Raw genomic sequence first — 57,671 nt, forward strand, 5'->3', positions numbered from 1 at the left:
GACCAACTCGTCGGCGCTGGAAAACCAGCAAAAGTCGCCATCACCGCCATCATGCGAAAGCTCATCGTCATGGCAAACGCCCTGCTCAAGGCAGGCCGTCCATGGATCCGAAAAAACGCTTGATCAACACGGATACTCTAGCAGGCCGGTTTCAACCCCTTGCCAAGAAACCGACCGGGCGGTATGTTTTGCCCTCCCCGCCGCCCGGAGCAATCCGCCATGCCGCCCTCAACCCTGACCCCGGCCCTGTCGTCCCTGCCCGCCACCGTGCCCTATGGCTGGATGCTGGCGGCGCTGGCCCTCGGCGTCGGCAGCGTTACCCTGCTGACCGCCCCGCTCCCCCTGCATCCGGCCCTGCGGGGTGGGGCCGGACTGTCGGCCCTTGTCCTCGGCCTGACCTGCCTGTCACAGGCCCTGTCCCGCCTGCCCGCCGGTGGGGCGCAAATTCTCGGCTTCGGGCTGGGCGGCGGCCTGCTGACGGTGCTGATCGGGCTGTTGCTGGCCGCCCTGCCCACACCGCCCCTGCCTCTGCCCCTACCCCTGCCCCTGAAAGACCCCGCCCGATGAGCCTTGCCCACACCCGCCGCAAGCAGCCGGAACTGGTCCGCCGCGCCATTCTGGACTGTGCCAACCGCCTGATCGCCGAACGCGGGGCTACAGACCTGAGCATTCAGGCGGTTGCCGATGCCGCCGGGGTCAGCAAGGGCGGGGTCTTTCACCACTTTCCCAACCGGCAGGCGCTGATTCTGGCAATGCTTCAGGATCTGCTGGATCAGAGCGATGAGCGGGTTGAGGCCCTGATGGCCGCCGACCCGGTGGCCCATGGCCGCTTCACCCGGGCCTATGTCAAACTGCTGAGGATGGATGATGACCCGGAGCAGATCCGCACCTGTACCGCCCTGATGCAGGTAACGCTGTTTGACCCGGACACCGGCACCCTGTGGACCAACTGGCTGACGGACCGCCTCGCCCGCCATGCCGCGACCGACAGCGATCCGGCGCTGGAGGTCATCCGCCTTGCCGCTGACGGGGCGTGGCTGGCGGCCCGCACGCAGGACACCCTGCCCGACTGCGACGACCCCGACCTGCTGCGCAACCGCCTGCCTGCCCTGATTGAGCGGCTGACGGCAATGACCTACCCCACCCCGGGCTAAGCGCAAAGAAAAGGCCCGGTCCCCAAGGACCGGGCCAGATGCATCCTGCCTTCATCAGCTGAAGGTCAGAGGACCCCTTCCATCCGCACCGCATGGGCTTCCAGCCAGCGGGTGAAATCCGGGGCCGACATCGGTTTGGCGAACAGGTAGCCCTGCCCCAGCGCACAGTCCTGCTCCAGCAGGAAGGCGGCATGGGTATCACTTTCAATCCCTTCCGCCACCGCTTCCAGCCCCAGCGTCTGCGCCATGGCGACAATGGTGCGGGTCAGGGCGCGGTCATCGGGGTTGGTGTCCAGATGCCGGACGAAGGACTGGTCAACCTTCAGGGTGTTCAGCGGCAGCTGACGCAGATACGACAGCGAGGAATAGCCGGTGCCGAAATCGTCGATGGCGATGGCAACGCCCAGCTCGCGGATTGCCGTCAGCACCTGCTTGGCGCGGCCAAGGTCGCGCAGCTGGGCGGTTTCGGTGATTTCCACCTCCAGCGCCCGCGACGGCAGGCCGGTCTGGCCAAGCACATGCGCCACGGTTCCCGGCAGGTTGGGTTCATCAAACTGGCGGCCGGAGACGTTGACCGCCACTGTCAGGTCATAGCCCAACTTCCGCCAGATCAGGCAGTCGGCGCAGGATTGCCGCAGCACTCATTCGCCGATCGGCACGATCGCGCCGGTTTCCTCGGCCACCGGAATAAACTGCACCGGGGAGACGAACCCCAGCTCCGGGTGGGTCCAGCGCAACAGCGCCTCCATCCCCACCACGCTGCGGTCGGCCAGCCGCAGCTTCGGCTGATACACCACCTGCAACTGGTTGCGCTCAATCGCCTTGCGCAGTTCCCGCTCCAGCACGTGCTTGCGGTTGGCGGTCTCTTCCAGCGCCGTGGTGTAGGCGGCAAAATCGTTCCCGCCCCGGCGGGCGGTGATCATCGCCAGACCGGCGCGCTGCACCAGACGGTCAGCGTCACTGCCATCCTGCGGATACTGGCAGGTGCCGATCCGGGCATCGAGGATCAGCTCCACCGCGTTGCAGCGCATCGGCACCCGGAAGAAATCCATGATGCGGCGGGCCCACTGATCCGCCACCCCATGCGGGATGACGATCATGAATTCGGTGCCGCCCCAGCAGCCGATCCGGGCATCTTCCGGCAACAGGTCCTTCAGGGTTTCGGCGCACTGGCGCAGGGCGGCCTCGCCCAGCACGGTGCCCAGCGCATCGACCACGCCTTCCAGCCGCTCCACCGATACCAGCAGCACGCAGCCTTCCCCGGCGGCGGCCATTTCCACCATCCGCTCGCGCAGGGCGGCGCGGTTGGGCAGGCCGGTCAGCAGATCGTGGGTGGCCATGAACGCCAGTTCCCGGGTGCGCTCGATCACCACCTTTTCCAGCTGGGCCGCCTGCTCCCGCCGGTCATTGAACAGCAGCTTGGTTTCCAGCGTGTTGCGGATGCGGTGCAGCACCTCCGCCTGATCAAACGGCTTGGACAGGAAATCCCGGGCCCCGCCGGCCAGCGCCCGCATCCGGGTCTCGCTGTCGGTCTGGGCGGTCAGCACGATGACGGGAAGATAATCGTCCACCCCGCTCATCAGCCGGGCGAGGACCTGATGGCCGTCCAGCACCGGCATCCGGATATCCAGCAGGACCAGATCCGGCGGTGCCTCCAGCATCGCCTCCAGCGCCGTGACCGGGTTGGTATAACCGGTGACATTGGTGAAACCGTCTTCCTCCAACATCGCTTCCAGCAGAAGAACGTTGGTCGGGTTGTCGTCCAGAACGACAATCCTTGCGTCTTTCACCACCAAACCGGTTGCAGCCATCCCGGCTCTCTCCCTGCCGTATTACGCAGGCTCAGCGGAGCAGCCTTCCGCACCGCCGGACCCCCGACCGCTACGGAAACCCTGGGCCAACCCCCGGCCCCCCTGACCTGCCGCACACCACCGTTTCATTCGGGCACATGGTAATCCGGCTCTCATTCCGGACCCTTGCCACCCACCCTGAGCACGGCCGTTTACTGTTATACCGATATTTTTGTCACAGCCGACGCCCTTCTGTCTATGGACCAATCCCACAGACACAAAAAACATCCCGCCCGGGGAGACGGGCGGGATGTGATTATTCAAAGATCTGTATCCGCAGGGGATATTCTACCAAAGGGCGTTTCAGCGCCGTTCCGCCAGCAACTGGGCTTCCACCACCGCCAGCGCCGTCATGTTCAGCAGCCCCCGCACCGTGACCGACGGGGTAACAATATGGGCCGGATAAGCCATGCCCAGCAGCATCGGCCCGACGTTCAGGCCATCGCCCAGCACCTTGACCATGTTGAAGGCGATGTTGGCGGCATCCGCCGACGGCATCACCAGCAGGTTGGCTTCACCCTTCAGGCGGCTGCCGGGGAAGATCCGGTCACGCAGGTCGGCCGACAGCGCGGAATCCGAATGCATTTCGCCTTCGATTTCCAGATCCGGCGCCCGTTCCCACACCAGATTGAGGGCATCGCGCATCCGTTGTGCCGACTCGCTGTTGTCTGACCCGAAGTTGGAATGCGACAGCATGGCAATCTTCGGCTCGATCCCGAAGCGGCGGACTTCTTCCGCCGCCATGGTGGTGATGGCCGCCAGCTCCTCGGCGGTCGGCTCGTGGTTGACGTAGGTATCGGTGATGAAGAAGGTGCCCTTCTCAAGGATCACCGCATTCATCGCCGCACAGACCGAAACACCCGGACGCAGGCCCAGCACATCCTTCACCTGCTTCAGGTGACCGCTGTACTTGCCGGCGGTGCCACAGATCATCGCCTCGGCCTCGCCCCGGCGGACCATCAGCGCCGCGAAAATGGTGGCGCTGGCCCGCACCGCAACGCGGGCATGGTCCGGCGACACCCCACGGCGGCGCATCAGGCGCCAGTAGGCATCGGAGAAGTGGTGATAGCGCGGATCGCGGATGATCTCGACCACCTCGACATCCTCATCCGGGCGCATGCGCAGGCCGAGATCGGCAATCCGCTCGACGATCACCGCCCGGCGGCCGATCAGGATCGGACGGGCCACGCCTTCATCCAGCGCCGCCTGCGCCGCCCGCAGCACGCGTTCGTCCTCGCCCTCGGCGAACACCACCCGCTTGGCGGCCTGACGCGCCTTGTCCATCACCGGGCGCATGGTCTGGCCGGAGCGGAACACGTACTGGCCCAGCTGCTCGCGGTACAGCTTCAGGTCGGCGATCGGCCGGGTGGCGATCCCGCTGTTCATCGCCGCTTCGGCCACCGCCGGAGCGATCACCTGAATCAGGCGCGGGTCAAACGGCTTCGGCAGCAGGTACTGCGGCCCGAACACCAGATGTTCGCCGACATAGGCGCTGGCCACCACGTCAGAGGTTTCCGACCGCGCCAGTTCCGCAATCGCCTCGACACAGGCCAGCTGCATCGCCTTGTTGATGTCCTTGGCCCCGACATCCAGCGCGGCGCGGAAGATGAAGGGGAAGCACAGCACATTGTTGACCTGATTGGGGTAATCAGACCGTCCGGTGGCGATGATGGCATCGTCGCGCACCTTCAGCACTTCATCCGGCATGATTTCCGGGGTCGGGTTGGCCAGCGCCAGCACCAGCGGCTGCGGCCCCATCGACGCCACCATCGGGCCGGTCAGCACCCCCGGACCGGACAGGCCGAGGAACACATCGGCCCCCTCCATCGCCTGCGCCAGCGTGGTTTCGTGCGACAGATCGGTGCGGCCATAAACCGCCTTATGCGGGTTCATGTCCTCATTCCGGCCGTCGTAGACCAGACCGAACTTATCGAACAGGGTGACGTTCTCGCGCTTCAGCCCCATCTCAACCAGCAGGTTGAGGCAGGCCAGACCCGCCGCGCCGCCGCCGGTGGACACCAGCTTGATCTGCGAGATGTCTTTGTTGACCAGATGCAGGCCATTGCGGACCGCCGCGCCCACCACAATCGCGGTGCCGTGCTGGTCATCGTGGAACACCGGAATCCCCATCTTCTCGCGCAGGCGGGTTTCCACCTCGAAACATTCCGGGGCCTTGATGTCCTCAAGGTTAATGGCCCCGAAGGTCGGCTCCATCGCCGCGATGATCTGCACCATCTCGTCGGCGGTTTCGGCCTTGATTTCGATGTCGAAGGCATCAATCCCGGCGAACTTCTTGAACAGAACCGCCTTGCCTTCCATCACCGGCTTGGCTGCCAGCGGGCCGATCGCCCCCAGACCCAGCACCGCCGAGCCGTTGGTGACCACCGCCACCATGTTGCCCCGGCCGGTCACCTCATAGGCGGCGGCCTCGTCATCGACAATCGCCCGGCAGGCGGCGGCAACACCCGGAGAATATGCCAGCGCCAGATCGCGCTGGGTCGCCAGCGGCTTGGTGGCGGCAATGGCGATCTTACCCGGACGCGGCTGGCGGTGGTACTGAAGGGCCAGATCGTCAAGGTTCTCGCTGTGGATCTTCATGGTCGGGTCGCCCGTTACGGAAGGGAGTCAGAAGGATGTGCGCAGGCCCCCGGTCGCCCCGCATGACACGGGATGCAGGCCGGAGCGCCCTGCAATGCCGCAGGAACCCTGCGGAAGCAAAAGGATGGGCAGAGTAATGAGATATCGCGCCCCTGAAAAGCGGGCAGTTCAAAAAACGATGGCAGCCATTGCGCCACACCCCCTGCCCGGCGGCGCGGACCCCATCTGGCGTACCTGTTTTCAACGGTTTGGGAAATATGGGAAAAGCCGCATTTTGCGCCTGCAACATTCTGCGGCAGCGCACTGGATCACCCCCCTTAAACCGCAAGAGATGCTGCGACTCGATCTCCGCGCCGAATCTTCTGCAACGAAAAAGGGCCGGATCAACTGACCCGGCCCTTCGTCCACCCCGTTGACCGGGGCACTTTCTGGATTCCGTTTCCTCACACCCCGGCGGCAGAATAACGCCGGAGATCTGTATACTCTGTTAGCCCCTCAGGCGGCGGGCGGGGGCGTCCGCCCCCTTGCCTCACGCGCGAATGGTCGCGCGGGCCCTCAATGGGCCAGTCAGCCCGCATGGCGGGCTTCCGGTACCTGCCCCTCAGGCGGCGGGCGGGGGCGTCCGCCCCCTTGCCTCACGTCCGCATGAGCGGACGGCCCCCCCTTGATAGATTTTTGGGGGCCAGTCAGCCCGGCAGGCCGGGCTTCCGGTACCTGCCCCTCAGGCGGCGGGCGGGGGCATCCGTCCGCTTGGCTTACGTCCGCATGAGCGGGCGGGCCTTCAGGCCGAGCGGCGACGCAGGGCCGACCACGCGGCAACCATCACCGCCATCCCCAGCGCGCTCTTCAGCACGGTGGCGGCGATGAACGGGGTCACGCCGACGGCAACCGCCTTTTCCAGCCCCATCAGGGTCGACAGCCACGCCACCCCGAACACGAAGATCAGGGCATGACCGGCAGACATCGCCGCAAAGGCCTTCAGCGGCGAACGGTCCCAGCCCCGTTCAGCCAGCAGACCGATCATCCCGGCCGCCACCGCGAAGCCGACCAGATACCCGGCAGTCGGCCCCATCATATACGCCGGACCCGCCATCGCCCCGGCAAACACCGGCAGACCGGCCAGGCCCTGCGCCAGATAGGTCAGCACCGAGGCAACGGCGAGGCGGGAGCCATAGGCCATCCCCAGCACCAGCACCACGAAGGTCTGCATGGTCATCGGCACCGGCCAGAACGGCACCTGCACCTTGGCAGAAGCCGCCAGCAGCAGCGAACCGAGCACCACGGCGCCCACCTTGGCGGCAACGCCGGAGGACGGCAGCACCGCCGACAGCAGCGACGGAGACTTGGCAACGGCAAGGGTCATTTCACACCTCTCGGGGGAGTCTTGAACAGAAAACAGGAACACTCTTGAAACCATGGGCCCGGTCGATGACCGGACAGCACTTTTTAAAACCACGGGCCCGGTCGATGACCGGACAGCACTTTTTAAAACCATGGGCCCGGTCGATGACCGGACCCCGGAAGCCGCAGAGTGCCGCTTCCGGGGCCGGAAAAGCCTGACGCATCCGGCGTGTCAGGCTGACCGCAACCCTCAGGCCAGATCAGGCAAACTCGATGATGATCTGGTCCACCGCCAGCGACCCGCCCGCCGAGGCGTGGATCTTCTTGACGGTGCCGTCCTGCTCGGCGCGCAGCACGTTTTCCATCTTCATCGCTTCGATGACGGCCAGCTTCTCGCCCGCCTTCACCTCCTGCCCGTCCGCCACGTCGATGCTGACCAACAGGCCCGGCATCGGCGACAACAGATACTTCGACATATCCGGCGGCAGCTTGACCGGCATCAACTGGTCATAGGCGGCAGCCTGCGGGCTGAACACCTTCAGGTCGGCCAGCGCGCCCTGCGTGGACAGCACATAGCCGCTGCTGCCCTTGCGGTCCACCTGCACCACCACATCGCGGTCATCGACGGTGCCCAGCCACAGGAACTCGCCGAAGGTCCAGTCGCCCGCCACCTTGTGTTCGGTGCCACCGACGGTGACGATGGACCCCCAGCCGTCGCCGTCCAGATCATCGGCGATGCTGACCGGCTCGTAACGCTCCTTGGAGAAGCGGACCACATACTCGGTGCCGACCTCGCGCTCGTAACCGCGCATCTGGCCGGAGATCATCGCCTCGCGTTCCTGCACCTGCTTGTGGATCACCGCAGCGACGCAGGCCAGCACGGTCGGATCTTCCGGCGGCAGGTCAGCGGCGTTGAAGCCGTGCGGATATTCCTCAGCGATGAAGTTGGTGGTCAGACGGCCATCAACAAAGCGCTGCTTGCCCAGCAGGGAGGCGAGGAACGGAATGTTGTGCGACACCCCGCGGATATAGAACTCATCCAGCGCCCGGCGCATGGCGGCGATGGCGGAATTCCGGTCCGGCCCGTAGGTCACCAGCTTGGCGATCATCGGGTCGTAGTACATGGAAATCTCGCCGCCGTCATAGACGCCGGTGTCAACACGCACGGTGTCAGATTCATCCGGCGGCTGATAGTGGACCAGACGCCCGGTGGACGGCAGGAAGTTGCGGTACGGATCTTCCGCATAAATGCGGCTTTCCATCGCCCAGCCGTTCAGCTGCACATCTTTCTGCTGGAGGGTCAGCTTTTCGCCGTAGGCGATGCGGATCATCCATTCCACCAGATCGAGGCCGGTGATCAGCTCGGTCACCGGATGCTCCACCTGAAGGCGGGTGTTCATTTCGAGGAAGTAGAAGTTGCGCTGGCCGTCGACGATGAATTCCACGGTCCCGGCAGACTTGTACTGCACCGCCTTCGACAGGGCGACGGCCTGTTCACCCATCGCCTTACGGGTGGCGTCATCCAGAAACGGCGACGGCGCTTCTTCGATCACCTTCTGGTGACGGCGCTGAATCGAGCATTCACGCTCGTTCAAAAAGATGCAGTTCTCGCCGTCCGACAGCACCTGAATTTCGATGTGGCGCGGCTGATCGACGAACTTTTCGATGAACACGCGGTCATCGCCGAAGGAAGAGCGGGCTTCCGAGGTGGCACGCTCGAAGCCGTCGCGGGCCTCGTCGGCGTTCCACGCCACGCGCATCCCCTTGCCGCCACCGCCGGCGGAGGCCTTGATCATCACCGGATAGCCGATGTCATCGGCGATCTTCACCGCTTCCTCGGCATCCTTGATGATGCCCATGTAACCCGGCACCGTCGAAACCCCGGCGGCAGCCGCCAGCTTCTTCGAGGTGATCTTGTCGCCCATCGCCTCGATGGCGTGGGCATCCGGGCCAATGAAAGCGATGCCGTTGTCGGCCAGCGCCTGCTGGAACAGCTTGTTTTCCGACAGGAAGCCATAGCCGGGATGGACGGCTTCGGCCCCGGTGTCCTTACAGGCCTGCACGATCCGGTCGATGACCAGATAGCTCTGGGCGCTGGGGGCCGGGCCGATGAACACCGCTTCATCGGCCATCTGCACATGCAGGGCCTCGCGGTCGGCTTCCGAGAACACGGCCACGGTCTTGATGCCCATCTTGTGGGCGGTCTTGATGACGCGGCAGGCAATTTCGCCACGGTTGGCGATCAGGATTTTCTTGAACATGGTTTGCTTCACCCTTTGCGCATCAGGCCGTTACAGCGGAATGTTGCCGTGCTTTTTCCACGGATTTTCCAGCTTCTTATCGCGCAGCATCGCCAGCGAGCGGCAGATGCGGCGGCGGGTGCCATGCGGCATGATGACGTCGTCGATGAAGCCACGGGCCCCGGCGACGAACGGGTTGGCGAACTTCTGGCGGTATTCCTCGGTGCGCTCGGCGATCTTCTCGGCATCGCCGATATCCTGACGGAAGATGATCTCCACCGCGCCCTTCGGCCCCATCACGGCGATTTCCGCCTGCGGCCAGGCGAAGTTGACGTCGCCGCGCAGGTGCTTGGACGCCATCACGTCATAGGCCCCGCCGTAGGCCTTGCGGGTGATCACGGTCACCTTCGGCACGGTGGCTTCGGCATAGGCATACAGCAGCTTGGCACCGTGCTTGATGATGCCGCCGTATTCCTGCGTGGTGCCCGGCAGGAAGCCCGGCACGTCCACGAAGGTGATCAGCGGAATGTTGAAGGCATCGCAGAAGCGCACGAAACGGGCGGCCTTACGGCTGCTGTCGATGTCCAGACACCCGGCCAGCACCATCGGCTGGTTGGCAACGATGCCGACGGTCGAACCGTCCATGCGGCCGAAACCGGTGATGATGTTCCTGGCATAATCCGGGGCGATTTCATAGAAATCGGCCTCGTCCACGACCTTCAGGATCAGTTCCTTCATGTCGTAGGGCATGTTCGGGTTGGCCGGAATCAGCGTATCCAGCGACGGATCATCGCGGTCAGCCGGGTCCGAGGTCGGCCGCACCGGCGGCTTGTCCTTGTTGTTGGCGGGCAGGAAATCGACCAGACGGCGGATTTCCAGCAGGGCATCAACATCGTTCTCGAACGACAGTTCCGACACGCCGGACTTGCTGGAGTGGGTGACGGCACCGCCCAGTTCCTCGGCGGTGACCACTTCGTGGGTCACGGTCTTCACCACGTCCGGCCCGGTGACGAACATGTAGGAGCTGTCCTTGACCATGGCGATGAAGTCGGTCATCGCCGGGGAGTACACCGCCCCGCCCGCGCACGGGCCCATGATCACGGAAATCTGCGGGATGACGCCCGACGCCATCACGTTGCGCTGGAACACATCGGCATAGCCGGCCAGCGAGTCCACGCCTTCCTGAATGCGGGCCCCGCCCGAGTCATTCAGGCCGATCACCGGCGCGCCGACCTTCATGGCCTGATCCATGATCTTGCAGATCTTCTGCGCGTGGGTTTCCGACAGCGAGCCGCCGAACACGGTGAAGTCCTGACTGAACACAAACACCAGACGGCCGTTGATGGTGCCATAGCCGGTGATCACGCCGTCGCCCGGCACCTTCTGGTCGGCCATGCCGAAGTCGGTGCAGCGGTGCTCCTTGAACATGTCCCATTCTTCGAAGGAGCCTTCGTCGAGGAGCAGATCAATGCGTTCCCGCGCCGTCAGCTTGCCCTTGGCATGCTGCGCGTCGATCCGGCGCTGGCCGCCGCCCATCCGGGCCGCGGCCCGCTTGTTCTCAAGCTGCTGAATGATGTCGTACATGCAGGCTCCGTCCCCTACCGTGATCCCGCCCGCTTTTCTGCCGCCGGGGGCTGCCGTCAGGCAGCGGGGCGGGATGCGGGCGGATGTTGTGTCAGCCGCCTGCGGGCGGGGGTCTTCCCGTCATACGCAGGCCGTTGCGTAACCGTTGTATTCGCAAACGCAGGCAAGGAACAGTGCGCCCTTGACCGAAAAAGGGTAACATTGCAAAACTCTTTGCAATTGCCGTTGCGTATTTTGCAAAGTGTGTGAATTCCCGGGGGCCGTTTCCCCCGGTATCCCGCCGGAGCCCTGCCATGAAAAAGAAGCTGTTCCTTGGCTATAAACTGCGCCGCCTGCGGGAACAGCGGAACATGAGTCAGGCCGCCATGGCCCGCCTGCTCGACCTGTCGCCGAGCTACCTCAACCAGCTGGAAAACAACCAGCGCCCCCTGACGGTGGCGGTGCTGCTGCGCATCGCGCAGGAACTGGAAGTCGATGTCGCCACGCTGGCCGAGGACGAAGAGGCCCGTCTGGTCTCCGACCTGCGGGAGACCCTGTCTGATCCGCTGTTCAACGGTGATCCGCCCAGCACCACGGAACTGCGCACGCTGGCCAGCATGTCGCCGGAGGTGGCCCGCCGGGTGCTGTCGCTGTATCAGGCCTATCAGCAGCTGAACGAACGGCTTCAGGCGATGGCCGATGACCTGCACAACCACGGGCAGGACGAAACCACCGGCAACCCCCACTTTCCGTATGAGGAAGTGCGGGACTATTTCTATTACTGCAACAACTACTTCTCCCCCCTCGACGAGGCGGCGGAAGCGCTGGTGGAGCGCGAGGGCTTCACCATCGGTGACATGACGCAGGACCTGTCGCTGTACCTGAAGATGAAGCATGACGTGCGGGTGCGGCTGGTGTCGGAGGATGATCTGGCAATGCGGCGGTTTGATCCCGCCACCGGCACCCTGCACATGTCGGCCCTGCTCGACGGCCCCAGCCGCACCTTCCATCTGGCGCACCAGATTGCCCTGATCGGCTTCGGCGGGGTGATCGAGGATCTGGTCAACGCCGCCAACCTGTCATCGGATGATGCCCGCTCGATCTGCCGGGTCGGGCTGGCCAACTACTTCGCCGGGGCACTGGTGATGCCCTATACCCGCTTCCTGCGGGCGGCGCGGGAGGTGCGGCACGATATCGAGGTGCTGCAAAGCCGCTTCGGCACCAGTTTTGAACAGGCCTGTCACCGCCTGTCCACCCTGCAACGCCCGGGGCATAAAGGGGTGCCGTTCTATTTCGTGCGCGTTGATATGGCCGGCAACATCACCAAGCGCCATTCCGCCACCCGGCTGCACTTCGCCCGCTTCGGCGGCACCTGCCCGAAGTGGAATGTCCACGAGGCCTTTGCCCAGCCCGGGAAAATTCTGGTGCAGATGGCCAAGATGCCCGACGACACCCCCTATGTCTGCGTTGCCCGCACCGTCACCAAGGGCGGCGGCGCCTTCCTGAAGCCCAGCCGCCAGTTCGCGGTCGGGCTGGGGTGCGAGGTCTCCTACGCCGCCGAAGTGGTCTATGCCGACGCGGTGGATGTCAACGCCGTGGCGACGGCGGTGCCGATCGGCGTTAACTGCCGGATCTGCGAACGCACCGACTGCCAGCAGCGGGCCTTCCCGCCGATCGGCAGCCGGGTCAGCGTGGACTCCAACAACCGCAGCTTTGTGCCCTACCTGTTTTCCTGACCGGATGGTTGTCGGCCCGGATTGCCGGACAATCCGGGACCTTCACGGAAATACCGCAGTCCTGCGGGTGCGTAACAGCATTATCGTACGACAGATTAAACCAAGGATTGCCTAAGGTTTACGCTATTACCGCGCTGCGACAAATATGTAAAATCCGATGCTTTCATGCGCATTATCTGTAAGACGACGAAGCAATGAATCACCGGTTTCCAATATAAAAACTCTATCACTTAGGCCCTTTGACAGAGCCTGCGCGTCGGCTATATCGAGTATAGTAAGAAGCCACTGACGAGTCGTACATCCCAACGATGGCGGCCCGGACAGAACGAACTGCCGAAACAGGCAGACAAAACAAAATAAACGTCCTCAGAGATTCAAAACGTTTAAGGGTCGGCAGGCAGGCAGGCGGATAAAGAGGTCTCCCCCTACCGGTCGGTCCGAACAGGAGAGGCCGCCGAATGGTCCAGTGGATGTCACGCTTTAAGGTCACGACACGCATCGTGGCCGCTTTTGCCGCTTTGCTGCTGTTCATCGCCGCTCTCGCCGCCCTGTTCTATGGGGTCGGGACCCGCACCAGCCAGCAGATGGCCATCTATCAGGCCACCTCCCGCGATACGCTGGCGGTGGCTGAAGTGGCCGGGGATGTCGGGCAGATGCGCCGCGACGTGCTGTCCTTCGTCTTCGCCAACGTCAACGCCGATGCTGAAAAGGTGCTTCAGGGCCGCGTCCGCATCGAGGAACGGCTGAACGGCCTGATCGCCGACAGCACCGATGATGCCCGCAAGGCCCGCTATCAGCAGATGCTGGATCTGCTGAACACCTACACCAACACCTTCATCGAGGCCCGCGACCTGAAACAGAAGCGGGAAAAGATGTTCGAGGACGGCATCGGTGCCCTTGGCCCCCGCACCACCAAGCTGCTGGGCTATCTGGTGGACGGCAGCATTCAGGCCTCCGACATGACCAACGCCGTCACCGCCGCCCGGGCCCGCGAGGCGTTCGAGCAGTCGCGGGTGGCGTCCCTGCGCTTCATGAACAATCCGGGCCGCGGCCTCAGCGAGGTTGCCCTGCGTCAGATCGGCGATTTCAACGAGCGGACCACCCGCCTGACCAAGGATCTCGCCGAAAACTCTAAAATGCTGAAACTGGCCGCCGACGTGAACGAGCTGGCCGAGCGGTATAAAACCCAGTTCGCCGAAATCTCGGTGATTGCCATCAAGGGGCAGGATCTGGTCACCGGCCCGATGATCCAGCTTGCCGACCAGTTCAACGCCATCGCGCAGGAAGCCCTGCAGGACGGCACGGCGCGGATGGAACAGGTGGAGCAGGAAACCACCCGGGTTCTGGCCTCGACGCTGGTGCTGGTGCTGGTGCTGGCGGCCTGCGCGCTGGCGGCAGGCACGGTGTTCGCCGCCGTGATCGCCACCGGTATTGCCCGGCCGCTGAAGGCGATGACCGCCGCCATGAAGCAGCTGGCCGCCAACGACCTGTCCACCCCGATCCCGGCCACCAAGCTGCGGGACGAAATCGGCGAAATGGCCGCCGCCCTGCTGGTGTTCAAGGAAAACATGACCGAAACCGCCCGCCTGCAACGCGAACAGAAGCGGGAGAACGAGGCCCGGCTGGCCCGCGCCAACCGGATGGCGGAGCTGACGCAGGGGTTCGATTCCGCCGTCGGTGGACTGCTGGAAGGGATTGCCACCGCGACCGCGGCGCTGGACACGACTGCCCGCGGCATGTCCACCATCGCCGATGAAACCAGCCAGCAGGCGACCTCCGCCACCGGCACCGCCACCGAAGTGTCGGTCAACGTGCAGACGGTGGCCAGTGCGGCGGAGGAACTGGGGGCCTCGATCCGCGAGATCAGCCGTCAGGTGCAGGACTCTTCCGACAAATCAGCCGCCGCCGCCGAGCGGGCGATTGAGGCCAGCACCGTCATCGAGGGGCTGGAATCCGCCGCCGCCTCCATCGGGCAGGTGGTGGACCTGATCACCGCCATCGCCGACCAGACCAACCTGCTGGCCCTGAATGCCACCATCGAGGCCGCCCGCGCCGGGGACGCCGGCAAGGGCTTCGCCGTGGTGGCCAACGAGGTCAAGTCCCTTGCCAACCAGACCAGCAAGGCGACCGACCAGATCCGCAGCCAGATCGGCCTGATTCAGGAAGAAGTCACCCGCGCCGCCCACGCCATCGACGACATTGTCGAAGTGGCGCGGGAGGCCAGCGCCATCGCCTCCTCCATCGCCGGGGCGGTGGAACAGCAGAGTGCGGCAACGCAGGAGATTTCCTCCAACGTCCAGCAGGCGGCGTCCGGGACCGGGGTTGTGTCGGACACCATCCAGACCGTCAGCCGGGCGGCACGGGAAACCGGCGATGCCTCCGGCGAGGTTCTCGGCGCGTCACGTAACCTCAACACCGAAGCAGACCGCCTGCGCACACTGGTGATGGATTTCCTCCGCGACGTCCGCGCCGTCTGATTCTCAATCCGGTTCTGTTACGACTGCCCCGCGACGGTGTTGCGGGGCAGTCATTATTTTGACGCATCCATTGAGTGTATTCATCAGAACGCAGATACTGGCAGGGCTTCCCCCTTTCGGACAGGAACCGATGCCATGCTGCACTGGATGTCCCGCTTCCGGGTGACCACCCGGGTCATCACCGCCTTCGCGTCATTGCTGATTTTCATCGCCCTGTTGACCGGCCTGTTCAGCTGGACCGGGCGTGAGATGCGCTTTCAGGTCTCTGAATATCAGCGCGTTGCCCATAATACCCTGACCGTGACCCGGACGGTTTCCGACACCGGACTGATCCGCCGCAATGTCCTGTCTTATCTGTATTCGGGCAACGAGGCGGACGCCAAAGCCGTTGACGACCTGCGCCGCAAGGTCGATGAAACCCTGACCGAACTGATCTCCACCACCCGCAGCGAAACCCGTAAAGACCGATACCGGCGGATGCAGGCCGACATGGCCGCCTATACCGCCGCGTTCTCGCAGGTCCGCAGCCTGAAGCAGAAGCGCACTGCCCTCTATACCGACAGTCTCCGGCCGATGCTGGCCCAGGGGAATGACCTGCTGGTGCGGCTGGCCGGATCTGCCCTGACCTCGGGGGATGCCGGGGCAGCTCTGGCGGCACTGACCCTGCGGGAGCATTTTGAACATGCCCGGGTGGCAACGCTGGAGTTCTGGGCTGGCCCCACTGCGGCCCTGAACACCACAGCCACGGAGGAAATCGCCGGTTTCCGCGAAGAAGTGTCAAAAGCCATGGAGCAGATCAGTGATCCCCAGCTCAAGGACACCGCCAGCGCCCTTCTGGCCCTGACCCGCCGCTATCAGGGGGCCTTCAGCGAATTCGCAGGAATTGCCCTGCGGGAACAGGTTCTGGCCACCGGAACCATGGTCGAAATCGCCACTGAATTCTATGCCATCGGGGAAGAGGCCTTGGCGGATGGAATCAGCCGCATGAGCGAGGTAGAACAGCAGACGACGGACATGCTGGGTAAAGCAGCCGCACAGGTGCTGGTTCTGGCGGCGGTCTCGTTGATCCTCGGCACCGTTTTCGCCACCACCATGGCCATCGGCATCACCCGGCCCCTGCGGGCGATGACGGCCGCCATGCAGCGGCTGGCCGCCCATGACCTGTCAACCCCGATCCCCGCCACCGATTACCGCGATGAGATCGGCGACATGGCCGCTGCCATGGCGGTATTCCGTGACAGGATGATCGACGCCGACCGCCTTCAGGCCGAACAGCAGGCCGAGCATGAAAAGCGCCTGAGCCGTGCAGCCCACCTGTCGGATCTGGCACATACCTTTGATACATCGGTGGGCGATCTGCTGAACACCATCGCCGCCGCCGCCGGAACACTGGACGTGACCGCGCAGGGCATGTCCAGCATCGCCGAGGAAACCAGCAGTCAGGCCCATGCCGTCTCCGATTCCGCCGGGGAGGTGTCGGAAAACGTGCAGACCGTCGCCAGTGCGGCGGAAGAGCTGGGGGCGTCAATCCGCGAAATCAGCCGTCAGGTGCAGGAATCCTCGAACCGCTCGGCGGATGCCTCCGCCCGCGCCGCCGAGGCCAATACGGTGATTCAGGGCCTTGAGTCGGCAGCCAAGGAAATCGGGCAGGTGGTGGACCTGATCACCGCCATCGCCGATCAGACCAATCTGCTGGCCCTGAACGCCACCATCGAGGCCGCCCGCGCCGGGGACGCCGGAAAAGGCTTTGCCGTCGTCGCCAATGAGGTCAAGTCGCTGGCCACCCAGACCGGCAGGGCCACCGACCAGATCCGTGGCCAGATCGGCCGGATTCAGGAGGAAGTCACCCGCGCCGCCCACGCCATTGACGATATTGTCGATGCCGCCCGCGATGCCAGCACCATCGCCTCGGCCATTGCCAGCGCCGTGGAGGAACAGAGCGCGGCAACACAGGAAATCTCGCTGAATGTCCAGCGGGCCGCCAACAGCACCGGCACGGTGTCGGAAACCATCCGCTCGGTCAGTCAGGCGGCGCAGGAAACCGGCAAGGCGTCCTCCGACGTGCTGGGGGCCTCCCGCAATCTGCATGCCGAGGCGGAAGCCCTGCAAAAGCTGGTGATGCAATTCCTACAGGATGTCCGCGCGGCGTAACCCCTGCTGCTCCGGGTCAGGCGGGATCACCGCCTGACCTCCTCCCCTCCACCGAACAGGCGTTCGTCCGCCACTTTTTCCCCATCCACCCACAGGCCGCGCAGGGCCGGGGTGCCGTCCGCCGCCACAGCCGCCTCGACCGACAGGCGACCGGCGCGGACCTCCCCTTCCATGGCCTTGGCCGGATCCGGGGCCAGATAATAGCGTTCCAGCGACGGCAGGGTCACGGTCAGCCGTTCCCCTTCGTCCCGGTCCACCCAGACCGCCAGAGCCACGGTGCCCGCCGCCGGGGCGGCAGGGGGCTGCGGCAGCAGATCCAACGGGTGGTCCGGCGCATCGGCCGATACCACCAGCCACGCCGGGCCATCATTCATCGGGCCGATCGCCGCCAGCACCGCCGGGGTGCCGGGCAAAGCGGTCAGATCGGCCTGAAGCACCGCGTAATTCAGGGTCACATAGGCCCCCCGGAACAGATCCCACGGATCCACCGGCACCGCCTGAAGCCGCACCACCGTACCATGGTGCAGCAGCCATTCCCGCCACAGCGCCTGTGCCGGAATTGCCGCCGTCAGGATCGCCACCACAGCCGCCAGAGCTTGCCAGCGCCGACGGTCCAGCCAGCCGGAAAAAGCCTGAAGCACACCGGTCATGCCCGCTCTCCCGCATCGGTCGCCGTGGTCCGGCTGCGGCTGCGCCGGGCCAGAATGACCGCCAGCACCGCCAGCCCGCCGCCGACGATCAGGAAGAACAGCGCCCCCAGACCGGTCATGCCGATCCCGGTGAAGGTCAGGGCGAGAAACGCCAGAACCGCCAGCCCGGTCAGACCCCGCCGCCCCCGCGCCACCCCCAGCCCGAGGAATCCGGCGGTCAGCGCCAGCCCCAGCCCGAGAATACCCCACACCGCCAGATCCCCGGCGTCAGCGGCATGGCGCTGCATTTCCCCCGACAGCAGCACCGGCAGCACCGCCACCGCCGTTGCCAGAAGACCGTCCCCGGACAGCGCCCGGCGGCGCAGGGTCTGAACCACCAGCAACGCCCCGGCGGCCACCGCCAGCACAATCAGCACCGACACCAGCCCGACCGGCGGCGTCAGCCGCACCCAGTCATTCAGCCATGCCTGTATCAATCCGGCGGGAATACACAGGGCCGCCACCTGCTGGGCTTCCGCCAGCCGGGCCGCCGCCCACCGCCAGCCCCGGGTCTGCCCGGCCTCCGGCGGCGGAACCGTCAGCAACGCCGCCCACAGCACCCCATGCAGCACCGGCAACAGCATAAAGGCCTCATCCCCGCCCAGAAACCGCAGGGCCGGGGCATCGCCGATCACCGACACATAAAGCCACAGCCACAGGCCCAGATGCCCCAGCCACAGCTCCAGCGCCCAGCCCCGCTTCAGGGCCGTCACCAGTGCCACCGCCAGCGCCGGAGCGAACAGGGCATTCCAGCCCATCGCCATGCCGGAGAAACCATCCCCCGCCAGCGGGGCCAGCCCCCAGCCGGACAGCAGCACCACCGCCAGCGTCAGGGTCAGCCGGGCCGTGCCCGCCACCAGTGCCAGCAGCAGGGTCGCCAGCCCCCACACCGCCATGAAGCCGGTCAGGTCGCCGCCAAAATGAAACATCTGGCTGACCAGCAGCAGCCCGACACCAAACAGCCCGGCACACAGCACCAGCGCCATCTGGGCGGGCAGGTCCCGCCCGATCTCCGCCGCCGGAACCGTCCGCCACCGCAGCACCGCCACAGTCCCGCTGCCGCCGACAGTGGCGCAGATCAGCCCCAGCCGCAGCAGGCGGGGCATCTCTTCCCAGTTGGAGGCCAGAAACGACAGCGCCGCCGCCAGCAGCAGCAGCACCGCCACCACCGCCAGAACAGTCACCGGGCGGGCCAGCCGCCCGGCGCTGTCAAGATCGGACCGCAGCCGGGGCAGATGCTCCGGGGCGATCAGCCCATCCGCCGACCATTGATCGAGCAGGGCATGAACACGGCTGTGGCGGAGCATCGGGTTACTCGCCGTCGTCGAAATCGTCGTCGTCGTCATCCATCAGCGCATCGCCGATGGCCGGGGTGATCAGGCCAAGGGCCGCACCGTTGATGTCGGCAACAATGGCGATACGGCCAACGCCGGTGACATCCACCGGCGGCCGCAGCAGCTTGCCGCCGTTGCTGGTGGTCATGCCGACGCGGCCATCAACATCATCCACCGCCACATAGGCCAGCCAGTGTTCCGGCACGCCATCGTACTCCGGGCCGGTCATTTCAAAAATCCCGCCGGCGGGCAGATCGTCGCCATCCATGGCGATCCAGTACCGCCCCCCGGTCGGGCCGGGAAATTCGCTGAACGACCAGCCCAGCGTCTCGCCATAGAAGGCCAGCGCCTTCTCTGCCGAGCGGGTCATCAGTTCGTTCCAGTAAAATTTGCCGTGCAGGCCGGTCATCGCTCATCTCCGGGGGAAAATACAGGGATTCCGCACGTTACTCCATTTTCCGGCGGCCCGTCACAGCAGAAACAGCGTCGCCAGCCCCAGCACCGCCAGAAAGCCCAGCATATCCGTCATCATGGTGACGAACACGCTGGAGGCGACCGCCGGGTCAACGCCAAACCGTTCCAGTGCCAGCGGCACCCCCATCCCGACCAGTGCGGCAACGATCATGTTCAGCAGCATCGCCGTCGCCACCACCCCGGCCAGCGGCAGGTCGGAATACCACAGCCACGCCGCCGCCCCGGCCAGCACCGCCAGCACCACGCCGTTCATCAGGCCGACCATCAGTTCCTTGCCGGTCTGCCGCCAGGCATTGTCCGCCGACAGATCGCGGGTGGCCAGACCACGCACCGCCGCCGTCAGGGTCTGCGTGCCTGCATTCCCCCCCAGACTGGACACCATCGGCATCAGCACCGCCAGCGCCACCAGCTTTTCCAGCGTCGCCTCAAACAGGCCGATCACCGACGATACCAGCATCGCCGTGCCGAGATTGACGGTCAGCCACAGGATGCGGGTGCGGGCGGTGGCGAAGGCGTCGGCATAGGTCCCGGTCTCCGACAGACCGGCCAGACGCAGCATGTCGTCCTCGGCTTCCTCGTCGATCACGTCCACCACGTCGTCGATGGTGATGCGGCCGACCAGCCGCCCGGCCCGGTCGGTGACCGGGGCCGACAGCAGGTCGCGGCGGCGGAACAGCAGGGCGATCTCTTCCTGATCCATCCCGACATCCACCGGCTCCAGCCCGGTGTCCATCAGGGCCTCCAGCCGGTCCTGCCGCCGCGCCCGCAGCAGGGCCGACAGCCGCACCAGCCCCAGCGGACGGTGGCGCGGATCGACCACAAACAGTTCGGTGAACTCCTCCGGCAGGCCCGATGCCCCGCGCAACCAGTCAATGGCATCACCGACCGTCCAGTACGACGGCACCGCCACCAGCTCCCGCTGCATCAGACGCCCGGCGGAGTCATCGGCATAGGACAGGCCCTGCTCAATCACCGTCCGGTCGGTCTCCGGCAGGCGTTCCAGCACCGCCGCCCGCTCGGTTTCATCCAGATGGTCAACCAGATAGACGGCATCGTCGGAGTCCAGCTCCGCCACCAGCGCCGCGTAATCGGCATAACCGAAGGCATCCAGCACCGTCTCGCGGACGTCATCATCCAGTTCCGGCAGGATTTCCGGATTGAAGCCCCCTTTCAGCAGGGACAGCAGCACCGCCCGGCGGTCCTCATCCAGCCGCTCGATCAGGTCCGCCGCATCGGCGTAATGCAGGCCCTGCACCTGCTCCCGCGCTTCGGTGGCGCGGTCAGGATCATCCAGCGCCGCGCGGATGTCCTGCACGAACTCCGGGGCGAGATCGAAGGTGGTGTCCTCATGGCTGGAGGCGGGGCGGCCGGGCCGGGCCTGCTGCGGGCGGTTGGTGGTGTGCATCGTCGGCACCTCCCTCACGCTGGGGCGTTTTCAGTACACGGGGATTGCGGTTTTGCCGCTGAAAACGCTCTGACATCTTAAAAACAAGGCATTTTCCGATTAACCGGACTCCCCTTAATCGAAAAATGCCCCGGGCCAACCCGCTGCGGGCGGCCAATGCTGCTACTGAAAGTCAGGGACACCGCTTTTGCCAGTGAAAGATCCGATACATCCCGGATCCCGCAGAGAAAAACAGCCCCCTCCTTTAGGGATGCTGAACAGGGCGCATGCCTGCATGGACAGCCCCGTTCCGCCGGGGGCTGAAAACAGGAAACCCATAAAGGCAAAAACCCTGAAGCCGGAGCTTCAGGGTTTTCAGCAGGATTTTCATCCTGAAAACTTGGTGCGGTCGAGAAGACTCGAACTTCCACGGCCTTTCGGCCACAACGACCTCAACGTTGCGCGTCTACCAATTCCGCCACGACCGCACAGTCACTTCCCTTGGCGCTTCCGGCTTCCTAAGTTCTGGGCCTTACAGATCAGAACCTTAAGTCCGCCCTTGCGTTTGCGGGAGCAGTGAAATAGCACTTTGCCTGAGACCGATCAAGAGGTGTTTTTGATGGCTGATGAAAATTTCTCTCCCGCCGATCCCACCACCCCGCCCCTGTCGTGGCCGGACCCGGAGTGGCGGATCGCTGACGGCTATACCCGCTACCCCGAGGCCCTCGCCACCATGGAAGACCGGGTCACCGCCCTGACCAAGGGGGATCCGCAGGACCGGGAACTGGTGTGGCTGGTCGAACATCCGCCGCTGTACACCGCCGGAACCAGCGCCCGGCAGGAAGACCTGCTGGGCGGCAACAGCTTCCCGGTTTACGATGCCGGGCGCGGCGGCCAGTACACCTATCACGGCCCCGGCCAGCGGGTCGGCTACCTGATGCTGGACCTGAAGCGCCGCAGCCCGGATGTGCGCTGTTACGTCCACGCCATTGAGGAATGGCTGATCCGCACGCTGGACTGCTTCAACGTGCGGGGCGAGCGGCGGGAAGACCGGGTCGGCATCTGGGTGGCCCGGGGCGGCGGACGGGAAGACAAGATCGGCGCCATCGGCGTGCGGGTGCGGCGCTGGGTCACCTTCCACGGTTTCGCCCTGAATGTGGAGCCTGACCTGTCGCATTTTGGCGGCATTGTCCCCTGCGGCATCCGCGAACACGGCGTCACCAGCCTGTGGGATCTGGGCATCCACGTCACCATGGAAGAGGTGGATAGTGCCCTGCGCCGCACCTTTGATGAGGTGTTTGGCCGCGACGCCTCAGGGCCGATGCGTCTCGGCGGTGGCGGCGGTGCCTGCCAGGGGATGTAACGGCGCCCGGAACGGGGTGGCCGGATCTGTCAGCACCGCGGCCACCGTTTCCAGCAGCGCCGGAATATCCACCGGCTTGGTCAGATAGGCGGCAAAACCGGATTCCCGCGCCCGCTCCACCGCCGAGGCCAGCGCATTGGCGCTGAGGCAGATCACCGGAATCGCCCGCGTCATCGGGTCCGCCCGCAGCTGACGCTGGGCGGCAAACCCGTCAATCCCCGGCAGGTTCAGGTCCATCAGCACCAGATCCGGCGGCAGTTCCCGGATATGGGCCAGACCGATTTCCGCTGTCGGGGCCATCTCCAGCCGCACCTGCGGCTGGCTGCGGAACACTTCCTCCATCAGGATGCGGTTGCCGGAATTATCCTCGATATACAGGATCCGGCAGGGGGGAATGCCACCCACCCCGGGGACAGTCTCCGGCTCTTCCGCCCCGGCAGGCGGCGGCAGACCCCGGGGCACCCCGGGCGGCGGCAGAGTGGGATCAAAGCAGGAAATCTCGCCGGACAGCGGCAGTTCAAACCAGAAGGTGCTGCCCTGCCCTTCCGTGCTGGAATAACCGATCTTCCCGCCCATCCGCTCCACCAGCGCTTTGGTAATGGTCAGGCCGATCCCGGTGCCTTCAATCGGCGTCTGCTCCTGCCCCAGCCGGTTGAACGGCTCGAACAGGTGGACCTGCTTGTCAGCCGGAATCCCGATGCCGGTATCGGCGATGGTAAAGCGCATCCGCCCCGCATCATTACAGTCCAGCAGCAGGGTGACGGAACCACCCTCGGTATTGTACTTGACCGCGTTGGACAGCAGGTTGAGCAGCACCTGACGCGCCCGCGTCACATCCGCCAGCAGCATGGCGGTATGATTGGCCCCGGGGGTGTAGAGAATGCGGACATTCCGCCCCTTGGCCAGCACCCGCGCCACACCAAGGCAGTGGTCCACCAGATCGGCAACGCTGATCCGCTCCACCGACAGGCCCAGACCGCCGCTTTCAATTTTGGCCAGATCCAGCACTTCGTTGATCAGGGTCAGCAGCAGTTCGCCGGACTGGGCGATGTGATCGACATATTCCTTCTGGCGCGGGGTCAGGGCGGCATTGCGCCCGGTGCGCAGCAGCTGGGCAAAGCCAAGGATCGCATTCAGCGGGGTGCGCAGTTCGTGACTCATGCTCGACAGGAAGTCGGATTTGGCGCTGTTGGCGCGGTCCGCCTCGTCCTTGGCATGGCGCAGGGCTTTCTCATAGGCCAGCGTCGCCGAGATATCACGGCAGAACGCGAACGATCCCAGCAGCTTGCCATCAGTATCAAACAGGCTGGAAGCGGCAACATCGGTGGTCACCACCGATCCGTCACGGTGCAGGAAATCCAGCCGGTAGGTGCGGTGGGCACTGGTGCCCCGGCTGTCCAGCTGCGCCCGGATGAAGGCCTGCGAGGACGGGGCAATAATATCGGTCAGCCGGGTGCCGAGCAGATCCTTTTCCGTCCATCCCAGCAGCGCCGTCACCGCCGCGTTGACCTCGATGATGATCTCGGTGGCATCAACCTGAAAATAGGCCTCCCCGGTGGTGGTGATGATACCGCGCAGGCGGCCCAGCATCGCCTCCCGCTCCCGCCGGGCCTCCATTTCCGCCGTGATGTCCAGCAGCATGGTACAGATCGCCGGTTCCCCGTCCCAGTCGAGGGTGAAGGAGACGTTTTTGCACCAGAAATCTTCGCCGGTATCCTGCCGGATGCAGTGCAGCGGATAATGGCGTGGCCCTTCTTCCCCCCGCAGGCGGCGTTCATGCAGGTCACGCACCCAGTCGCGCATTTCCGGGGCCAGAATCTCGGCGGTGGAGGTCAGGGCGGAAAACTCCGCCCGCGATTTCAGACCGAACATGTCCAGCATGGTCTGATTGGCAAACAGCGGATGAAAATGCCGGTGCACGTAAATACCGATCGGCGCGTTTTCGGTCAGCACCCGGAAGCGGCGGCGGATCCGCTCCAGCAGGTCCTGCTCCAGCCGCGACGAGGTCACATCGCGGATCAGCCCGATAAAGCCATCGGGCACCCCTTCCCCGGCAAAGGGCAAAACCTTCAGGGTGATTTCAAGGTCACTGCCATCGCGGTGCCGGGCCTCCAGCGGGCGGGAGGCGGAAATGATCCGTGGCTCATACAGCCGCGAGCGGTCGAGGAAGGCGTCATGCGGGGCCTGCTGCTCCGGCTTCAGCAGAATGTTCAGGTGCTGGCCGGAGAGTTCCGCCGGGTCATAGCCGAAAATCGCCGCCGCCGCCGGATTGACCCCGACAATCCGGCCGTCACGGCTGATCACCAGAACCCCGTCCTGCTGGGCATCCACCACCGCCTGCGTCACCGCCGGATCCAGAACCGGACCACCCTGCTTCCGCCCCCGGCGGGCCGCCCGGCCGAGCCACAGGCTGACCCCGATCAGGGCAATGACTGACGCGGCAACACCGGCATCCAGCAGGGTCGGCAGGCCCTTGACCTCCAGCGCCGGACCGGGGGATAGCACGGCCATCGGCACCCCGGCCGGGGTGGACAGCACCACATCATAGGGATTGACCACCCCCGACGGCGGCGCAACATCAAGTGTCTGCACCCCCAGCGCAGCGCGGCTGCGTTCCAGCCACGCCGCATCCAGAGACTGGGTCAGGACCACGGCATACGGGCGGGAGGACGGGGCACCCGGCTGACGAAACACTTCTGCCGCCGCCGCCATCTCCAGCGCCCGGCTGTCTCCCAGAAAGGCGGTGGCGGAGGCCGGCATTCCGGCCCGCCGTCCCCGTTGCCCCGGAGAAGGGCTGCCCCCGGCGGCCTCCGACCGGCGCAGATGATCTGCCAGAGCCTGAACCTGCAAAACCAGCCGGGCATCCTCCACCGGCGGCGTCACCGGGGTCTGATCGCGGATTTCCCGCACCATCCCGGCCTCGCTGACCACGAAAATCCGGCTGACCCCGGCCCGGACCAACAGCGGCAGTGACGGGACCGGAACCCGCTCCGCCAGCAGTTCGCCGGGTTCGGCGACATCCGGGTGCAGCGAACTGCGCGGATCAAGAACCAGATCCGCCGCCAGATCGGCCAGCTGGTGGCGCTGCTGCTCCATCTGCGCCACCAGCCGGTCGTGAATGAACAGCCGCAGGCGGTTATCCAGATCCCCGGCGGACTGACGGATCAGCAGCAGGGCCGACATCACCCCGGCAGCGGTGACAAACAGCAATACCCACCAGACCGGACGCCCGACCCGGTGAATAAGGCGTTCCGCCAGAAGGTTCAGACGCTGCGGCAAAGAAGGGGGTTCCGTCCCGGGAGATTGGAATTATCACACTATTTACCGTACTATACCTGAGGAGGCACCAGAGCCATAAGGACCATTTTCATAATGAAACAGGCATATGCGCCTGCGGGCACCCCCTTTCCCCCCGATGGTGCATTTTTGCTTCCCGGTCAGGCTGGAATGGTCTATAGATCCCCGACACTTCTGCATCGTTTCCGGCCCCGGGTCACAACCCCCCATGGCAACACCACCGGAAACCGCGCCGGGGGCCCATAGCTCAATGGTTAGAGCCGACCGCTCATAACGGTCTGGTTGGGGGTTCGAGTCCCTCTGGGCCTACCACTTTTCTTTCCCCAGTCTCCTGATATTGCTGAACTGTGTCCCGGAAAGCGGCAAACTTGTCAGCCGACATCCGAACGGGCCAGATCACAACATATCCCGGGCCGCCAGAATGGCGCCTGCCCGATGATGACTTCAGGAGAAGAAAGAATGCGCTTTCAGTCTGGACTGTTTGCCGCCGCCCTTCTGGCTGCCGCTGCCGCAGCCCCGTCTGCCCATGCCGGCAGCTGGAAGTTTGAGCTGACCAACAAGACCAAAGAGGCCATCACCGAATTCCGCACCAAGGAAGACGGCCAGTGGAGCAACAACTGGCTGAGCGAAGCGGTCAAAGCCGGTGATGTGTTCGAGATGGATTTTGGCACCGCCGAAGGGGACTGCGTGGTCCGCACTCAGGTGATCTTCGCAGACAAGAGCTATTTCGACTACGACGTCGATTACTGCAAGGTCAATAAGCTGGACGTTTACAACAACGAAATCAAGCTGCGCTGATCCTTAAGGCCACACGGCCCCCGGCCTGTCCGGGGGCAGTCCTCCCGTCTGCAAGAAACCGCTCCACCCGGTGGGGCGGTTTTTTTCATCTTTTTATTATACTGTATATTGGATACAATTATTCATCCCTTCCCGGTCCGAGGAAACCGATGAGCAAGACCGCGCCGTCCGCCACCGTTCCCCGCCTGCATCCCTCCTGGCACTGGACCCGCCGCAGCCTGCCTCTACAACCGGGGTCTCCACCTGCTGACCGGCGGACCGAACCCGCCATTGCCATGAGCCTGATCCGCCGCCAGCCGGACGGCAGCCTGTGCTGGATTGATCTTCCGGCCCCGGCCTGAGTTACCCTACGGTAACCTGATTCTTAAAAGTTGCGGATCTCCGCCTGTTGCAAAACACATCCGCGTGCCTTTGATCGGTGGAACAAATTTCTCCGTTCAGGAAGACCGCTATGTCCAAGACCCTTGACCTTCTCGCCTGGCGCTATGCCGCCAAGAAAATGGATCCGTCCCGCGCCGTGCCGGAAGACGCCGTCGCCCGCATTGTCGAAGCGGTGCGCCAGACTGCCAGCTCCAGCGGCCTTCAGCCCTATGAGCTGCTGGTGGTGACCAACAAGGACCTGCGGGACCAGATCCGCGCCGTGGCGTGGAATCAGGCGCAGGTGGTTGACGCCTCGCACCTGCTGGTGTTCGCGGCGTGGGACAATTACACCGCCGACCGCATCAATGCCGCCTTCGATCTGGTCAATGACGAACGCGGCTTCCGCAATGAAGGCTGGGAAGCCTACCGTCAGCAGCTTCTGGCCAATTACACCGCCCGCGATGCCGAGACCAACTATCAGCATGCCGCCCGTCAGGCCTATATCGGCCTTGGCACTGCCCTGCTAGCCGCCGCCGAAGAACAGGTCGACAGCACCCCGATGGAAGGCTTCGACCCCGACAGTGTCGACAAGATCCTCGGCCTGCGCGAAAAGGGCCTGCGCTCGGTGATTCTGCTGCCGCTGGGGTATCGCGCGGCGGAAGGCGACTGGCTGGTCAACCTGAAGAAGGTGCGCCGCCCGCTGGCTCAGTTCGCCACCACGGTTGCTTAAAACCGGCAAAGCCGGTTTTAAGCTGTTTTTTTCGGTTCCTCAGGCGGCGGGCGCGGGCATCCGCCCGCTTGCCTCACGCGCGAATGGTCGCGCGGGCCCTCAATGGGCCAGTCGGCCCCAAGGGCCTCCGCTTCTTTGATGGGTCCTTCAGGCAGCCGTCGGTGCGAGCGTCCGTGCTTTACCCCTCTCCCCGACAGGGCGCCCCGTGGCGCCCTGTTGACCTTTTGATCCAGCACCGGCACAGTTTCTGCCCCTTTCTGCCCGACCGGAGTCCCGATCATGGCGCTTGACCTGTGGCTGGTGTTCATCCCCGCCGTGTTCCTGCTGAACATGGCCCCCGGCCCCAACAACCTGCTGGTGATGAACAACGCCGCCCGCTTCGGTCTGGGCACCGCCACACTGGCCGGTATGGGCCGGATGCCCGCCTTTGCGGCTCTGGTCGGCCTGACCGCCGTCGGGCTGGGCGCGGTGCTGGCCGCATCGGAACTGGCCTTCACCGTCATCAAATGGGTCGGGGCGCTCTATCTGGTCTATCTGGGCATCAAACTGTGGCGGGCCCCGGTGGAGGACACCGTTCTGGCTGAACGCAGCACCGAGGCAGTCAACATCCGGGCGCTGGCGACGCAGGAATTCCTGTCGGCGATTGCCAACCCCAAGGCGATTCTGGTGTTCACCGCCTTCTTCCCGCAGTTTATGGATGCCAGCCAGCCGCCGACCGGCCAGCTGCTGATCATGGGGGCCACCTTTCTGGTGCTGGAAGCCGTCGCCCTCGTGCTGTACGGGGTCGGCGGGGCCGGAATGGGGCGGTTTTTCGCCACCGCCCGCGGCCGCCGGATCATGAACCGGGTGAGCGGCGGCGCGCTGGTGGCGGCCGGTGCGGCGCTTGCGGCCGCACGAAAGTAAAACCACCGGCGGCGCTTGCGGCCGCACGGAAGTAAAACCAACAGCGGCGCTTGCGGCCGCACGAGAGTAAAACCACTGGCGGCGCTTGCGGCGGCACGAAAGTAAAACCACTGGCGGCACTTGCGGCGTATGGCGGAAGGTCTGCGAACCGGCCCCGCACCCCCGCCCCCGCAATTTCCTTCCCCTTCCCGGTGCGGTGGGGTAAAACCGCCGCAACCCTGATTCCGTTTTTTCGATGCCGGAGGACCTATGGCCGCCTATCAATACATCTACACCATGCGGGACCTGACCAAGATCTATCCCGGTGGCAAAAAGGTGGTGGAAGGGGTGTACCTGTCGTTCCTGCCGGGCGCCAAGATCGGCGTGCTGGGCTACAACGGCGCCGGTAAGTCGACCCTGCTGCGCATCATGGCCGGTGTGGACAAGGAATACAGCGGCGAAGCCTGGGCGGCGGACGGCGTGCGCGTCGGCTTCCTCCAGCAGGAACCGCATCTGAACGCCGCCAAGACCGTTCTTGAGAACGTCATGGAAGGCGTCGGCGAAGTCTACGCCCTGCGTCAGCGCTTTGACGAAGTTTCCGCCAAGTTCGCCGACGTCGCCGACGACGACGAAATGAACGCCCTGCTGGAAGAACAGGGCAACCTTCAGGAAAAGATCGATGCCTGCGACGGCTGGGATGTCGAGCGCAAGGTCGAGATCGCCATGGATGCGCTGCGCTGCCCCGATGGCGCCGCTGATGTGACCAAGCTGTCCGGCGGGGAAAAGCGCCGGGTGGCGCTGGCCCGCCTGCTGCTGTCCCGCCCCGACATGCTGCTGCTCGACGAACCGACCAACCACCTTGACGCCGAATCGGTGTGGTGGCTGGAACGCTTCCTTGAGGAATACGAAGGCACCGTCGTGGCCGTCACCCACGACCGTTACTTCCTCGACAACGTCACCGGCTGGATTCTGGAACTGGACCGTGGCCGCGGCATCCCGTACGAGGGCAACTACTCCTCGTGGCTGGAACAGAAGCAGAAGCGTCTGGAACAGGAACAGCGCGAAGAAGCCGCCCGTCAGCGCACCATCACGCAGGAACTGGAGTGGATCCGTTCCAACCCGAAGGGCCGTCAGGCCAAGCAGAAGGCCCGTATCACCGCGTTCGACGATCTGGTGGCCAAGTCCGCCGACCGTCAGCCGGGCACCGCGCAGATCGTGATCCCGACCCCGGAACGTCTGGGTGGCGTGGTGATTGAGGCGGAAAACCTGACCAAATCCTTCGGCGACCGCCTGCTGATCGAAAACCTGACGTTCCGTCTGCCGCCGGGCGGCATCGTCGGCGTCATCGGCCCGAACGGGGCCGGTAAGACCACCCTGTTCAAGATGCTGACCGGGGTGGAACAGCCCGACAGCGGCAGCATCCGCATCGGCGAGACTGTCAAGCTCGGCTACGTTGACCAGAGCCGCGACGCGCTGGACGACAACAAGACCGTGTGGGAAGAAATCTCCGGCGGGAATGACGAAATCGACCTCGGCAAGCGCAAGATCCAGTCGCGTGCCTATGTCGGCTCCTTCAATTTCCGGGGCGGCGACCAGCAGAAGAAGCTGAGCCAGCTGTCCGGCGGGGAACGCAACCGCGTCCACCTTGCCAAGATGCTGAAGTCCGGCGCCAACGTCCTGCTGCTTGACGAACCGACCAACGACCTTGACATTGATACCCTGCGTGCCCTGGAGGACGCCCTGCTCGACTTCCCCGGCTGCGCCGTGGTCATCTCCCACGATCGCTGGTTCCTTGACCGCGTTGCCACCCACATTCTGGCCTTTGAAGGCAACAGCCATGTGGAATGGTTCGAAGGCAACTTCGAAGACTACGAAGCGGACAAGAAGCGCCGCCTCGGCTCTGACGCCGAGCAGCCGCACCGGATCAAATACAAGCCGGTTCACCGCTGATCTGTCACAGAAGGCCCGCCCTCACCGGCGGGCCTTTTGCTTTAGGAGAGACGCCGATGGGCACCCAGTACCCTGCCCTGACTGAAGAGCACCGCAGCTTCATCGCCGCCCAGAAGATTTTCTTCGTCGGCACCGCCACCGCCGACAGTCTGGTCAATATTTCCCCCAAGGGCATGGACAGCTTCCGGGTCCTGTCCGACACCCGGGTGGCGTGGCTGAACGTCACCGGCAGCGGCAACGAAAGCGCCGCCCACGTCCGGCTGAACCCCCGCATGACCCTGATGTTCTGTGCCTTTTCCGGAAAACCGGTGATCCTGCGCCTGTATGGCCGGGCCCGGGTCCTCCATCCGCATGATGCGGACTGGACGGAGATGGCCGCCCTGTTCCCGGCCCTGCCCGGGGCCCGGCAGATTTTTGACGTTCAGGTCGATCTGGTACAGACCTCCTGCGGAATGGCGGTGCCGTTTTATGAGTATGCCGGGGACCGCAGCGCCCTGAACGACTGGGCAACCCGGCAGGGGGAAGACGGCCTGATCAAGTACCGGGACAAGAAAAACCGCCTCAGCCTTGACGGCCTGCCAACCGGAATTTTCCCCGAACCTCCGGATCTGGACGGTTGAATGATAAAATTTCATCGATCCAGACGATGTGTCCCCCTTCCGCAGTGCAGAAAACAGGCGTAGCGTCGGTCTCCGGATTTAGAGCATTTTCCGATTGTACGAAAACAGGTGTCCACTGTTGCTGAAAGCGCTCCAGTCTTATCCTCAATTGGGTTCAGGGGGTCCCCGCCATGGGTTTCATGGATGCCGTCAAGGTCTGCTTTTCCAAATATGTCAGCTTTTCCGGCCGGGCCTGCCGCTCGGAATATTGGTACTTCATGCTGTTCAACCTGATTGTCAGCGTGGTGCTGAGTGTGGTTGAAGGCATCGTGGATATGCCCGGCCTTCTGGTCGGACTGTACTCTCTGGCGGTCACGCTGCCGGTTCTGGCCGTCACCGCCCGCCGCCTGCACGACACCGGCCGTTCCGGGTGGTGGATGCTGATCCAGCTGATCCCGCTGGTTGGCTTCATCATTCTACTGCTCTGGCTGGTGAAAACCGGCGGAGACACCGAAAACGCCTATGGCCCCAGCCCGGTCGCTGCGGCCTGATTGCGGCCCCCGCCCTTTTCCCCGGTCTTCCAGCCGGGGAAAAGGGCGGCTATTGTGCGCCTGCGGTCCCGGAACCCCGCCCTGCGGGGTTTCGCCGTTTCTGTGCCCTCTTCTCCCGGATGAAAGCGCCCCATGAAAGCGATTGAAACCGTCATTGAACGCATCCTGTTTGCCAGCCGCTGGCTGCTGACCCCGATGTATCTGGGGATGACGCTGCTGCTGGCGCTGTTTGCGGTCAAATTCTTTCAGGAGCTGATCCATCTGGTTCCGAACATTCTGGAACTGGCGGAAACCGACCTGATTCTGGTGGCTCTGGCGCTGATTGACCTGACGCTGGTGGCCAATCTGATCATCATGGTGATCATCTCCGGTTACGAAAATTTCGTCAGCCGGATTGATCTGGACGAAAACGCCGAGAAACTGTCGTGGGTCGGCAAACTGGATTCCGGCACCCTGAAGCTGAAGGTTGCCGCCTCGATCGTCGCCATCTCGTCGATCCACCTGCTGAAAGCCTTCATGAACACCACCAAAACCGACACCACCACCCTGATGTGGCTGGTGATCATCCACATGACCTTTGTGGTGTCGGCCCTGCTGCTGGCGTGGCTGGATAAGATGGCCTTCCGCCACGACCACTGATCCCCGTTCACATCCAATGCCTTAGAAGGCCCCACCAGTCCGGCGGGGCCTTCTGTCATCCGGGGATCCGGTTATCCTTCGGCCTTGCACGGCGTCAGTTCCGGCACCGCCCGCCCCTGCCTCCGCCCCAGCCACACCAGCCCAAGGCCGGACGCCGCCAGCAGCCCACCCGCCACCGGCACGGCGGCATAGCCCAGACCGGCGCTGATTACCGCCCCGCCAACCGCCGCCCCGATGGCATTGCCAAGGTTAAAGGCCCCGATGTTGATCGAGGAGGCCAGCCCCGGCGCGTCTGCCGCCACCTGCATCACCCGCATCTGTACCGGCGGAACGATGGCGAAGGCCGCCGCCCCCCACAGCAACAGGACTCCGGCAGCCCCGGCCGGATTGCCGATCACCAGCGGCATCGCCAGCATGATCAGCGCCAGCGCGCCAAGAAACAGTGCCGTCGCCCCATCCAGCGACCAGTCCGCCACCCGGCCCCCCACACCGTTGCCCACCGTAAAGCCAAGGCCGATCAGCACCAGCGCCACGGTCACGAACAGCCCGGACGCCTGTGTCAGCGTCTGCAACAGCGGCGCGACGTAGGTGTAGAGGGTGAACATGGCGCTGGAGCCCAGCACCGTGGTCAGCAGGGCAAGAAGCACCGGCGTGCGGGTCAGCACTGCCAGTTCCCGCCGCACCTGCGGCCGCTGGCCACGGTTACCCTTCGGCAGGGCCAGACCAAGGGCAACAATCGCCATCAGGCCCAGCACGGCGGTTCCGGCGAAGGACATCCGCCAGCCGATCTGTTGCCCGACCCATGTCGCCAACGGCACACCGCCGACGTTGGCGATGGTCAGCCCCATGAACATGGTGGCCACCGCACTGGCCCGCCGCTCCGGGCGGACCACACTGGCCGCCACCACCGCCCCAAGGCCGAAAAAGGCCCCGTGGTTCAGGCTGGTGATCAGGCGGGAGGCCAGCAGGCTCCAGTAATCCGGGGCCAGCGCCGACAGCAGGTTGCCAAGGGTGAAAATCGCCATCAGCCCGATCAGGGCGCTGCGGCGGCCAAACCGGCTGAACAGCAGGGTCATCACCGGGGCACCAAGGGTAACGCCGATGGCATAGGCGCTGACCAGCAGCCCGGCGGTGGGAATCGACACCTCGACCCCCTCGGCGATGACCGGCAACAGCCCCATCGGTGAAAATTCGGTGGTGCCGATCCCGAAGGCCCCGATTGCCAAGGCCAGCAGCGACCAGCGCCCGGAGTCCGGGGTGCCAGCGGCGGCGGCACTGGCGGCGGGGGTATCCTGATCTGTCTGCATCCTCGTCTTCCTCTGTCGTCCTCTGATCCTGCCGGGCGACACAGCCCCGGCCCATGCGTGGGAAAACAGATAGGCCCCCTGACAGACCTTGATAATTCAGTGCCGCGCCACATTATCTATGAAACCAATTCACAGATGAGGGGCCAGATGGACAACCGCGCCGGGGAAATGGACGTGTTCCTGCGGGTGGTGGACAGCGGCAGCTTCTCCGAGGCCGCCCGCCAGCTGCGGATGACCCCGTCCACCGTCTCCAAGCTGATCGGCCGGATTGAAGCCCGCCTCGGGGTCCGGCTGCTGGAACGGTCTACCCGCCGCCTGTCGCTGACGGCGGAGGGGCAGATTTACTATGACCGCAGCCAGACCCTGCTGGCCGATCTGGCGGAGATTGAACGCGATCTGGCGCACGGAGCGACCAGCCCCGGCGGCACCGTGCGTGTCACCGCCTCGGTCGGCTTTGGCATGGTGGCGGTGGAACCGCTGTTGCCCGCCTTCTGGCAGGCTTATCCCAACATCGTCGTCGATCTGTCGCTGTCCGACGAGATCATCGACCTGTATCTGGACCGCACCGATATCGCTTTCCGGGTCGGGGCGCTGTCCAGTTCCGCCCTCACCGCCCGGCGGCTGGGCACCGCCCCGCGCAAGTTTGTCGCCGCCCCGGCCTATCTGGCCCGGCATGGCACCCCGCGCAGCCTGCACGATCTGGCCGGGCACCGCTGCCTTGGCCTGAATTTCCGCCGGTCGGTGCCGCTGTGGGCCGGATATGCCGACTCCTGCCCGCTGCTGGCCAACAATGGCGAGACAGTCCGGCGGCTGGCGCTGGCCGGGATGGGGCTGGCCCGCATGGGCGAATTCCATATCCGCGAGGATCTGCGCTCCGGGGCACTGGTGGAGATCCTGCAAGGCGACAGCGCCGGGGACAGTATAGGCGACAGCGAGGATGTCCACATGCTGTTCCTTGGCACCGACCGTATGCCGCACCGGGTCCGCGCCTTCATCGACTTCATGGCTCCCCGGCTGAAGGCCTTTCTCGACGGCGGCCCCCTGACGCCATAAAGCAACAGGGCGGGATCCGGAGACCCCGCCCTGTGTCACGCCGACCGATTACCAGCTTCTGAACCGCGACGGCCGCCCGGCGGTCAGGCAGTCGGCGGCATCAACAATGCTCTGCACATCAATGTGATGATGGGCATACAGCTGGGCGATGGTGCCGCTCTGACCGAAATGCTCGACCCCCAGCGGATGCACGGCATGGCCGCCGACCCCGCCGATCCAGCTCAGCGTCGCCGGGTGGGCATCGATCACCGTCACCAGTCCGGCGTGGCGCGGCACCTGTGCCATCAGGGTATCAATGTGGCTGCGGGCCTCGCGGTCACCACGCATCCGCGCCCGGCGGGCGGCATGCCACGCCGCGCACAGGCGGTCGGCGGAGGTGACGGCCAGAACCGCAACATCGCGGCGGTCCTGCGCGATGCGCCCGGCGGCCTCAATCGCTTCCGGGGCGATACAGCCCTGATAGATCACCACCACCTCGCAGTTGGGGCCGGGGGCGCGCAGCCAGTAGGCCCCCTGAATCATCCCGTCCACCATCTCCGGCGTCAGGGTGCGCTGCGGCTGGTCCAGCTGGCGGGTGGTCAGGCGCAGGTAGACACTGCCGCCCTTCTCGTCGCGCAGCCAGGTGTTTTCCCGCTCCTCATCCCCTTCCCGCTGCACGTATTCAAACGACCACCGCATGATTTCCGCCAGTTCATCGACATAGGCGGGTTCAAAGCTGGCCAGACCGTCCTGCGCCATGCCGATCAGCGGCGAGTTCATCGACTGGTGCGCCCCGCCTTCCGGGGCCAGCGTGATCCCCGACGGCGTGGCGACCAGCAGGAAGCGGGCATCCTGATAGCAGGCGTAGTTCAGCGCATCCAGACCGCGGGCGATGAACGGGTCATAGACGGTGCCGACCGGAATGATCCGCTGCCCGAACACGCTGTGCGACAGGCCAAAGGCCGCCAGCGCGGTGAACAGGTTGTTTTCAGCGATCCCCAGTTCCAGATGCTGGCCGGTCAGGCTTTTTGCCCACTTCTGGGTCGATGGCACCTTCTGTTCGCGGAACACATCGGTGGTTTCCACGGTGCCGAACAGACCGCGCCGGTTGACCCAGCCGCCGAGGTTGGTGGAGACGGTCACATCCGGACTGGTGGTAATGATGCGGTCGGCCAGCGGCTCCTGCGATCCAGCCAGATCGTGCATGATCCGCCCGAAACCTTCCTGCGTCGAGGCGCGTTCCGGATTCTGGTACGACAGCGCCGCCGGAACCGGAATGCGGTCGCCCCGGAACCGGCGGGTGCCCCGGCTGTTGAACGGCACGGCGGACAGGAAGCGCTGAAGCTCCGTCGCCGCCACGTCAGATCCGGCGAACGGCTCCCACTCCAGCCCGGACGGAACGCCCATGGCGGTGCGGAACCCGGCCATCTGCGCCTCGTTCATCAGCCCGGCGTGGTTATCCTTATGGCCCTGCAACGGGGTGCCATAGCCCTTGATGGTATAGGCGATGAAGCAGGTCGGGCGGTCATGGTCGATGCCGTGGAAAGCCTCCAGCAGGCTCTTCAGGCAATGGCCGCCCAGATTGGTCATCAGGGTGTGCAGCTCGGCATCGCTGCGCCGCCCGATCAGGTCCAGCGCCGCGTTGTTTCCGGCCAGATCGGCGGTCAGGCGGGCGCGCCACGCGGTGCCTCCCTGCCATGTCAGGGCCGAGAACAGGGCGTTGGGGCAGCCGTCAATCCACTGCTTCAGGGCCTCGCCGCCCGGTTCGGCGAAAGCGGCCTGTTGCAGGGCCCCGTATTTCAGCTCCACCACCTCCCACTCCAGCGAGCGGAACACGGCGCGGATGCGGTCACTCAGGCCTTCCGACACCACGCCGTCAAGGCTCTGGCGGTTGTAATCGACGATCCACCAGGTGTTGCGCAGGGCGTGCTTGTGGCCTTCCTGCATCGCCTCGAAGATATTGCCTTCGTCCAGTTCAGCGTCGCCCATCAGGGCGATCATCCGGCCCTTGGGGGCGTTGCCGGTGGCGCTGCGGTCCCAGCCGTGGGCATGAACATAATCCTGCGTCAGGCTGGCAAAGGCGGTCATCGCCACCCCCATGCCGACCGAGCCGGTGGAGAAGTCGACGTCGTCCTTGTCCTTGGTCCGCGACGGGTAGGACTGCGCCCCGCCGAAGTTGCGGAAGTTTTCCAGCCGGTCGCGGGTCTGATGGCCCAGCAGGTACTGAATGGCGTGGAACACCGGGCTGGCATGCGGCTTGACCGCCACCCGGTCTTCCGGCCGCAGGACATGGAAGTACAGCGCCGTCATCAGCGACACCATCGACGCCGACGAGGCCTGATGCCCGCCGACTTTCAGGCCGTCGAGGTTGGGACGGATGTGGTTGGCGTTGTGGATGGTCCAGCAGGCCAGCCACAGCACCCGCTGTTCCAGCGCCTTCAGCACCCGCAGGGTGGTGGCATCGGGGGGCGGCGGAGCGGCGGCAACGGGCGGGCGGGTGGCGGTGGCAGGCATGCGGGGTGTCTCCGGGCTGGACGTGTCTTTCTTGGGACGTCAGGCACCGGGGGGACTTCTGCCCGTTCCGTACTTGTTGTTTTGTTGCGCTGACGACCCGGAAAGACTAACGAACTTTTCCGGAAATCTGGTTTCGATGTTGGGGCCGCTTTTCGCAGAGGCTGCGAGAAAGCCTCCCCCGCCGGTAATTTTCGGAAAGGCAGCCGTTTTTGTGGCTTACCCGGAGCGGTAGGGAAAGCCCATCCCGGCCAGCTCCGCCTCTTCGCCCGCCTGCTCCGCCGCTTTTGCCGCTGTTTTCGCCGGGCTGGCCGGGGCATCGGCACCGTGATCCTCTGGCTGTGATGACGGGGCCGCCGTCACCACGGTCTCAGACGATACCGCCGCCTCTTCCGCCGGGGCGGCCATCTCCTCCGCCGGATCGGCCCCGCCGCCCTCATCGCGGGCCAGCCGGGACAGGATATCCATTTCCAGCGCGAACAGATCAATGTCGGCGATCACCTCGACATCGGTGGTCTCATTGGAAAAACTGCGCAGCCACGGCGATTCCCGGTCGCGGGAGGTCAGGCGGTTGATCCCTTCCGCCGAGGCCCGCAGATCGTTCAGATGTTGGTCACTCAGCCCCGCCGCCAGCGTGCCGAGATAGGTGACATAGCGCATGAAGCCTTCCCGCAGGGCCACCGACTTGCCCAGCGGGTGGGCCGCCTGCGCACAGTGGGCCTCCGCCGTGGCCCGGATTTCGCGGATGCGGTCCAGCGCCACATCCAGCCCGACCCGGGTGACGTAGCGGCGCACCCGCTCCACTTCCCCGGCAATGCGGACCCGGGTCTCCGGGGTGATCGGCGTATCGGCGGTGCTTTGCAGCAGGGCCATCAGATTGGCCAGACGGTCAATATCGGCGATCAGCTCATCGGTCAGGCGCGGGCGGTCAATCGCCGGGCTGCTGAGCATGTGATCACGGCGGCGGCGGAACCGCCGGGCCGCATCATGCATGGCGGAGATCACTGTCTGCGCCTGCGCATCGGGGTTTTGCCGCGCATGCCGGTCTGCCATCGGCTCACCTCACTGTCTGCCTGCCATCGAATGCATACAGAATACAGGCAGACCACCGGTTTTTCACCTTATTCCGGCCCGGAAACATCATCAGCGGCCCCTCCCCTGAATGGAAAATGCCCGGGAATTGATCTCCCGGGCATTTCCGATCATCGCAGCAGAGGACCGTTACAGCGGCGCGGTGGCCTCTTTCAGCCAGTCCTGCGCCTCCGGCGGCACCTGCGGGCCGATTTCCTGCGCCACCCGCTGGTGGTAGGCATTCAGCCAGTCGCGCTCGTCCGCCGTCAGCAGGCTGACATCGATCAGCCGCTTATCGATCGGCACCAGCGTCAGGGTCTCGAACCCCAGCATGGTCCGCTCCGCCCCGTCCGGCTGCGGCTTGACCGGGCGCACGGCCTGAAGATTCTCGATGCGGATGCCGTATTCGCCATCCTTATAGTATCCCGGCTCGTTGGACAGGATCATCCCCGGCCGCAGGGCAATGGTGTTCGGGGCCTTGGAAATCCGCTGCGGCCCTTCATGCACCGACAGATAACTGCCGACGCCATGGCCGGTGCCGTGGTCGTAATCAACCCCGTCGGCCCACAGGAACTGCCGGGCCAGCACGTCCAGCTGGCTGCCGGTGGTGCCTTCGGGGAAGCGGGCCACCGCCAGGGCGATATGCCCCTTCAGCACCTGCGTGTAGCGGCGGCGCTGTTCCGCCGTCACCTTGCCGACGGCAATGGTGCGGGTGATGTCGGTGGTGCCGTCCACATATTGCCCGCCGCTGTCGAGCAGATAGACCGGACCGGAGGACAGCGGAATATTGCTGTCTTCCGTCGCCCGGTAATGGCAGATCGCGCCATGTTCCCCGGCACCGGAGATGGTGGCGAAGCTCTGATCGCGGTACAGGTTGATTTCCTTGCGGATCGCTTCCAGCCGGTCCGACACCGACAGTTCGGTCAGCGGCTCGTCCGCCGCCACCGCCGCATCCAGCCACGACAGGAAGCGGATCATCCCGACCGCATCCCGGCGGTGGGCCGCCCGGGCACCGTCCAGTTCCACCGCATTCTTGCAGGCCCGCGGAATCGCGCAGGGGTCATCCGCCTGCACCGCCACCGCCCCGGCCTGCGCCAGACGGTCGGAAATCGCCCAGGCCGCCGACAGACGGTCCAGCCGTACCACCTTCCCGGCCAGACGGTCCAGCGCCGGCAGGAAGGACGGCGGGGCATGGAAATTCACCCGGGCATCGCGGGCCAGATGCGCCCGCACATCACCGGTGATCTTGGCCGGATTGACGAACAGATCGATCAGTCCGTCAGCATGGACGATCACATAGCCCAGCAGGAACGGGGTGAACGGCAGGTCGGTGCCGCGCAGATTCAGCAGCCAGCACAGGCTTTCCGGCGCACTCAGCACCACCGCGTCCTGCCGGGCATCGCGCAGCACCCCGGCGATCCGGGCCAGTTTCTGCGCCACCGTCTCGCCGGTGTAGTCAAACGGCTGCACTTCCGCCGGATTGGTCTGCGGCTGCGGGCGGTCAGTCCACACCGCATCCAGCGGCGAGGACCCGACGGCGACCAGAGTCGCCCCGGCGGCTTCCACCGCACCGCGCAGGCGGGCCACCCCGTCCAGCGTATGCAGCCACGGATCGAACCCCACCACACTGCCGGTGCCGGTGGCTTCCAGCACCTCGGCCAGCCAGCGCTCCGGCGGCTGATCAATCAGGTGGCGGTATTCATACAGGGTGCCATCGGTCTGCTGGCGGACCTGAATCGTATAGCGGCCATCGGTGAAAATGGCGGCACGGTGGGTGGTGACCACCGCTATCCCCGCCGATCCGGTGAAGCCGGTCAGCCACGCCAGACGCTCATCTTCCGGCGGAACATACTCGCCCTGATGCTGATCGGACCGGGGCACCAGAAAGGCATCCAGTCCGCGGCGGGCCAGTTCGTCCCGCAGGGCTGTAAGGCGTTCGGCCTGAGCACGGCTATCCATACCAACTCTCTCCAGTGTCATCCCGTCCGCCATCCCGGCGGCAGCGCATCGCAGACCCGCCCGGACAGGACGGGAAGTCAGCGCCCGTCCTTCTCTATATCACATATCAGATGGATACGATGAAGGCACAGGCGGTCCTCCGGCGGGGACGCGCATCTTTTTGTCATGTATCCCCTTACCACCGCTCCGGCAAGGGTGGTCAGACGGATAATCCGCATGGCCGGACATATTCGGGTCCCCGGGGCCATACCGGGGTCCGGCAGGTGCCGGCAGTAGAGAAGCCCTGAAAAGCCACCCTGACCGGAAGGTCAAAAAACAGGCATCTGGACAAAATGCCCAATCCATGCGCAAATTGCATAGCTCATCGCCCAAACTGGGCCGGAATGCGGTTAACAAACCGCTAACCATGCATGACTCGCATTGCTGCACCGCAAAAGCTGCGCAACTATCTTTCGACGAGATCCTCTATACACTTGGACATCCCGATGACGCGACGGCGACGCCGCAGACCGGAGATACGGAATACCCCGGCCGCCCGGGGGTCCGCGCCGCGATGACGGTCCGCCAGATTTACCCACCTGACGGACAGCCGCAGCGCCAAGACCGGCGGAAACAGAAAAACACCTGCACGTCTGATCTTAATTCAAACGCTGCGGCACCCTATCGCTGATCGCCCCGCTTACCCACGGATGGCGTTCCGGCTTGATCCCGTGCCGCCGCACACACGGAGAATACCGATGTCTAACGTTTCTTTCATTGGCAACCTCGTCAACCGTTTCCACTCCTGGCGTGAACAGCTGCGCGAAGCTGACCTGCTGCGCAGCATGTCCGACCGCGAACTGTCCGATCTGGGCCTGACCCGTGGCGATGTGGAACGCGTGATTTCCGGCACCTACCTCGACAAGCGCGCCGCCAACGACGCCCGCCGTCTGGCCGCCTGATCACCTGACCGAGGGATTGCCCCCCCGCTGCCCTTAGAGCGTTTTCAGCAAAAGTGGACGCCGGTTTTGCGGTTGAAAACGCTCTAACTTTTTAAAAAGAGAGCATTTTCTTCGATTGACCGGCTTCCACTCAATCGGAAAATGCTCTAGCAGCAGGACAGACCTTACGAAAAACACCAGGGATGCCCCCGCATCCTTGGTGTTTTTTTTATTTCCACCCCCCTTTTTCCACCGGGATCCTGCTCCCGGCTATTGATCGCATACATCATAGCCAAACGCACTGTAACCCGCATGAAACCATGCACCCGGCGCAGCGCTGCACCGCGAAAACAGCGCAGGAAAGGTCACGGACTGTGACCTATATTCTTTCCAACGACAGATCCCGGCGCGATGCCAGACCCGGTGATGACGAACGGCGGATCCTCCGCCCCGCCACCGGCCCGATCAGCGCCAAACCCCGGAGTTTTGACCATGTCCATTTTCTCTTCCCTGATCTCGGCCCTCGTCCGTTGGCAGGAACAGCGCGCCGAACAGGTGCTGCTGCGCACCATGTCCGACCGTGGTCTGGCCGATATCGGCCTGACCCGTGGCGACGTGGAAAGCGTGCTGAACGGCTCCTACGAAGATCCGCGCGACGCCATCTTCGCCGCCCGCGCCGAAGCCCGTGCCCGCCGCGACGTCAAGGTTGACCAGATGCCGCAGCGTCTGGCCGCGTAATCCGCGCCCAACGGCTGTTTTTTCCCGTTTCCGGCACGCCGGAGCGTCGGGAGCGTTTTAAGCGGGCATCCGATCCGGTCCCCCGGTATCGCTGTCGGCTGAACCGCACCGGCCGGAGACGGGTTCCGGCGGGTTCCCTGCCCGTCCGGCCCTACTCCCGTTGCCTGCGCAGGCCGCAGAAACGGTGACCTCCCCCCACAAAAACGCCGGACCGGCCCTGCCGTCCGGCGTTTTTGCGTCTGCCTCTGGCCTTGCAAACCTTATGCAATCGGCGCTGTTTTTCCGCCTCCGCCCGCCGTATAGTGCCGCCGACGGAACACAGCAGACGCCCCGATCATGACTGCCCTGGCAGAACAACTTGATAGCGCCATCGCCATCACCGGCATCGCCCAGAGCATTTTCTTCATCGGCCTGTTGCGGGCCGAGGGACCGCGCGCGCATGCCGCCAACCGATGGCTGCGCCTGTTTCTGTCCGCCACCGCCCTGACCATGGTCGAGGTGGTGATGGCCGGACAGAAGCTGTACGGTAACGCCCCGTGGATGTTTCTGCTGACCCTGCCGCTGACTTTTGCGCTGGCACCGTCCATCATCCTTTACCTGAAGGCTCTGGCCGGGGAACCCAGCCGCCATCCGTGGCAACACCTGTTCCATGTGCCCCTGAGCATGCTGTTCACGCTGCCGATCCTGCTGCTGCCGCCGGAGATCAAGCTGAACATCATCAATGACGAATCGATCCCCGATGCTGATGCCACCCTGTTCCTGACCTGCATCCTGACCCTTGTGGTCTGGCTGCTGGTACAGACCACCGGCTACACCCTGCTGGGATGGCGGCTGCTGGCCCGCTACCGGCGGCGGCTGCGGCGGGATTTCGGCAATACCGACGAGACTCCGCTGTACTGGATGCGCTGGATCATGCTGTGCCTGACCGGGGTCTACGGCATCTATGCCATCAGCCAGATCGGATCCCTGCTGGAACTGTATTCCTCCCGCTGGCTGGATGTGGCGGTGACCTTCACGCAGGTGCTGATGGTCTTCCTGCTGGGATACCGCGGCCTGCGCACCCCGCTGCTGTTTACCGGGTCAGCCGATCAGGATTGCCCCGAACTTGAACAGCAGAATGCCCTTCAGGCCGCCGGTCCTGATGCCTCCCCCCTTCCCGCCGCGCCCCGGCGGCGGCGCAGCGTCCCCCTGCCGTCCACGGCGGCAATGACGGCACCCCGGAAACCCGCAGCCTGATTGACCCGGAGCTGGCCGCCAGCATTGCCGCCCGCCTGCTGGAGGCGATGACGCGCGACACCCCCTATCTGGATCCGCTGCTGACCCTGCCCCGGCTGGCCCTGAAGACCGGCACCACCGCCAATACGCTGTCAGCGGTCCTCAACCAGCATCTGGGCGTCAACTTCTTTGATTTCGTCAACGGCTACCGCGTCGATGATGCCGCCCGTCTGCTGCTGGCCTGCCCGGACCGCACCGTCCTCGACATTGCCATGGAGGTCGGCTTCAACTCCAAATCGACTTTCAATGCCGCTTTCAAGAAGCACACCGGCACCACCCCCAGCGCGTGGCGAAAAACCGGATCGGTCGTCAACGCCTGATCGGGGTGAAATCAATTCATTGTTTTAAAACACAAAAATGACCATCCGGACGAATTTCGCACTGTCCGGATGACCATTCGGACGCCGATTGGCGCGTCTGGACGTCCGAATGCATTGTATCGGACGCCACCTGTCTGAAAGCACGGCACTGTCTGCCCCGTCATCTTCCGGCCTGCCACCCCGACCGTCCCATCCGATGGGTCCGGCGGCTGAACCGGTCACCGATGGCCCCCTTGATGCCCCCTTACAGCGGCCTCTCACGGATCACTCCGAAGGACAGTCCCATGTCGCTTTCCCTTCCCACCCCTCCCCGCTTCATGACCCTGCCGCCCCGCTCCGCTGCGGCGGAGGGTGCCACCCGGCAGCCCTCGCTTCTGGGCGGCCTGATTCTGGCGGCCGGAATCGGGGCGCTGGTCGGTGCCGCCGTTCTGCTGCTGGCCGCCCCGGCGCAGGCGGCATCGGCACAGGTGCAGGCCCCGCCGGTCAAGCCGGGACAACCGGCCCCGGCCGGGCAGCAGCCGCCGATGACGTTCCCCTCACTTCAGGCCCCGCCGCCAACCGCCAACCCGTGGTTTGACGGGCAGTGGACCGCCGGCGCCGGGGCCGGGGTCTCCACCACCCTCTACAAGGGCGATGATGACAAGATCAGCCCGCTGCCAATCGTCAGCTTCGACAGCGAACGCCTGCACATCGGCACCGATGGCCTTGCCGTAACCGCCCTGACGCTGGGCGAGGCGTTTTCCATTTCCGCGCTGGCGGGATATCAGGACAAACCCTTCAAACAGAAGGACAGCCCGATGCTGCGCGGCCTGCACACCCGCAAGGCGGCGATTGAGGGCGGGGTCAGCGCCGAATACGCCACATCCCTCGGGGCGATCAGCCTGACCTATAAAACCGCCCTCAACGGCGCTTACCACGGTGGCAGCGTTGATCTGTCCTACGACTGGCAGATGGAACGCGACCGCTGGCGGCTGGGGGCCGGGGCCGGGCTGCTGTGGCAGAGCGCCGATCTGGTCGATTACTACGTCGGTGTCCGTAAGGACGAAGCCCGGACCGATCGCCGCGCCTATGACCCCAAGGCCGCCATCCTGCCCCATGTATCGTTGTCGGCGGGCTATGCCCTGAACCCCGGCAAGACATGGTGGCTGAACGCCGGGCTGGAGGTGACCCAGCTGCCGAAGGAATACACCGACAGCCCGATTGTCGATGCCGACGCCATCATCGGCGGCATGCTGGGAATCACCTACACCTTCTAAAGATTGTTACCGCTGAAGGGCTCAGCGTCCGATCGTGCCCATGACCTCAAGCGGGTAGCGGGCCCCGGCGGCCACCTGCGGCGGAAAGACCCGGTCCAGCCGGATCCGGTCTTCCCCTGTCAGGCTCAGCCCGGCGGCGGCGATGTTGTCCCCCAGCCAGCGGCGGCGCTTGGTCCCGGGGATCGGCACCATGTGCGGGTCCTGCGCCAGCACCCACGCCAGAGCAAGCTGGGAGGCGGTGACGCCGCGCTCTGCCGCCATCTCCCGCAGGGTGTCAACCAGACGCAGGTTGCGGGTGAAGTTCTCGCCCTGAAAGCGCGGGCTGTGGCGGCGGTAATCATCCGGGGCGAAATCATCGGGGCTTTTCAGCTCCCCGGTCAGGAAGCCCCGGCCCAGCGGGGAATAGGGCACAAAGCCGATGCCCAGTTCCCGGCAGGTATCGAGGACGCCGTCCTCTTCCGGGTCGCGGGTCCACAGGGAATATTCGCTCTGGACGGCGGTGACGGGATGAACGGCATGGGCGCGGCGGATGGTCCCGGCAGAGGCCTCCGACAGGCCGATGAAGCGGATCTTGCCGTCCGCCACCAGCCCGGCCAGCGCCCCGACGGTGTCTTCCACCGGCACGGCGGGGTCGATGCGGTGCTGGTAGTACAGGTCGATCCGGTCGGTGCGCAGGCGGCGCAGACTGCCTTCCACCGACTGGCGGATGTACTCCGGGCGGCCGTTGACACCCCGGACCTGCGGCCGGGCCGGATCGCGGAGGATGCCGCACTTGGTGGCCAGAAACACCCGCTGCCGGTGCGGGGCCAGCACCTCTCCCACCAGCTCTTCGTTGGTGTAGGGGCCATACATGTCGGCGGTATCGAACAGGGTGATCCCCTGTTCCACCGCCTGTTCAAGGGTGGCAACCGCTTCCGGGCGGTCCTGCCCGGTGGAGTAAAAGTCGGTCATGCCCATGCAGCCCAGCCCGATGGCGGAAACCTGCGGGCCGGACGGGCCCAGAGTACGTGTGTGCATCAGAAGGCTCCTGCGTCGTCTTCCTTCAGAAAGACCGGTGATCAGGCCCTGACGATGACTGTTTCCCGGGGACCGATAAATCAGGAAATCGGTTCCTCATTGTTCAAAGATCGTTTCTAATTCCGGTACGGATACAGGTGAGGATCATGGACCGTATTCAGGCGATGCAGATTTTCGTTCAGGTGGTGACTCAGGGCAGCTACAGCCGCGCCGCCACCCTGATGGGCGTGCCCCGCGCCGCCGCCACGCAGGCAGTGCAGCAGCTGGAGGCGCGGCTGGGCGTGCGCCTGCTCAACCGCACCACCCGCCACGTCAGCCTGACGCTGGACGGTGACCTGTACTTTCAGCGCTGTCAGGTGATTCTGGGTGATCTGGAAGACGCGGAGTCCACCTTCCGGGCCGGGCGCAGCCTGCCGAAGGGGCGGCTGCGGGTGGATCTGCCGGGCTCCCTCGGGCGGCTGCTGGTGATTCCGGCCCTGCCCGACTTCTCCCGCCGCTACCCGGACATCACGCTGGAGCTGGGAATCCGTGACCGGCCGGTTGATCTGGCCCGTGAAGGGGTGGACTGTGTGCTGCGGGCCGGGGATATCAGCGATACCTCGCTGGTGTGCCGCCCGATCGGGGTGCTGGAGCAGATCACCGCCGCCAGCCCGGACTACCTGAAGCGCCACGGCACCCCCGCCACCCCGCAGGATACCGCCGGGCACCGCATGGTCGGTTACCCGTCCAGCCGCACCGGCCGCCCGTATGAGCTTGAGTTCGTCGAAGGAGGCATCCTGACCCAGATTGCCGCCCCCACCAGCATCACCATCAACGATGCCGGGGCTTATATCGCCGCCGGGGTGGCCGGGTTCGGGCTGGTACAGGGGCCGCGCTATCACCTCGATCCGCTGATCGCCTCCGGTCAGATGGTGGAGGTCCTGCCCGGCGTCCGGCCCCCGGCAATGCCGCTGTCGGTGCTGTATCCGCCGGGGCGCCACCGCCTGCCGCGCCTGCGGGTGTTCATCGACTGGCTGTGTGCGACGCTGGCCCCTTCAGCCGTCGCGGTGGCGGCGGAGTAAAGGCAACGCCTGGAACGGGCCGGATCACTCCGGCCCGTGCAGGTGCCGTTTCATCCGGCGCAGGCCATAGGCCACCGCCAGCACCACGGCGGGGATCGCCACCAGTGCCGTGATATCGGGGTCCAGCGGCAGACCCGCCGCCTTGCCGCCCTTCAGCAGATAGCCGATCAGCCCCCATGCATAATAGCTGATCGCCACCACCGACAGGCCTTCCACCGTCTCCTGAAGCCGGAGCTGAAGCTGGGCGCGGCGGTTCATACTGCGCAGCAGGTCGCGGTTGTTTTCTTCCAGCGCGATATCGACCCGGGTGCGCAGCAGGTCGGAGGCCCGCGCCACCCGGCGGCCCAGCGCATCGGCCCGGTTGGCCATCGCCTCCACCGTGCGCATCGCCGGGGAGAAGCGACGGTCCATGAACTCGGTCAGGGTCTGCAACCCCGGCAGCCGGTCCTGCCGCAGATCCAGCAGGCAGCGGCTGACAATCTCGGCATAGGCCCGCGCCGCGCCGAAACGGTAGGAATGTTCGGCCATCAGCCATTCCACCTCCGCCGCCACCGTGGTCAGGGCTGACAGCACCTCGCGGTCCTCGCCTTCCTTCAGCGGTCCGGCCATGCGGGCGCTCAGGGCGGCCGTACTGTGTTCCAGCCGCGACAAGGTGCCGCCGAGGTCCCGCGCAATCGGCAGCGCCAGCAGCGCTTTCATGCGGTAGGTCTCAATTTCCAGCAGCCGTTGCAGGTGCCGCCCGATCTGGCCCGGGGTCAGCTCCCCCGCCGTCATCAGGATGCGGGCGAAACCGTCGCCATGCAGGTGGAAATCGCTCCATGCGGAGGCCGCCCCGCCGCCGATCCGTGCCCCGGTCACCAGATGCCCGGCGAACAGCGCCGGAAGATCCGGCACCGCATCGCCCGGCAGCACCGCCGCATGCACCGCCACCAGCACCTGCCCCGGCAGGTCGCGCAGCCAGTCGGCCGGCACCCGCGACAGCGCGGTTTCGGCAAAGGGATCTTCCGTCAGCGGCGCGAACAGGTAAAAGGTGAAGCTGGCAAACTCGGTATGCTGCTCCCAGCGCAGGCGCAGCCCGCCGCCGAGATCGCGCGAGGCATGGGTGGCTCCTGCCCGGGGGGGTGGGACGCCGCAGCTGTCCAATAGCCGGTGCAGATGGTCCAGCGCCATCCCGGCCCCGCTGACCCCGTCTTCCAGCATGACGGCGATATGGCTGACCCGTACCGGGGCCGAGACCACCTCGTAGGGCCGGGCGTGGACTTCCCACGCCAGCGCCTGCCGCAACGGATGATCCGGCATCGCCCCCGGACCAGCCTGCGGTCTTGTCTCTGGCATGATCGCTCCTTCCCTGTTTTTATTCCCGGTACCGGGAAACACTGGTCAGGCTTCTGGAAAGGCTCCATAGTGCCAGACCGCCCCATCGCCTGCGGTTGCGGATGAGGATGGGTGACCTTAGGTAAACTGACAACCGCCCACAGGAGTAGGAGCGCCGCATGGCCGACCTCGCCGTTACCGAAGATCTGTTCTTCACCCGCGCCGGACTGGACAAGGATGGGGCGCTGCGGTCCCTGACCTCGGCGCTGGAGGGCATGGACGACGGCGAGCTGTATCTGGAATACCGGCAGTCCGAGGCCGTCAGTCTGGATGACGGCAAGATCCGCTCCGCCACCTTTGACACCGCACAGGGCTTCGGCCTGCGGGCGGTGGCGGGGGAAACGGCGGGCTACGCCCATGCCTCCACCCTCGACAATGCCTCGATCGAGCGCGCCGCCGAAACGGTGAAGGCCGTGCGCGGCGGCCATTCCGGTACGCTGGCGGCCGGGCCGGTCGGCACCAATCAGGCGCTGTACACCGACCTTAACCCGATTGCCCCGGTGCCGTTCGAGACCAAGGTCAAACTGCTGTCGGAAATTGACGCCTATGCCCGCAGCCGTGACCCGCGGGTGAAGCAGGTGATGGCCTCGGTGGTCGGCTCGTGGCAGGCGGTGCATATCCTGCGTCCGGATGGGGCGGCGGCGGACATCCGCCCGCTGGTGCGCCTGAACGTGACGGTGATGGTGGAACACGGCGGGCGGCTGGAAACCGGCACCCATGGCCTTGGTGGCCGCACCGGCTTTGACATGATCCTCGACGAGGCGACCTGGAAGGCCGCCACCGACGAGGCCCTGCGGCAGGCGCTGGTCAATCTGGACAGCATCGACGCCCCCGCCGGGGAAATGCCGGTGGTGCTCGGCCCCGGCTGGCCCGGTGTGCTGCTGCACGAAGCCATCGGCCACGGTCTGGAAGGCGACTTCAACCGCAAGAAGACCTCAGCCTTCTCCGATCTGCTCGGCAAACGGGTGGCCGCCCCCGGCGTAACGGTGGTGGATGACGGCACCCTGCCCGACCGCCGGGGATCGCTGACCATCGACGACGAAGGCACCCCGACCAGCCGCACCGTGCTGATCGAGGATGGCATCCTGACCGGCTATCTGTTCGACCGGATGAATGCCCGGCTGATGGGGATGAAGCCGACCGGCAACGGCCGCCGCCAGTCTTACGCCCACAAGCCGATCCCGCGCATGACCAACACCTTCATGCTGGGCGGCAAGGATGACCCGAAGGACATCCTCGGCAGCGTCAAGAAGGGCCTGTACGCGGTGAACTTCGGCGGCGGACAGGTGGATATCGTGTCGGGGAAGTTCGTGTTTTCCTGCACCGAAGCCTACCTGATCGAAGACGGCAGGATCACCGCCCCGGTGAAGGGCGCAACCCTGATCGGCAACGGGCCGGATGTGCTGACCCGCGTCTCGATGATCGGCAACGACATGGCGCTGGACCCCGGCATCGGCACCTGCGGCAAGGATGGTCAGGGCGTTGCCTGCGGCGTCGGCCAGCCGACCCTGAAGGTGGACCTGCTGACCGTCGGCGGCACCAGTGTTTAAGCCTTCGGCTTAAACACTGGGTTTTGGGTGGTCCCTCAGACGGCGGGCGCGGACGTCCGTCCGCTTGCCTCACGCGCCCACGCGGGCGCGGGGCCTCAATGGCCCAGTCGCTGCGCTCCGTTGTTTTGTGGAGTCCTTCAAACGCAAGACTCGGGCCTTCTTCAAATGCCCCACGCAACAAGAACGGCGGCAGGCCCTTTCCGGCCCGCCGCCATTTTTCTGTCTGACCTGTCCCTGCCTGATTACTGCGCGGTCCAGCCGCCATCCACCGGCAGGGTGGTGCCGGTGATGTTGTGGGCGGCTTCCGAACACAGGAACGCCGCCAGCGCCCCGATGTCTTCCGGGGTCGAGAACCGCTTCGACGGCTGCTTTTCGCCCACCAGAGACCGTTCCCCCTCCAGCAGGCTGCCGCCCACAAGCGCGGCGCGGGCCTCGATCTGTGGCTGCACCAGCGGGGTCTTCACCCAGCCGGGGCAGATGGCGTTACAGGTGATGTTGGCCTCGGCATTTTCCAGCGCCACCACCTTGGTCAGGCCGACCACGCCATGCTTGGCCGCCACATAGGCCGCCTTGTGGATCGACCCCACCAACCCGTGGACCGAGGCGGTGTTGATGATCCGCCCCCAGCCCCGCGCCTGCATCCCCGGCAGGGCGGCGCGGATGGTGTGGAAGTACGACGACAGGTTGATAGCCAGAATCGCATCCCACTTCGCCACCGGAAAATCCTGCGTCGCGGCCACATGCTGGATGCCGACATTGTTGACCAGAATATCCACCCGGCCAAAGGCGGCCTCGGTCTCGGCAATCAGGGTGGAACAGGCATCGGCCTGCGACAGGTCCCCGGCGTTGAAACGCACGTCAACCTTGAATTCCTTTTCCATCGACGCCCGCAGCCGTTCCAGATCCGCCGGATCGCCGAAGCCGTTGATCATCACATTGGCGCCCTGTGCCGCCAGCGACCGGGCAATACCCAGACCGATGCCGCTGGTGGACCCGGTGACAACGGCGCTCTTGCCTTTCAGCATTGTCTCACTCTCCTGTTCGGTTCTGTTGGCCCCGGTCAGCGGGGCTTGAAAAACGCCTCGGCGGTGCTGCGGGCGGTGGTCTTGCGGGCAATCGCGTCGCGGGCGCGGGCAATTTCCGCCTCCAGATCGGCGATATACTCGTTGAGTTGGTCCAGCCCCATCACCTCCAGATCGCGTCTGGCGGCGGGGGCCGGTCCCAGAAAGCTGCCTGCCAGCGGGCGGGGCGGATCAAGGTCGTCGGTGTCCATCGTCGTCTCCTGCGGGTGCCGGGTACGGGCCGGGTGGAAAAAGACCCTTGCGCCCAAGGGTGCCGGGTCAGAGACTGTCTGGCAAGCTTTTCAGACTGTTCCGCCCAGACCGGGAGACCCCTGCATGACCACCGCCCTGCCCCCGGCCCCCGCCGCCACCATGGCCTGCATCACCATCACCGGCCCCGGCGGGCCGGAGGTTCTGGTTCCGGCAGAGCGGCCGGTGCCGCAGCCCGGCCCGGGGGAAGTGTTGATCGCCGTGGCCGCCGCCGGGGTCAACCGCCCGGATGTGATCCAGCGGCAGGGCAGCTATCCGCCGCCGCCCGGCGCGTCGGACCTGCCGGGGCTGGAGGTGGCGGGCACCGTGGTTGCCGTCGGCCCGGATGTCACCGCCCCGCAGGTGGGCGACACCGTCTGTGCCCTGCTGACCGGCGGCGGTTACGCCAGCCATGCCATCGCCGCCGCGCCGCTGTGCCTGCCGGTGCCCGCCGGGCTGTCGCTGACCGAGGCCGCCGCCCTGCCGGAGACCCTGTTCACCGTCTGGCATAATGTGTTTGAACGGGCCGCCCTGAAGGCCGGGGAAACCCTGCTGATCCACGGCGGATCATCCGGCATCGGCACCACCGCCATCCAGCTGGCGGCGGCGCTGGGGGCGCGGGTGATCGTCACCGCCGGCAGTGCCGAAAAATGCGCCGCCTGCGTGGCGCTGGGGGCGGACCGGGCCATCAATTACCGCGAGGAAGACTACGTCGCGGTGTTCAAAGAGGCCGGTCTGAGCGCCGATGTGGTGCTGGATATGGTCGGCGGCGACTACATCGGCCGCGACCTGAAGCTGATGGCGGTGGAAGGGCGGCATGTGAACATCGCCTTCCTCAACGGGTCAAAAATCCAGATCGACATGATGCCGGTGATGTTGAAGCGCCTGTCGCTGCTGGGCTCCACCCTGCGGCCGCAGCCGGTGGCCAACAAGGCACGGATGGCGGAGGGGCTGCGCGCCACCGTCTGGCCGCTGATCGAGGCCGGAAGGCTGAAGCCGCAGATCCACGCCACCTTCCCGCTGGAACAGGCCGCCGCCGCCCATGCGATGATGGAAAGCAGCACCCATATCGGCAAGATCGTGCTGACGGTGGAATAAAAAATTTACCGCCCGCAAACCCGCATAAACAGGCTGTTTTACCCTTGAAGGGCCATCGCAACCCTTGTTTGAGGGCGCAATTTACCGTAAAGGAACAGGTCTGAATATGTTTACAGGTTTTTTCCGAAAGGGATTGTGACATGGCGCTGCCGCTCATGCCGAAGGCAACAGCCGTCTGGCTGGTGGAAAACACCGCTCTGACCTTCGAACAGATCGCCGCCTTCTGCGGCATGCATGAACTTGAGGTGCAGGCCATTGCCGATGGCGAAGTCGCCGCCGGGATCGTCGGGCTTGACCCGCTGGCCAACGGCCAGCTGACCAAGCAGGAACTGGAACGCTGCGAGAAGGAACCGCGCTTCCGTCTGGTGCTCAGCGCATCCGATATTCCGCGCCCGCAGGCCCGCGCCAAGGGGGCCCGCTACACCCCGGTGTCCAAGCGTCACGACCGCCCCGACGCCATCGCATGGCTGCTGAAGCACCACCCGGAACTGACCGACGCCCAGATTTCCAAGCTGATCGGCACCACCAAGCCGACCATCAGCACCGTGCGCGACAAGTCGCACTGGAACGCCGCCAACATCAAGGCGCGTAACCCGGTGACGCTGGGCCTGTGTTCGGAAATGGATCTGGAAAAGGAAATCGCCCTGGCACCGCGCCGTGCCGGTGTGGTGGTTGCCCCGCAGGTCGATTATGCCACCGAAGCGGAACAGACCTTTGATCACGAGCGGGAGCGCGAACGTGAACGCGAACGGCAGGAAGAGGCCGACAGCGCCGTTCCGGCCTTCCTGCGCACCGGCCCGGTCAAGCGGGACGAAAACGAGGACGACGGCTTCTGATCCAGCCCGCGTCAGCGTCAGGATTTATGAAAAACCCCGCTGTTCCGGCGGGGTTTTTTCATGCCCGCCGCTGTATTGCGTAGGATCGGACGGAAAACCGCTGTAGGATCCGCACCGGACATATTACCGTGGTCACACCGCGCTTTTGGATCCCTACAGACAAATCCGGATCCAGCCGGATCAGAGGGGATTCTCATTATGGTCAGCAGCATCCGTCCGTCCGCCCCGGCCCGCCCGCCCGTGCTGACCGACCGCGACCGCGAGGCCCTGACCAACGGGCGGCTGGATCTTCTGGCCGCTCTTGATCCGGCGCTGGACGCCTTCTATCAGACGCTCTGCGACGACCCCGCCCTGTCCCCGGTGCTGACCGCCGCCACCGTGAGCAGCCTGTGTGAGGCCCAGCGCGCCCGCTGGGTGCGGATGCTGGATGGTGAGAGCAGCGAGGCCCCCGGCTGGCTGGGCGAAGACTGCTCCGCCCTTCCGGCAGACAGCGGGCTGGCCGCCTATCAGGCCTTTACCGAAACCCTGATCCTCCGGCTTCAGGCCGGGGTCCGGCTGTTTGGCACCGCCCGCGCTGCCCTGACCGCCGTGGCGGTCAAGCTGGCGATGGCCGACCTGCTGCGGGCCTGCCCGCCCGGTTCCGGCACCGGTACCAACCCCGGCAGCAGCGGGCCGCAGGAAGACGGGCAGACCGCCGCCCTTGAAGGGCTGCGCCACAACGCGCAGGTCACGATCTACACCAACGATGCGATGGTCACTCTGGCCCGCCTGACCCGCGATTCCCGCGAGACCAGCACCCGGGGCGGTACCATCGCCGCCGCCGCCGAGGAACTGGCGGCCTCGGTCACCGAAATCTCCCGCACCTCGGATTCCGCCTCGCAGGATGCGGTCCATGCCGAGGAAACGGTGCAGAGCGGCATCACCGCTGCCGGGGATGCCATCCAGCGCATGCAGGAAATCACCGATGCCGTGCGCGACACCCAGACCAGCGTGGAGGATCTGGCCAAAGCCGCCAACCAGATCGCCGACTTCATGGGGGCGATCAACGCCATCGCCGACCAGACCAACCTGCTGGCCCTGAATGCCACCATCGAGGCCGCCCGGGCCGGGGACCTTGGCAAAGGCTTCGCCGTGGTCGCCAACGAGGTGAAGACGCTGGCCAACCAGACCAGCCGCGCCACCGAGGAAGTCGCCGCCCGCGTGAACCTGCTGCAACGCGGCGTCAGCAGCATCCGCCGCGCCATGGAGCGCAGCGGCACCGCCGTCGCCATCGGCGAACAGGCGATTTCCGCCACCAGCAACCACATGGACCAGATGGGATCACAGGTCCATGCCGTCACCGCCAAAATGCGCGACATTGCCGAGATCCTGCACCAGCAGAGCAGTGCCTCCACCCAGATTTCGGAAGGGATCGGCATGATCGCCGAAATGGCGGAGGCCAACCGCCAGCACCTGACCGACGTCGCCCGCAGCATCGAACGGTCGAATGACCAGATCGCCGCCCGCGCTGACCGCTGGGCCAGCATCGGCACCGCCCGCGCCCTGTGCGAAATCGCCAAGATCGACCATGTGGTGTTCAAGAAGCGGGTCACCGATGTGGTGATGGGCAACCTGCCCGCCGGGGATGCCGCCCTGAGCAGCCACCAGAGCTGCCGCCTCGGCCGCTGGTACGAGGGGATCACCGACCCGGCCCTGCGGACCCACCCGGCCTATATCGCCCTGCTGGATCCGCACCGCCGGGTGCATGACTGCGGGCATCAGGCGGTGGCCGCCGCCGCCGCCGGGGATACCGATGCCGCCCTGAACGCGCTGGATGCCCTGAACGAGGCCTCCCACGAGGTGATCGATAAACTGGATGCCCTGTCAGCGGTGATTGCCGCCAGCGGCAAGGCCTGATCCGGCCTGCCGCGTCCGCCGCCGGTGTGATCAGCCGCCGATGACAGCGGTGCTGTGCTGCGGCCACGGGTTGTGTCCGTCGCGCAGCCAGCGCAGGGTATCGGCCCAGAACCCGGCGGCATGGCTGTCATGGAACAGGGTGAAATGGCCGATGCGGTCCCGCCCGTAATCGGCGGGCGACAGCCGGACCATGGTCCGCTCCGCCCCCCGGTAATAGGCCAGCGTGCGGGTGATGGCGGGCACGGTGCCGAATTCATCATCGGCCATCGTCACCGCCAGCAGCGGCGCTGTCACCGCCGCCATCGACGCCAGCACCCCCGGGCGGTCCGCCGGGGGATGGCTGCGTTCAAACCGCCGCCCCCGGAAGCTCCAGTCCCGGGCCACCCCGGCGGGCAGGTCTTCCAGCCAGCCGAGCCGCCGCCCGGGAAAATAGCCGTACAGCAGCGTCAGCAGCGGCATCGCCAGATGCCATTTCAGCAGCAGTCCGGCGCGTTTGTCCGCAGCGTAATCCCCGCACCACGCATATTGCGCCCCCATGGTCAGGATCCGGTCCAGCCGCGAGGCCGCCGGAGCCAGACCCGGCAGAAACCCGCCGATGCTGTGGCCGACCAGCATCAGCGGCCCGCCCCGGTGCTGACTGTCAAGGAACCGCAGGGCGGCATCGCAGTCCAGCGTGCCCCAGTGGTCCCAGCGGATGCCGCTGCCGCGCAGCCGCGCCGGGCGGGACAGGCCGATCCCCCGGTAATCATAGGTCAGCACATCAAAGCCGTGCCCGGCCAGAAAGCGGGCGTAACGGTGATAGTACCGCGCCAGCACACCGGTGGCGCAGTTGATCAGGATGCTGCCGGACGGCGTAAGGTCGGCCGTCCGGAACAGGTGCCCGCCGAGGGTGACGCCGTCACGGCAGGGAATGCCGACCGGCTGGCCTTCGACGGCGGCGGGGGGTGTCGCGGTCTGGGTCATGACCCCACGATAGCCACAGGCCCGGCATTGTGTATATACATTGGTCGGTATACATAGGTCAGGTCTATAGGGGAGCAGCCTTCCCGGAGGAAACGATGCCTGAGACATCCGCGACAGAAGAACCGGCCAACCAGAAACCGACCCCTGACCGCATTCTCGCCGCCGCCTCGGCGCTGTTTCAGGCACAGGGAGTGCGGGCGGTCAGCGTCGATGCCATCGCCGGACAGGCCGGGGTGACCAAACGCACCCTGTATTATCACTTCCGCAGCAAGGATGACCTGATTGCCGCCTACCTGACGGCGCGGGATGAACCCAATCTGGCCGCGTTCCGGCGGTGGGCCGACGCTGCCGGATCCGATCCGGCGGCACGGGTGACGGCGCTGTTCCATGGCCTGTCGCGGGCGGTCCGGCATCCGAAGTGGGCAGGCTGTGGCTTCCTGCGCACGGCGGTGGAGCTGAACACCCTGCCCGGCCACCCCGCCGTGGTCGCCGCCCGCCGCCACAAACAGGCGGTGGAAGACTGGCTGACTGCCGGGTTCTCCGCCCTGCCGCCGGAAGCGGCGCGGACGCTGGCCCGGCAGGTCTGCCTGCTGATCGACGGCGGCTTCTCTCTGGTGATGCTGCACCGGGATCCGGCCTATATGGACCGCGCCGGGGAGGCTGCCGCCGCCTTGGTGCGCGGCAGCCTCCCGGCTCAGGCCGGTGGTCAGAACCGGACCTGACCGCGCAGCCAAAGGGTCCGCCCCGGCTCGTTGACCCGGGTGGTCTGCTGGTATCCGTCCCCGGCCAGCGAGGCCGTGCCCGCCTTGCTGATGTATTCGGCATAGGTCTTGTCGAACAGGTTATCGACCCCGGCGGTCAGGGTCACCGCCTCCAGCGGCCGCCAGCCGACACTCAGGCCGACGGTGGCAAAGCCCTTCGACGATCCGATATCGGTGCCGACAATGTTGCCCCAGCCGACATCGGTGCGGTCCTGTTCCGACACCGCCCGCATCTGCACGCCACCCATGAAGGTGCCGTCGTCATAGCGCAGGCCGAGGCTGCCTTCCAGCGGGGCAATCTGTGCCAGCGGCTTATCTTCGGTGGTGTTTTCGCCGTAGGTATAGGCCAGCGACGTTTCCACCCGCCACGACGGCAGGAAGCGGTAGGCCACTTCCGCCTCGCCGCCGTAGGTGCGGGCATCAATGTTCTTGCCGGTGGTGGAAGACAGCAGGACGTAATCCGCCGTCTGCGAGGCAAAGCCGGACAGACCGACCCGCCACGGGCCGCTGTCATGCACCGCGCCGACATCCAGCTGGCTGGTGCGTTCCTTGGCCAGCGCGAAATTTTTCGACCGTTCCCAGTAATCCGGGGCGCGCTGGGTGTGCGACAGCGCCCCGTAAACGGTCACCGGCAGGCCGGGATCAATGTCCTGCTCGTACCGCAGCAGGGCGGAATGCAGAGTATCGCTGTCGGTCGGGGTGCCGACGCCGTCGTCATCGGTGACATCGACCTCGGTCAGGCGGTATCCGGCGATGCCCCGGCTGGTGGCTGACAGATCCTGCGTCAGTTCCGCATAAACGCTGTGGCTGTTGAAGGTCATATCGGTGACCCGGGCCTTGGACTGGTAACTGACCCCGGCCAGATACTCCGCCCGGCTCAGGCCACGGGCGGTGCGGATATCCTGATTGTAATCAAAGCCGACCTTCAGCAGCGTCCCGGCGAAGGGGTCAAAATCCCCCTGAAGGCGGAAGCCCTGATTGGTGCGTTCCGGGTTGCTCAGGGCCGCCATCATCGACGCCGCATCAAACTTGCGCAGCGAGAAGCGGTCCATCACGTGGTCAACGTAGTTGTAATACAGCTGGCCCTTTACCTGCGCCACACCGGGGGCGACATTGCGACGGGTGACATCCAGCTTCAGGTCCTGCCGGTCAAACACCGTGCCGTCCATCATGCGGTCGGCATAGGCGGCCTCGGCCTGACTGACATCCACCCCCAGCTCGATGGTGGTGTCGTCGTTGGGGGTGAACCCCAGCAG

General features: G+C 65.3%; 46 protein-coding genes, 2 tRNA genes and 1 pseudogene (1 of these 49 running past the window's edge). 28 read left to right on the forward strand and 21 right to left on the reverse strand.

What is annotated here, in order from left to right:
* The first annotated feature begins 219 nt into the window (after positions 1 to 219).
* A complete protein-coding gene (locus tag FHS48_RS14770) occupies positions 220 to 567 on the forward strand; it encodes a QacE family quaternary ammonium compound efflux SMR transporter (RefSeq protein WP_184264402.1) in 348 nt (115 codons plus the stop codon).
* Positions 564 to 1,154 carry a TetR/AcrR family transcriptional regulator gene (locus FHS48_RS14775; protein ID WP_184264404.1) on the forward strand — a complete coding sequence of 197 codons (591 nt, stop codon included), beginning with the start codon at positions 564 to 566 and terminating at the stop codon, positions 1,152 to 1,154. The genes FHS48_RS14770 and FHS48_RS14775 overlap by 4 nt, the downstream gene beginning before the upstream one ends.
* Positions 1,155 to 1,219: 65 nt before the next feature.
* On the opposite strand, the pseudogene FHS48_RS14785 reads toward FHS48_RS14775, so the two are convergent.
* Together FHS48_RS14785 and FHS48_RS14790 are read right to left on the reverse strand one after the other, a co-directional pair.
* Positions 1,220 to 2,965: pseudogene (locus tag FHS48_RS14785) on the reverse strand (putative bifunctional diguanylate cyclase/phosphodiesterase).
* 342 nt (positions 2,966 to 3,307) lie between these two features.
* On the reverse strand, positions 3,308 to 5,602 hold the full coding sequence (locus tag FHS48_RS14790) for an NADP-dependent malic enzyme (protein WP_184264410.1): 2,295 nt from the start codon (positions 5,600 to 5,602) through the stop codon (positions 3,308 to 3,310).
* A 136-nt stretch (positions 5,603 to 5,738) separates the two neighbouring features.
* Between FHS48_RS14790 and FHS48_RS14795 the strand changes: the two genes are divergently transcribed.
* On the forward strand, positions 5,739 to 5,993 hold the full coding sequence (locus FHS48_RS14795; RefSeq protein ID WP_184264412.1) for a hypothetical protein: 255 nt from the start codon (positions 5,739 to 5,741) through the stop codon (positions 5,991 to 5,993).
* A 390-nt stretch (positions 5,994 to 6,383) separates the two neighbouring features.
* On the opposite strand, the gene FHS48_RS14800 is transcribed toward FHS48_RS14795, so the two are convergent.
* The 3 genes from FHS48_RS14800 to FHS48_RS14810 all read right to left on the reverse strand — a co-directional run bounded on the left by FHS48_RS14800 (position 6,384) and on the right by FHS48_RS14810 (position 10,767).
* Positions 6,384 to 6,965 (reverse strand): biotin transporter BioY, encoded by a 582-nt coding sequence (locus tag FHS48_RS14800; RefSeq protein ID WP_184264414.1) that lies wholly within the window; start codon positions 6,963 to 6,965, stop codon positions 6,384 to 6,386.
* A gap of 238 nt (positions 6,966 to 7,203) precedes the next feature.
* Positions 7,204 to 9,204, reverse strand: a complete 2,001-nt coding sequence (locus FHS48_RS14805; RefSeq protein WP_184264416.1) for an acetyl-CoA carboxylase biotin carboxylase subunit — start codon at positions 9,202 to 9,204, stop codon at positions 7,204 to 7,206.
* A gap of 30 nt (positions 9,205 to 9,234) precedes the next feature.
* Positions 9,235 to 10,767: an acyl-CoA carboxylase subunit beta gene (locus FHS48_RS14810; RefSeq protein WP_184264419.1), complete on the reverse strand. Its 1,533-nt coding sequence runs from the start codon at positions 10,765 to 10,767 to the stop codon at positions 9,235 to 9,237.
* Positions 10,768 to 11,060: 293 nt separating this feature from the next.
* Here FHS48_RS14810 and FHS48_RS14815 point away from each other — a divergent pair, with 293 nt between their 5' ends.
* The 3 genes from FHS48_RS14815 (at position 11,061) to FHS48_RS14825 (ending at position 17,110) form a co-directional block, all read left to right on the forward strand.
* Positions 11,061 to 12,482 (forward strand): helix-turn-helix domain-containing protein, encoded by a 1,422-nt coding sequence (locus FHS48_RS14815; RefSeq protein WP_184264421.1) that lies wholly within the window; start codon positions 11,061 to 11,063, stop codon positions 12,480 to 12,482.
* A gap of 458 nt (positions 12,483 to 12,940) precedes the next feature.
* Entirely contained in the window at positions 12,941 to 14,959 is a 2,019-nt protein-coding gene (locus FHS48_RS14820) for a methyl-accepting chemotaxis protein (protein WP_184264422.1), read from the forward strand.
* 135 nt (positions 14,960 to 15,094) lie between these two features.
* Positions 15,095 to 17,110 carry a methyl-accepting chemotaxis protein gene (locus FHS48_RS14825; RefSeq protein ID WP_184264424.1) on the forward strand — a complete coding sequence of 672 codons (2,016 nt, stop codon included), beginning with the start codon at positions 15,095 to 15,097 and terminating at the stop codon, positions 17,108 to 17,110.
* Positions 17,111 to 17,136: 26 nt separating this feature from the next.
* On the opposite strand, the gene FHS48_RS14830 is transcribed toward FHS48_RS14825, so the two are convergent.
* The 5 genes from FHS48_RS14830 to FHS48_RS14850 form a co-directional block, all read right to left on the reverse strand.
* Complete coding sequence (locus tag FHS48_RS14830) at positions 17,137 to 17,760, reverse strand: GDYXXLXY domain-containing protein (RefSeq protein WP_184264426.1); 624 nt, start codon at positions 17,758 to 17,760, stop codon at positions 17,137 to 17,139.
* Positions 17,757 to 19,145: a DUF2157 domain-containing protein gene (locus FHS48_RS14835; protein ID WP_184264428.1), complete on the reverse strand. Its 1,389-nt coding sequence runs from the start codon at positions 19,143 to 19,145 to the stop codon at positions 17,757 to 17,759. Before FHS48_RS14835 ends, FHS48_RS14830 begins: the two co-directional genes overlap by 4 nt.
* Positions 19,111 to 19,542 (reverse strand): VOC family protein, encoded by a 432-nt coding sequence (locus FHS48_RS14840; protein ID WP_184264430.1) that lies wholly within the window; start codon positions 19,540 to 19,542, stop codon positions 19,111 to 19,113. Before FHS48_RS14840 ends, FHS48_RS14835 begins: the two co-directional genes overlap by 35 nt.
* 60 nt (positions 19,543 to 19,602) lie before the next feature.
* Positions 19,603 to 21,012 carry a magnesium transporter gene (gene mgtE / locus FHS48_RS14845; RefSeq protein WP_184264432.1) on the reverse strand — a complete coding sequence of 470 codons (1,410 nt, stop codon included), beginning with the start codon at positions 21,010 to 21,012 and terminating at the stop codon, positions 19,603 to 19,605.
* 380 nt (positions 21,013 to 21,392) lie between these two features.
* Positions 21,393 to 21,479 (reverse strand) — tRNA-Leu (locus FHS48_RS14850).
* Positions 21,480 to 21,610: 131 nt separating this feature from the next.
* Between FHS48_RS14850 and lipB the strand changes: the two genes are divergently transcribed.
* Positions 21,611 to 22,354, forward strand: a complete 744-nt coding sequence (lipB, locus tag FHS48_RS14855) for a lipoyl(octanoyl) transferase LipB (RefSeq protein ID WP_184264434.1) — start codon at positions 21,611 to 21,613, stop codon at positions 22,352 to 22,354.
* Here the strand turns inward: lipB and FHS48_RS14860 are convergent.
* Positions 22,304 to 25,633, reverse strand: a complete 3,330-nt coding sequence (locus FHS48_RS14860) for a PAS domain S-box protein (RefSeq protein WP_184264436.1) — start codon at positions 25,631 to 25,633, stop codon at positions 22,304 to 22,306. The two genes, lipB and FHS48_RS14860, sit on opposite strands and share 51 nt — an antisense overlap.
* A gap of 254 nt (positions 25,634 to 25,887) precedes the next feature.
* Between FHS48_RS14860 and FHS48_RS14865 the strand changes: the two genes are divergently transcribed.
* The 9 genes from FHS48_RS14865 (at position 25,888) to FHS48_RS14905 (ending at position 32,160) form a co-directional block, all read left to right on the forward strand.
* Positions 25,888 to 25,963, forward strand: a tRNA-Ile gene (locus FHS48_RS14865).
* Between the two features lie 147 nt (positions 25,964 to 26,110).
* Positions 26,111 to 26,449, forward strand: coding sequence for a hypothetical protein (locus tag FHS48_RS14870; RefSeq protein WP_184264438.1), 339 nt, complete (start codon positions 26,111 to 26,113; stop codon positions 26,447 to 26,449).
* 149 nt (positions 26,450 to 26,598) lie between these two features.
* Positions 26,599 to 26,790, forward strand: a complete 192-nt coding sequence (locus FHS48_RS14875) for a hypothetical protein (protein WP_184264440.1) — start codon at positions 26,599 to 26,601, stop codon at positions 26,788 to 26,790.
* 110 nt (positions 26,791 to 26,900) lie between these two features.
* Entirely contained in the window at positions 26,901 to 27,539 is a 639-nt protein-coding gene (locus FHS48_RS14880; RefSeq protein ID WP_184264442.1) for an NAD(P)H-dependent oxidoreductase, read from the forward strand.
* Between the two features lie 279 nt (positions 27,540 to 27,818).
* The gene (locus tag FHS48_RS14885; RefSeq protein WP_184264444.1) at positions 27,819 to 28,442 is read left to right on the forward strand and encodes a LysE family translocator; all 624 of its coding nucleotides are present in this window, start codon (positions 27,819 to 27,821) and stop codon (positions 28,440 to 28,442) included.
* A gap of 249 nt (positions 28,443 to 28,691) precedes the next feature.
* Positions 28,692 to 30,371, forward strand: a complete 1,680-nt coding sequence (ettA, locus tag FHS48_RS14890) for an energy-dependent translational throttle protein EttA (protein WP_184264446.1) — start codon at positions 28,692 to 28,694, stop codon at positions 30,369 to 30,371.
* Between the two features lie 56 nt (positions 30,372 to 30,427).
* Positions 30,428 to 30,991, forward strand: a complete 564-nt coding sequence (locus FHS48_RS14895; RefSeq protein WP_184264448.1) for a pyridoxamine 5'-phosphate oxidase family protein — start codon at positions 30,428 to 30,430, stop codon at positions 30,989 to 30,991.
* 170 nt (positions 30,992 to 31,161) lie between these two features.
* Positions 31,162 to 31,521 carry a DUF805 domain-containing protein gene (locus FHS48_RS14900; RefSeq protein ID WP_184264450.1) on the forward strand — a complete coding sequence of 120 codons (360 nt, stop codon included), beginning with the start codon at positions 31,162 to 31,164 and terminating at the stop codon, positions 31,519 to 31,521.
* A 132-nt stretch (positions 31,522 to 31,653) separates the two neighbouring features.
* On the forward strand, positions 31,654 to 32,160 hold the full coding sequence (locus FHS48_RS14905; protein ID WP_184264452.1) for a TIGR00645 family protein: 507 nt from the start codon (positions 31,654 to 31,656) through the stop codon (positions 32,158 to 32,160).
* A 71-nt stretch (positions 32,161 to 32,231) separates the two neighbouring features.
* On the opposite strand, the gene FHS48_RS14910 is transcribed toward FHS48_RS14905, so the two are convergent.
* Entirely contained in the window at positions 32,232 to 33,467 is a 1,236-nt protein-coding gene (locus FHS48_RS14910) for an MFS transporter (protein WP_260402506.1), read from the reverse strand.
* A gap of 147 nt (positions 33,468 to 33,614) precedes the next feature.
* Here FHS48_RS14910 and FHS48_RS14915 point away from each other — a divergent pair, with 147 nt between their 5' ends.
* The gene (locus tag FHS48_RS14915) at positions 33,615 to 34,520 is read left to right on the forward strand and encodes a LysR family transcriptional regulator (protein ID WP_184264454.1); all 906 of its coding nucleotides are present in this window, start codon (positions 33,615 to 33,617) and stop codon (positions 34,518 to 34,520) included.
* Between the two features lie 48 nt (positions 34,521 to 34,568).
* On the opposite strand, the gene FHS48_RS14920 is transcribed toward FHS48_RS14915, so the two are convergent.
* From FHS48_RS14920 to FHS48_RS14930, 3 genes are all read right to left on the reverse strand, one after another.
* Positions 34,569 to 37,013 carry a 1-deoxy-D-xylulose-5-phosphate synthase N-terminal domain-containing protein gene (locus FHS48_RS14920; RefSeq protein WP_184264455.1) on the reverse strand — a complete coding sequence of 815 codons (2,445 nt, stop codon included), beginning with the start codon at positions 37,011 to 37,013 and terminating at the stop codon, positions 34,569 to 34,571.
* A gap of 216 nt (positions 37,014 to 37,229) precedes the next feature.
* Positions 37,230 to 38,063 carry a hypothetical protein gene (locus FHS48_RS14925; protein WP_184264457.1) on the reverse strand — a complete coding sequence of 278 codons (834 nt, stop codon included), beginning with the start codon at positions 38,061 to 38,063 and terminating at the stop codon, positions 37,230 to 37,232.
* A 168-nt stretch (positions 38,064 to 38,231) separates the two neighbouring features.
* Positions 38,232 to 40,040 (reverse strand): aminopeptidase P family protein, encoded by a 1,809-nt coding sequence (locus tag FHS48_RS14930; protein WP_184264459.1) that lies wholly within the window; start codon positions 40,038 to 40,040, stop codon positions 38,232 to 38,234.
* Positions 40,041 to 40,777: 737 nt separating this feature from the next.
* Between FHS48_RS14930 and FHS48_RS14935 the strand changes: the two genes are divergently transcribed.
* The 5 genes from FHS48_RS14935 to FHS48_RS14955 all read left to right on the forward strand — a co-directional run bounded on the left by FHS48_RS14935 (position 40,778) and on the right by FHS48_RS14955 (position 44,549).
* Complete coding sequence (locus FHS48_RS14935) at positions 40,778 to 40,981, forward strand: DUF1127 domain-containing protein (RefSeq protein ID WP_019644350.1); 204 nt, start codon at positions 40,778 to 40,780, stop codon at positions 40,979 to 40,981.
* A gap of 471 nt (positions 40,982 to 41,452) precedes the next feature.
* The gene (locus FHS48_RS14940; protein ID WP_184264461.1) at positions 41,453 to 41,698 is read left to right on the forward strand and encodes a DUF1127 domain-containing protein; all 246 of its coding nucleotides are present in this window, start codon (positions 41,453 to 41,455) and stop codon (positions 41,696 to 41,698) included.
* Positions 41,699 to 42,034: 336 nt separating this feature from the next.
* Positions 42,035 to 42,934 carry a hypothetical protein gene (locus FHS48_RS14945; protein ID WP_184264463.1) on the forward strand — a complete coding sequence of 300 codons (900 nt, stop codon included), beginning with the start codon at positions 42,035 to 42,037 and terminating at the stop codon, positions 42,932 to 42,934.
* 47 nt (positions 42,935 to 42,981) lie between these two features.
* A complete protein-coding gene (locus tag FHS48_RS14950) occupies positions 42,982 to 43,293 on the forward strand; it encodes a helix-turn-helix domain-containing protein (RefSeq protein WP_184264465.1) in 312 nt (103 codons plus the stop codon).
* A gap of 284 nt (positions 43,294 to 43,577) precedes the next feature.
* On the forward strand, positions 43,578 to 44,549 hold the full coding sequence (locus tag FHS48_RS14955; RefSeq protein ID WP_184264467.1) for a MipA/OmpV family protein: 972 nt from the start codon (positions 43,578 to 43,580) through the stop codon (positions 44,547 to 44,549).
* Positions 44,550 to 44,570: 21 nt separating this feature from the next.
* On the opposite strand, the gene FHS48_RS14960 is transcribed toward FHS48_RS14955, so the two are convergent.
* On the reverse strand, positions 44,571 to 45,566 hold the full coding sequence (locus FHS48_RS14960) for an aldo/keto reductase (RefSeq protein ID WP_184264468.1): 996 nt from the start codon (positions 45,564 to 45,566) through the stop codon (positions 44,571 to 44,573).
* Between the two features lie 146 nt (positions 45,567 to 45,712).
* Between FHS48_RS14960 and FHS48_RS14965 the strand changes: the two genes are divergently transcribed.
* Positions 45,713 to 46,627 (forward strand): LysR family transcriptional regulator, encoded by a 915-nt coding sequence (locus FHS48_RS14965; RefSeq protein WP_184264470.1) that lies wholly within the window; start codon positions 45,713 to 45,715, stop codon positions 46,625 to 46,627.
* 24 nt (positions 46,628 to 46,651) lie between these two features.
* Here the strand turns inward: FHS48_RS14965 and FHS48_RS14970 are convergent, their stop codons facing one another.
* Positions 46,652 to 47,962, reverse strand: coding sequence for a DUF3422 family protein (locus tag FHS48_RS14970; RefSeq protein ID WP_184264473.1), 1,311 nt, complete (start codon positions 47,960 to 47,962; stop codon positions 46,652 to 46,654).
* Between the two features lie 158 nt (positions 47,963 to 48,120).
* Here FHS48_RS14970 and tldD point away from each other — a divergent pair, with 158 nt between their 5' ends.
* Entirely contained in the window at positions 48,121 to 49,551 is a 1,431-nt protein-coding gene (gene tldD / locus FHS48_RS14975) for a metalloprotease TldD (protein WP_184264474.1), read from the forward strand.
* A 242-nt stretch (positions 49,552 to 49,793) separates the two neighbouring features.
* Here the strand turns inward: tldD and FHS48_RS14980 are convergent, their stop codons facing one another.
* On the reverse strand, positions 49,794 to 50,576 hold the full coding sequence (locus FHS48_RS14980; protein ID WP_184264476.1) for a 3-hydroxybutyrate dehydrogenase: 783 nt from the start codon (positions 50,574 to 50,576) through the stop codon (positions 49,794 to 49,796).
* 35 nt (positions 50,577 to 50,611) lie between these two features.
* Positions 50,612 to 50,824: a DUF1192 domain-containing protein gene (locus tag FHS48_RS14985; RefSeq protein WP_184264478.1), complete on the reverse strand. Its 213-nt coding sequence runs from the start codon at positions 50,822 to 50,824 to the stop codon at positions 50,612 to 50,614.
* A 124-nt stretch (positions 50,825 to 50,948) separates the two neighbouring features.
* Between FHS48_RS14985 and FHS48_RS14990 the strand changes: the two genes are divergently transcribed.
* From FHS48_RS14990 to FHS48_RS15000, 3 genes are all read left to right on the forward strand, one after another.
* Positions 50,949 to 51,959 (forward strand): NAD(P)H-quinone oxidoreductase, encoded by a 1,011-nt coding sequence (locus tag FHS48_RS14990; protein ID WP_184264480.1) that lies wholly within the window; start codon positions 50,949 to 50,951, stop codon positions 51,957 to 51,959.
* Between the two features lie 140 nt (positions 51,960 to 52,099).
* A complete protein-coding gene (locus FHS48_RS14995; RefSeq protein WP_184264482.1) occupies positions 52,100 to 52,795 on the forward strand; it encodes a DUF1013 domain-containing protein in 696 nt (231 codons plus the stop codon).
* A 198-nt stretch (positions 52,796 to 52,993) separates the two neighbouring features.
* Positions 52,994 to 54,691, forward strand: coding sequence for a methyl-accepting chemotaxis protein (locus tag FHS48_RS15000; protein WP_184264484.1), 1,698 nt, complete (start codon positions 52,994 to 52,996; stop codon positions 54,689 to 54,691).
* Positions 54,692 to 54,721: 30 nt separating this feature from the next.
* Here the strand turns inward: FHS48_RS15000 and FHS48_RS15005 are convergent, their stop codons facing one another.
* Positions 54,722 to 55,654, reverse strand: coding sequence for an alpha/beta hydrolase family protein (locus tag FHS48_RS15005; RefSeq protein WP_184264486.1), 933 nt, complete (start codon positions 55,652 to 55,654; stop codon positions 54,722 to 54,724).
* Positions 55,655 to 55,749: 95 nt separating this feature from the next.
* Between FHS48_RS15005 and FHS48_RS15010 the strand changes: the two genes are divergently transcribed.
* Positions 55,750 to 56,376 (forward strand): TetR/AcrR family transcriptional regulator, encoded by a 627-nt coding sequence (locus tag FHS48_RS15010; RefSeq protein WP_184264488.1) that lies wholly within the window; start codon positions 55,750 to 55,752, stop codon positions 56,374 to 56,376.
* On the opposite strand, the gene FHS48_RS15015 is transcribed toward FHS48_RS15010, so the two are convergent.
* Positions 56,361 to 57,671: the 3' portion of a TonB-dependent copper receptor gene (locus tag FHS48_RS15015; protein WP_184264490.1), read on the reverse strand. Its footprint extends 696 nt past the window's final position; 1,311 of the gene's 2,007 nt are visible here — the last part of the coding sequence; the start codon falls outside the window, past its right edge; the stop codon is at positions 56,361 to 56,363. The two genes, FHS48_RS15010 and FHS48_RS15015, sit on opposite strands and share 16 nt — an antisense overlap.

It is taken from the genome of Novispirillum itersonii (genome assembly GCF_014205675.1).
Taxonomy (GTDB): domain Bacteria; phylum Pseudomonadota; class Alphaproteobacteria; order Rhodospirillales; family Rhodospirillaceae; genus Novispirillum; species Novispirillum itersonii_A.

Coding starts and splice junctions, on each gene's coding strand:
- FHS48_RS14995 (WP_184264482.1), top strand. CDS start 52,100: ATGGCGCTGCCGCTCATGCCGAAGGCAACAGCCGTCTGGCTGGTGGAA.
- tldD (WP_184264474.1), top strand. CDS start 48,121: ATGGCCGACCTCGCCGTTACCGAAGATCTGTTCTTCACCCGCGCCGGA.
- FHS48_RS14920 (WP_184264455.1), bottom strand. CDS start 37,013: ATGCCTGCCACCGCCACCCGCCCGCCCGTTGCCGCCGCTCCGCCGCCC.
- FHS48_RS14880 (WP_184264442.1), top strand. CDS start 26,901: ATGTCCAAGACCCTTGACCTTCTCGCCTGGCGCTATGCCGCCAAGAAA.
- FHS48_RS14805 (WP_184264416.1), bottom strand. CDS start 9,204: ATGTTCAAGAAAATCCTGATCGCCAACCGTGGCGAAATTGCCTGCCGC.
- FHS48_RS14870 (WP_184264438.1), top strand. CDS start 26,111: ATGCGCTTTCAGTCTGGACTGTTTGCCGCCGCCCTTCTGGCTGCCGCT.
- FHS48_RS14965 (WP_184264470.1), top strand. CDS start 45,713: ATGGACCGTATTCAGGCGATGCAGATTTTCGTTCAGGTGGTGACTCAG.
- FHS48_RS14910 (WP_260402506.1), bottom strand. CDS start 33,467: ATGCAGACAGATCAGGATACCCCCGCCGCCAGTGCCGCCGCCGCTGGC.
- FHS48_RS14775 (WP_184264404.1), top strand. CDS start 564: ATGAGCCTTGCCCACACCCGCCGCAAGCAGCCGGAACTGGTCCGCCGC.
- FHS48_RS15005 (WP_184264486.1), bottom strand. CDS start 55,654: ATGACCCAGACCGCGACACCCCCCGCCGCCGTCGAAGGCCAGCCGGTC.
- FHS48_RS14990 (WP_184264480.1), top strand. CDS start 50,949: ATGACCACCGCCCTGCCCCCGGCCCCCGCCGCCACCATGGCCTGCATC.
- FHS48_RS14950 (WP_184264465.1), top strand. CDS start 42,982: ATGACGCGCGACACCCCCTATCTGGATCCGCTGCTGACCCTGCCCCGG.
- FHS48_RS14835 (WP_184264428.1), bottom strand. CDS start 19,145: ATGACGACGACGACGATTTCGACGACGGCGAGTAACCCGATGCTCCGC.
- FHS48_RS14900 (WP_184264450.1), top strand. CDS start 31,162: ATGGGTTTCATGGATGCCGTCAAGGTCTGCTTTTCCAAATATGTCAGC.
- FHS48_RS14820 (WP_184264422.1), top strand. CDS start 12,941: ATGGTCCAGTGGATGTCACGCTTTAAGGTCACGACACGCATCGTGGCC.
- FHS48_RS14945 (WP_184264463.1), top strand. CDS start 42,035: ATGACTGCCCTGGCAGAACAACTTGATAGCGCCATCGCCATCACCGGC.
- FHS48_RS14905 (WP_184264452.1), top strand. CDS start 31,654: ATGAAAGCGATTGAAACCGTCATTGAACGCATCCTGTTTGCCAGCCGC.
- FHS48_RS14980 (WP_184264476.1), bottom strand. CDS start 50,576: ATGCTGAAAGGCAAGAGCGCCGTTGTCACCGGGTCCACCAGCGGCATC.
- FHS48_RS15000 (WP_184264484.1), top strand. CDS start 52,994: ATGGTCAGCAGCATCCGTCCGTCCGCCCCGGCCCGCCCGCCCGTGCTG.
- FHS48_RS14955 (WP_184264467.1), top strand. CDS start 43,578: ATGTCGCTTTCCCTTCCCACCCCTCCCCGCTTCATGACCCTGCCGCCC.
- FHS48_RS14810 (WP_184264419.1), bottom strand. CDS start 10,767: ATGTACGACATCATTCAGCAGCTTGAGAACAAGCGGGCCGCGGCCCGG.
- FHS48_RS14895 (WP_184264448.1), top strand. CDS start 30,428: ATGGGCACCCAGTACCCTGCCCTGACTGAAGAGCACCGCAGCTTCATC.
- FHS48_RS14840 (WP_184264430.1), bottom strand. CDS start 19,542: ATGACCGGCCTGCACGGCAAATTTTACTGGAACGAACTGATGACCCGC.
- mgtE (WP_184264432.1), bottom strand. CDS start 21,012: ATGCACACCACCAACCGCCCGCAGCAGGCCCGGCCCGGCCGCCCCGCC.
- FHS48_RS14875 (WP_184264440.1), top strand. CDS start 26,599: ATGAGCAAGACCGCGCCGTCCGCCACCGTTCCCCGCCTGCATCCCTCC.
- FHS48_RS14960 (WP_184264468.1), bottom strand. CDS start 45,566: ATGCACACACGTACTCTGGGCCCGTCCGGCCCGCAGGTTTCCGCCATC.
- FHS48_RS14830 (WP_184264426.1), bottom strand. CDS start 17,760: ATGACCGGTGTGCTTCAGGCTTTTTCCGGCTGGCTGGACCGTCGGCGC.
- FHS48_RS14825 (WP_184264424.1), top strand. CDS start 15,095: ATGCTGCACTGGATGTCCCGCTTCCGGGTGACCACCCGGGTCATCACC.
- ettA (WP_184264446.1), top strand. CDS start 28,692: ATGGCCGCCTATCAATACATCTACACCATGCGGGACCTGACCAAGATC.
- FHS48_RS14930 (WP_184264459.1), bottom strand. CDS start 40,040: ATGGATAGCCGTGCTCAGGCCGAACGCCTTACAGCCCTGCGGGACGAA.
- FHS48_RS14935 (WP_019644350.1), top strand. CDS start 40,778: ATGTCTAACGTTTCTTTCATTGGCAACCTCGTCAACCGTTTCCACTCC.
- FHS48_RS14790 (WP_184264410.1), bottom strand. CDS start 5,602: ATGAAGATCCACAGCGAGAACCTTGACGATCTGGCCCTTCAGTACCAC.
- FHS48_RS14985 (WP_184264478.1), bottom strand. CDS start 50,824: ATGGACACCGACGACCTTGATCCGCCCCGCCCGCTGGCAGGCAGCTTT.
- FHS48_RS14770 (WP_184264402.1), top strand. CDS start 220: ATGCCGCCCTCAACCCTGACCCCGGCCCTGTCGTCCCTGCCCGCCACC.
- FHS48_RS14925 (WP_184264457.1), bottom strand. CDS start 38,063: ATGGCAGACCGGCATGCGCGGCAAAACCCCGATGCGCAGGCGCAGACA.
- FHS48_RS15010 (WP_184264488.1), top strand. CDS start 55,750: ATGCCTGAGACATCCGCGACAGAAGAACCGGCCAACCAGAAACCGACC.
- FHS48_RS14915 (WP_184264454.1), top strand. CDS start 33,615: ATGGACAACCGCGCCGGGGAAATGGACGTGTTCCTGCGGGTGGTGGAC.
- FHS48_RS14800 (WP_184264414.1), bottom strand. CDS start 6,965: ATGACCCTTGCCGTTGCCAAGTCTCCGTCGCTGCTGTCGGCGGTGCTG.
- FHS48_RS14885 (WP_184264444.1), top strand. CDS start 27,819: ATGGCGCTTGACCTGTGGCTGGTGTTCATCCCCGCCGTGTTCCTGCTG.
- FHS48_RS14795 (WP_184264412.1), top strand. CDS start 5,739: ATGAGATATCGCGCCCCTGAAAAGCGGGCAGTTCAAAAAACGATGGCA.
- lipB (WP_184264434.1), top strand. CDS start 21,611: ATGGCTGATGAAAATTTCTCTCCCGCCGATCCCACCACCCCGCCCCTG.
- FHS48_RS14970 (WP_184264473.1), bottom strand. CDS start 47,962: ATGCCAGAGACAAGACCGCAGGCTGGTCCGGGGGCGATGCCGGATCAT.
- FHS48_RS14815 (WP_184264421.1), top strand. CDS start 11,061: ATGAAAAAGAAGCTGTTCCTTGGCTATAAACTGCGCCGCCTGCGGGAA.
- FHS48_RS14940 (WP_184264461.1), top strand. CDS start 41,453: ATGTCCATTTTCTCTTCCCTGATCTCGGCCCTCGTCCGTTGGCAGGAA.